Raw genomic sequence first — 57671 nt, forward strand, 5'->3', positions numbered from 1 at the left:
GAATGTCGCTCATGTGCTCGAAACCTTAGTTCCTGAAGAAACTAAAACCGTAGATGAAATCGAATTTCACATAAAACGCTATCTAAAAGACGGCCATATTTATAAAGAAATTGACTTTGAAGACAAAGGTCAAAAATTTCATTTTACCGAAAAAGTAAAAGCTTTGACCCTTCAGGATTTTGAACAATTAATGGAACAAGCCGGAATTTACCTGTTGGATATTTTTGGAGATTATAAATTAAAGAAATTCCACAAAACGGAGAGTGAACGACTAATCATGATTTTTAAATAATGAATTATCTTTTACCATTACTTTCGGTGCTAATAGGGTACGGTATCGCTTTGGTTTTGAAGCCAAACGACAAAACCAATCTGAAATTATTATTGGCCTTCAGCGGTTCGTTTTTGCTTTCATTGACGGTGATGCACCTATTACCGGAAGTTTATGAAAGTAAAAATGGCAACAGCGGCCTTTTTATTATGTTGGGAATTTTATTCCAAATCATACTGGAATTTTTCTCCAAAGGTGCAGAACACGGGCATGTTCACGGGCACGCAAACATGAATCATATTCCGTGGCTTTTGTTCATCAGCCTTTGCATTCACGCCTTTTTAGAAGGATTTCCCGTAAGTCATCATCACGATTTGGCGTTAGGAATTGCCATTCACCATTTACCAATTGCTATTATTCTTACGACATTTTTTATCAATGCAAGTCTAAATAATAAGGCGATTTTTATCTTCATGGTTACTTTTGCAATTATGACACCGCTTGGAACCTTTTTATCGGGCTCTTTACCGGTTTTAAATGAATATTACGACGAAATAACGGCTGTTGTAATTGGAATATTATTCCATATTTCATCTACCATTATTTTCGAAAGCAGTGAAGGTCACAAATTCAATATCGCCAAAGTTTCTATGATTGTGATTGGAATTGCGTTGGCGTATTTTATATAATTTTATAAAGTTAAGAAACAGAAATAAAGAGATTTCTGTTTCCCAGCTTTCAATTTTCTAATTACCTCCAGTTCTTTTATTCTCCTCCTTATTGCCAAAATCACGCTGTTGTACATTGATCCTTTTGTTTCCAAAATTATAAACCACAGATAAACGTACGAATCGATTACTTTCTTTCTGCTCATATACCTGTTTTACATTGTTTATAACTGAAGTAAAATCTTTTAAATAAGAGGTATTAAAAATATCATTTGCCAAAAATGTAATTTGCATGGTTTTATTAAACAAATCCTGTTTGAAACCAATATCAAAACTCGAGGCATATCCTAGTTCATATAAACCTCCTTTAAAAGGCGTTGTATACGTAAAATCGATTTGCAATTTTGCCATTTTACCTAATAAAAAAGTATTATTTGTCGAAAAATCAATTTGTAAACTGTTTGATGGTGTGGCTTTGATATCTTTAATAAATTTTGTTTTTGCTCCTAAAAGGTACAATGAATTTTCACTAGACCACCAATCTGCAAAACTTGCCGAGTAACTTTCCCCTATTCCATAATTTAAGTTTTTAAAATAATTCTCACGGGTTACAATCTGTGTATTGGTTTCCGGGTTTGAGGTGAACAAAACTCCATAACCGTTTGTAATTGCATTGACAAAAACACTTGTTCTCAAAATTTCTTTATAAGAATGTACCAACTCAAAATTATCACTAAATGAAGGTCTTAAAAACGGATTTCCTTCGGAATAACTATTGCTGTTGATGTAAATTCTGAACGGATTCAATAAGTCAAAACGTGGTCTGTTGATTCTTTTTCCATAATTCAAACTAAAAGTATTGTTTTCGTTTTTCTTGTAAGAAGCATAAAACGTTGGGAATAATTTCAAATAATTATTTTCTGTTTCCTGATTTAGAGTTTCAGAAAATCCATTTGTTTGAGTGTTCTCCAATCTTAATCCCATTTGGAAATTCCATTTTTCATTGAATTTTTTATCTGCATTTACATAAACCGACTGATTGTTTTCAGTGTATTTAAATCGGCTGGATTGGTTCGAATCTAATTCTGGAGTCCCTGTAATTTTATTGTAATAAAGTACATCACTTACACTATTTGTAAAACTCATTTTTGCACCATAAGACAAATTCAACGCTTGAAACGGATGTTCCATATCTGCCTTAAAACTCCAATTGTCAATATCCTGATTCGAAATGTTTCTTCCCGACTGATTTATATCAACAAATGTCATATCTGGCGTATAATTATTAGCGACAAAATTTCTATCGAATTTTGAACTGTAATTAAAATAGTCCACATCAAAAGATAACTTTCTTTTTAAGGAATCTAGTTTGGTAATCAAATGTGCATTATAAGTTTGATTTTTTGATCCTTTATAAGTGAAGCTATTGTTCAGTGTAACATTATCCAATTCATTTTGAGTATTGTAATCCTCAATTCTAATATCCGATTTAAAATCAGGGTTATTTCTATCGTTTAAATATTGAAATCCAATAGTAGTAAGTTCTGAAAGATTATAATCTAAAGCCAATTTACCGGAGAGATTTTCGGTTTTTACCTTTGTTACACTTTTCATATGCGAAAGTCCATCAGGAAAATACATTTTTAAATCATCTCTAGCATTCAAATAACCTGTTTTTGCATTAATGCTGGCAGAAAATCTAAACTTGTTTTTATTGTAAAAAAAGTTATCTCTTAAAGTGTAAATACTATATTTATTTTGATCATAAGAAACTGTAGTCGTGTTTTTCCAGGAATCACGAACTCCTTTTTTCATAATAATATTAATCAATCCACCAGTTCCTTCGGCATCATATTTTGCCGGCGGATTGCTGATAATTTCAATATTTTTAATATCATTAGCCGAAATTGATTTCAAAAAATTATTCAGTTCCTCATCTACTAATTCAATCATTCGTCCATCTATCATAATACGGGAAGTTCCTTTCCCTAATATATTAATTGCATTATTCTGAACGACAACTCCGGGAGCCGTATTAATGGCACTTAATGCGTCTCCGCCAACTGTTGTAACATTGTTTTCAAGATTATAAACCAAACGATCCGTTTTCTGTTCGATTATTTTCTTTTTAGATTCAATGACAACCTCTGTCAAATTGGTAGTGCTTTCTTTTAAAATGATTGTTCCTAAATCAGTATCATTTTCTATTGTAATCTCTTTATCATAATCTGTAAATCCCAAAAGACTAATTCCTATTTTATAAGATCCTTTTTTAAGGTTAATTTCAAAAGAACCATCTTGTTTAGATATTGTTCCGTCAATAATTTTTCCTTCTGAATGGGATATGGAAACATCTGCCCATTCTAATGGAATTGTTTTGTTTGCTATTTTTCCTTTTAATTTAAATGATGTTTGTGCTAAACAAAATAAAGGCAATAATAAAAAGATAAGGAGATTTGCTTTTTTCATGATTTCTAATTTTAAAACTTGTTTCGATTAATTTGAAGCAAAGTTGCCTTAGAAATTTTTAGAATTCGACCGACAAAAAAAAGTCGAACCACTTTCTATTCAGAAAATCAGTTCGACTTTATCAGGTATGAAGTACTACTTTTTACAAACCACTTATTATAAGGCGTTTCTATAAGCTGTAGGCGTCAAATTGGTGTGTTTTTTAAAAGAGGTATTAAAAGAAGATTTGGAGTTAAAACCAACTTCGTATAAAATTTCCAGAACGGTAAGCTGACTTCTATACTGATCTTTCAAAATACCCATCGCTTTTTGAATACGATATTCATTGACAAAATCAAAAAAGTGCAGATCCATATGATGATTAATTAAAACAGATAAATCCCGAACCGGAATATCAATTTGATTGGCAAGCTCCTGAATGGTAAGCGATGGATCAAGAAAAGGCTCTCTCTCTGCCATATATTGTTTCAATCTCGAAATTTGACTGGAAATCGCATCGTCTTGAACATTTTTAGATTCTGTTTTTTCTTTGACTTCGGGCAGAATATCTTTTGTCAATTGTATTTTAGAATTAATTCCCCTAAAAAGTTCCGGATGATTCAATGCTTTCATTACTAACCAACAGGTAATAAATAAAGCTACACTTCCTACTACTACATTTAACCAAAGAAATATTTGTCTGTAGTCGCTATAACGTAATACGTTTTTTAATGCAACCAAACAATGCGCGATTAGAAAAACAGTAGTCATCTGAAAAAGATACTTGTACGTCGATGTACTTGGATTGGTATAGTTTTCCAGATAAATTTCTCTGTATTTCTTCAAAATTAAAAATGCGCTAACAATATAAAACACATATTGAAATTCAATTAAAATCTGGATTAAGTATATTTCAGGCATATGGTCAAGATCTCCGGATAAAAGTTTCATATCTGCATCACTGGCTAAATAAAGTCTTCGAAGAAAAACTAAATTAACTAGTATAATAGGAAGTAAATGCACTAAATGCTTCCACTTTAATTTAAAATCAGAATAACAAACTGATAATACATAAAGATAAAATAAGGGCATTGCCAACAAACAGATTGTCCATCTAAAAACCATCAAATCAAGATAATCCTGAATATAAGCAATAACAAAAAAACCACTAAGATCAATAGCCGAAACAATAAAAAACCAGGCAAATAAACGGTTGGCTAATTTATTTTCAGTTTTAACAGTCAGTAAAAAAAATGCCATCAAAAAAGATACAAAAACTGAAATCCGTGCGATCCCTTGCAATAAGATTATTCTATCCATTTATTTTTTAATATTTAACAAATATAATATTTTAGTTCATCTAACAAAGATTCAATAACCTTTCTCCATATGAGAAATTAAAAACTAAAAAAAGTAAATCAATATATATAAATCAAATTTAAAGAAAATCGACAGTGAAAAACCTGAAACTAAAAATAGAAAATTTCGAGATTGTGATAAAAAAGGTTAATTTTGGAGCTGTCCAATTATACGAAAAATGACCTTTACAAAAACCACCGAACAATCCTCAAAATACCAACATTTAGAAAAAATGTCGGTTCAGGAATTACTTTCTAATATCAATCAGGAAGACAAAACTGTTCCGCTTGCTGTAGAAAATGCATTGCCACAAATAGAAATTTTAGTGACTGAAATAGTTGCCAAAATGAAATTAGGCGGTCGCTTATTCTACATTGGTGCAGGAACTTCGGGTCGTATTGGGGTCCTTGACGCTTCGGAATGTCCGCCAACCTTTGGCGTTCCTTTCGATTTAGTAATTGGGATTATTGCCGGTGGTGACACCGCCATTCGTAAAGCCGTAGAAAATGCCGAAGACGATGCCACGCAAGCCTGGATTGATTTGAAAGCTTTCGATGTAAATAAAAATGATGTCGTAATTGGAATTGCTGCTTCAGGGACAACACCGTATGTGATTGGGGGATTGCAAGCTTGCAACGAAAATAATATAACTACTGCCAGTATTTCTTGCAATGCAGGAAGTCCGCTTTCCCAAACCGCAAAATTCCCAATCGAAGTAATTGTAGGACCTGAATTTGTAACGGGAAGTTCCCGTATGAAAGCTGGAACAGCACAGAAATTAGTTCTGAATATGATTTCAACAACCACGATGATTCAACTGGGAAAAGTAAAAGGCAATAAAATGGTCGACATGCAATTGAGTAACAGCAAACTGGTCGATCGAGGTGTAAAAATGATTATGGGAGAAATTCCTGTTTCCTACGAACAAGCTTCCGAATTATTAAAAAATCACGGAAGCGTTAGAAAAGCAGTTAATAATTACATGGGGCAGTAAACCGCTTCTATTTAATTTTACAAAAAACCTTAACCTTAAACAATTATATGAAATCAAAAATCCTACTCTTTGCTTTTTTACTGTTTTCTGCACTATCATTTTCTCAACAACTTACTTTGAAATCAAGCGGGAGAATATATGATTTCAACAACCAAAAACTTTCGAACACCGCTGTAAAAGAATTACTTGCTTCGCAACCCCAACTTCTTGAACAATACCAACAAGGCAGAACGAAAGCTGCAGTAGGCGGATTCCTTTTGGGATTTGGAATAGGCATTTTAGGGTCTGATTTGGTTACAGGATTAACACAAGATAAAACCTATCCTACAACATTAACATACATTGGGTTGGCATCTACACTTATATCTATTCCAGTAATAATTGGTCATTCAAAAAAAATAAAGAAGGCAATTGGTGGATACAATGAATCTCTGTTAATCAATAAAACTAGTTTTAATTTCGAAAAAATTAATGTTATTACCAATCAAAACGGAATTGGTATGCGAATCTCTTTTTAAATCAATGGCAACTAACAAAGAACTACTATCCAAAGGAATCAGATATTTAGCGGGAGCTTTGCCCCTACTATTTATAGGTCCATCATTGATTTATAATGCGTTTATGAATCAACAAAATGCGTGGCATTATTTGGTTTTAGCAATCGGAATCATTGCTTGCCTTGCTGCCATGTTTCTGATGTATTTAGGATTAAAAACAATTATGAAAAGCTTATTTAACGACTAATGGAAGATTTGATTCACATTCAAAAAACATTTGAAAAAATTATTTATATCGGCAAGAAAATAAGTTATAGAGAATTTGAGGATTGTATTTTCAAGAATTGTGATTTCTCCAATAGTGATTTTTCAAATAACACTTTTATGGATTGCGAGTTCATCGATTGTAATTTGGCCATGACTAATTTAGCAGGAACAAGCTTGAAAACGGTTAGTTTTAAAAATTGTAAATTGCTGGGAATCCATTTTAACACTTGTACTGATTTCTTATTTAGCGTTTATTTTCAGGATTGTGTTTTGGATTATTCCTCTTTTGCCAATAAAAAGATGCCAAAGACAAAATTCAATTCCTGTTCTATGAAAGAAGTTAATTTTACAGGTGCGACTCTTTCGAATTCGGTACTTGAAAATTGTAATTTAGACAATGCTGTTTTCAATGAAACCCAACTCAAGGAAGTCGATTTTACAACCGCATACAACTATAAAATTGATCCCGAATTCAATCCCATGAAAAAAGCCAAGTTTTCGACAGAAGGAATTCCGGGACTTTTAGACAAATATGATATTAAAATCCTCTAATCATGGAAATCAATAATCAATATCTCGAAAGTGTAAAAAAGCAATTTCTCTATTATAAAACTTTGGGAGAAAAAGCTATTGACCAACTAGAACCAGAGCAACTTTTTTTCGCTGTAAATGACGATACAAATAGCATTGCCACTATTGTAAAACATCTTGCAGGAAATATGCGTTCCAGATGGACTGATTTTCTGACTACAGATGGCGAAAAAGAATGGCGCAATCGAGATGCGGAATTCGAAAATGATTTGCAGTCAAAAGAAGAAGTTTTAGCACTTTGGAACAAAGCCTGGGAATGTTTGTTTACTGCTTTAAACGGATTTCAACCCGAGCAACTTTCTCAGATTATATATATTAGAAATGAAGGACATTCTGTTATAGAAGCCATCAACAGACAACTGGCCCATTATCCGTATCATGTTGGACAAATTGTATTTTATGCGAAACAACTGAAAAAAAGCGATTGGGAAAGTTTGTCGATTCCAAAAAATAAATCCAACAGTTATAATGCTGATAAATTTTCTCAAGAAAAAAGCCTCAAAAATTTTACTGATGAAGAATTAAAACGATTAAAATAACTATTATAAACTAGCCCTGATAGAAGTGAAAATCCTTTTTTGAGGAACAAAAAAAAGATTGAAACGGATAGCAGGAAATAGCTCCAAAAAAAAATGAAAAAAATAATACTTCTCCTCCCACTATTTCTACTATTATCATGTTATAATGTGGAGCGCAACTGCGCCGCATTTAAAACTGGGAAATTCAAATTTGAATACAAAGTAAATGGCATCAAAAAAACAACTTTTTTTGAACGTAATGACAGTATCGAAATCGAAACTTTTGACGGTAAAACAGATACTGCTTCGATACGATGGGTAAATGATTGCGAATATATTTTGCGCAAAATACATCCTAAAAATAAAGCAGAAGAAAAAGCAATCGATATGAAAATTTTGACAACCTCAAAAAATTCTTATACCTTTGAATTTGGAATGGTCGGTTTAGACACAAAACAAAAAGGTATTGTTACCAAGATTTCAGATTAAACTTTTCAGATTCATAATTCATAACTTAATAAAATGGAAGTATTTTTAAATCCCGATGCGTGGGTCGCCTTGTTAACATTAACGTTTCTAGAGATCGTATTGGGAATCGACAATATTATTTTTATATCGATTGCCACCGGAAAATTACCAATTGAGCAACGAAAAAAAGCAACCAAAGTTGGAATGTTCCTTGCCATGTTTATGAGAATTGGACTTTTATTTGGTATTAATCTTTTAATTCAAATGAAGGAACCTTGGTTTCACATCGATTTCAGTTGGTTTTCGGCTGGAGTTACAGGCCAGAGTCTTATTTTACTTGGTGGAGGATTATTCTTAATTTACAAGAGTACGAATGAAATTAGGGAGAAAGTCGACGAGAAAGGACATGAAGAAAAAGAATTAGGTAAGGTAGCAACAAAATCATTTCAAAATGTCTTACTACAAATTATTATGATTGATTTAGTTTTCTCTTTTGACAGTATTCTTACAGCGGTAGGAATGACAAACGGAGTCGAAGGTGCTATTTACATAATGATAACTGCAGTGGTTATTTCGGTATTGATAATGATGCAATTTGCTGTACCTGTCGGGAATTTTGTAAATAAACATCCATCTATTCAAATATTGGGTTTATCGTTTTTGATATTAATTGGATTCATGTTACTTACAGAAAGTGCTCATTTATCTGATGCCTTGATCTTTGGAAACCACGTTACACCGGTACCAAAAGGATATTTATATTTTGCCATTTCATTCTCTCTTTTAGTCGAAGTGCTGAATATGAAAATGACAAAAAAGAAAAAGTAAGAAAAAAAAAACTTCCGCAATTGCGGAAGTTTTTTTTTATTCTAAAGTTAACGTTATCTGCCCATCATCTTCCAGTTGGATATCCGCATCATCAGCGTCAGTTTCTCCTTTCACTTCCAATTCTTCAGCAATAATCTCCTCTGGGATTTCGTAAGGCAAGGATTCCAAAAGATTCACTTGCTTCAATTTATCCGTTGTCAATTGATTCCCAAGTGCCTTAAATCCTTTTAAAGCGATAAAAGACTTGATATCTACAGTCATGTTTTCTTTTTGAACGCCTTTGACTTTTGCGAAAACCAATTCAGCCACAGGGCGATAATCTGTTGATACAATTTCTAGCCTTGAGTTTGAATGCTCAGTAATAAAACTTTCCTCTTTATTTTCAATTTCAACCAAGAAACGCTTTATATAATAGCGCTCTTTATCACCGTCATAATAAATTGCCGAAATCGGTTTTTTAGGAACCCATTTCTCTAAAACTACCATATCTTCATCAAAATGGGTGGATAATTCGGGTGTAATCACTTTTATTTTTCCGGATTGCGACACGACCAGAATTTTATCGCTAGGCCTGAATTCACCTAACAAATCCCCTCTTCCGTCTACGTTTAATCGTTGAACGGTGTCATCAAACCATACTTTTCTAGGCAATAAAGTCGATATACCTTTTTCTTTTAACTCTATTTTTTTTATTGGATATTTAGTTACCAAATTTCCTTTGGAAGCTCGGCCTTTAATGGCTAAACTGGCAAAATCAATATCGAATTTCAGCTTTTTGACACTTCCTACCTGACGTAACATAATCGTGATTACTTCTGCTTCCCCATTTGGATTACAAGAGAAATACAACACTTGTGAACCTGCAGTTTCATTGGTTAAATCATACGCTTTGTCACGCGTCACGCCCGAAACATTGAAACGTTTTATATAGGAAGGACCGGATTTTCCGTCACGGTAAATCATGTTATAAATCGTTCGCTTATCACTTTTGTCAAAAATAGCAATATGAATAATGTCTTTACCCACAAAGGTTTTGGCATCTACTTTTGTAATCATCATTTTACCGTCACGAAGAAACACGATTACATCATCAATATCAGAACAATCCGTAACATACTCGTCTTTTTTCAAACTTGTACCAACGAAACCTTCTTCTTTATTTACGTATAATTTAGTATTTCTTAAAACTACTTTCGTTGCTTCGATATCATCAAAAATACGAAGCTCCGTTAGACGTTCCCGCCCTTTTCCATACTTCTCTTTTAATCTAGTGAAATAGGCGATCGCAAAATCAATCAGATTTTCTAAATTGTGTTTTACTTGTTCAATATCCCCTTCCAACGATTCAATTTTATCTTGTGCTTTGTTACTGTCAAACTTGGAAATACGCATGATTCGAATATCCAATAAACGCAGAATATCCTCTTCGGTAACAGCACGTTTTAAGTGTTTCGTATGTGGTTTCAAACCATCATCTACCGCTTTGAGTACGCCTTCTCTCGTCGTTTGTTCTTCAATGTCACGATAAATTTTATTTTCGATAAAAATACGTTCCAACGAAAGAAAATGCCATTGCTCCTCCAATTCGCTCAACTGAATTTCCAGTTCGCTTTTTAACAATTGAACCGTTCTGTTCGTTGAAATTTTCAACATCGCAGAAACCCCAATAAACAGCGGTTTATTGTCTTCAATCACACAACCCAATGGCGCTACCGAAGTTTCGCAAGCTGTGAAAGCAAACAATGCATCAATCGTTTTGTCTGGAGAAACACCCGGAAAAAGGTGAATTAATATCTCAACCTCCGCAGCAGTATTGTCCTCAATTTTTTTGATTTTGATTTTCCCTTTATCATTCGCTTTCAGAATACTGTCAATCAAAGTCGTAGTATTTGTAGAAAACGGAATTTGGGTAATCACCAATGTATTTTTATCTAACTGACCAATTTTTGCACGCACACGCACACGCCCACCGCGCAATCCATCATTATAATTAGACACATCAGCAATACCCTGTGTCAAAAAATCAGGATATAAGGTAAATGGTTTTCCTTTTAGGATTTTAATGGATGAATCAATCAGTTCATTAAAATTATGTGGTAACACTTTTGTTGAAAGTCCAACGGCAATCCCTTCAGCACCAGAAGCTAATAATAATGGGAATTTTACAGGTAGGTTATTCGGCTCTGCACGACGACCATCGTAAGAAACGCCCCAATCGGTAATCTTTGGAGAATATAAAACCTCTAAAGCAAATTTTGACAGACGCGCTTCAATGTAACGAGAAGCCGCGGCACCATCACCCGTTAGAATATTTCCCCAGTTTCCCTGACAGTCAATCAGTAATTCTTTCTGGCCAATTTGCACCATAGCGTCACCAATACTCTGATCTCCGTGAGGATGATACTGCATAGTGTGCCCAACAACATTGGCTACTTTGTTATAACGACCGTCATCTAATTCCTTTAAAGAGTGCATAATTCTGCGCTGAACAGGTTTGAAACCGTCCTCAATTGCAGGAACTGCGCGCTCCAGAATTACATAGGAAGCATAATCCAGAAACCAATCTTTATACATTCCCGTAACTTTGGTAATAGTATCGTTTTCGTCTTCTTGATTATCGTAAAAATGCTGTCCTTGGGATTGTTTACCTTCGTTTATATCTTCGGGAATTATGTTTTCTTCTTCTTCGTCCATTTATTTTGTTTAAAACTTATAGTTGAATGTTTTTTGAATAACAAAAACCTCAACCCTATTTGAAGTTCTTTTGATAAAAAATTTTGCCTACTCGGTTAATGTGGTCTTTTAAACTTTCGGAATTTAATTGATTATAAATTGAAATATCAAATAAATAAGGGATATAACTCTCCTCTATTTCGTCTTTAATTTTCATCAAATCTTTTCTTTCAATATCTCCTATTAAAGTCAAATCAATATCCGAGCCTTCTCTAAAATTACCTTTTGCTCTTGAACCAAAAATAATTACTTTTTCAATATTTTCATATTTATCGAAAATATTGTTCAATTCATTGATTGTATTTTGAGTTATTCCAAACATTTATACAGCTAACATTGTTACTTTAAAATTTTCAAATTCTTCAATATAATCATCAAAAATTATTTTTATTATTCTTAGCATTTCATCTTCATCATAAGTATGGGACATTAAATTCCGTGATTTTATCATATCCATCCATACTTCACCACTTTTAATTATCTTAACATTAAAAGCTAATCGAACGGCATTTTTACTCCCGTAAATTTCATCATATCCTTGATATTCTAGAAAATCCTTCATCACTTTCCACGAAAGTTCCTGCGTAACTTCGAATGCCTGAATAACACCTTGATTTTCCAATATAGTTAACTCTCTTGTTTTATATATTTCAAAAGCGTTTTTTAATTGTTCGTAAGCTCCTGTAAAATGTTGAAACCTCTGTTTCCAACGAATATCTTGGTTTTCCATATCTGTTTTTTAAAGTTTAATTGTTAAACCTTCTCGATCACATCTAATTCCACCTTCAAATTCTTGATGATAAATTCTTGTCTGTCTGGTGTATTTTTACCCATATAGAAAGACAATAATTGTTCAATAGAAGTATTTTTATCCATCATAATCGGATCTAAACGAATGGTTTCTCCAATGAAATTTTTGAACTCATCCGGAGAAATTTCTCCCAATCCTTTAAATCGGGTGATTTCCGGTTTTGGTTTTAGTTTTTCTATTGCTGCTTTACGCTCTTCATCAGAGTAGCAATATATTGTTTCTTTCTTATTTCGAACCCTGAAAAGGGGTGTTTGCAAAATATATAAATGTCCTTCTTTTATCAATTCAGGAAAAAACTGAAGAAAAAAGGTAATCAATAATAATCGAATGTGCATTCCATCGACATCGGCATCGGTTGCAATTACGATATTGTTGTAGCGCAATTTTTCTAATCCATCTTCAATATCCAATGCAGCCTGCAACAAATTGAATTCTTCATTTTCATAAACAATTTTCTTGCTCATTCCATACGAATTCAAAGGCTTTCCACGCAAACTAAAAACAGCTTGCGTATTTACGTCACGTGATTTGGTAATGGATCCAGAAGCAGAATCTCCCTCGGTAATAAAAAGCGTGCTCTCCAAACTTTTAGGATTTTTAGTGTCCGGAAGATGGGCACGACAATCTCTTAATTTCTTGTTGTGCAGATTCGCTTTTTTGGCGCGATCTGTCGCTAATTTTCGAATACCGGATAATTCTTTACGCTCTCTTTCGGCTTGAAGAATTTTACGCAATAATGCTTCAGCAGTTGGAGGATTCTTGTGTAAATAATTATCTAATTTCGTTTTCACAAAATCATTTACAAAAGTACGCACTGATGGCATACCTGGATCAGAGCCCATATCGGTTGAACCTAATTTGGTCTTAGTTTGCGACTCAAAAACCGGTTCCATTACTTTGATGCTGATCGCGGTAACAATCGATTTTCTAACATCTGAAGCTTCGAAACTTTTATTATAAAACTCCCGAATGGTTTTTACAATCGCTTCACGGTATGCTGCTAAATGAGTACCCCCTTGAGTTGTATTTTGTCCGTTTACGAAGGAATGGTATTCTTCGCTGTATTGTGTTTTACTGTGGGTCAAGGCAATTTCGATATCATCGCCTTTCAAATGAATGATTGGATATTCCAAATCATCGGCGTGAATGGTTTCTTCCAATAAATCTTTAAGACCATTTTCAGAAAAATATTTTTCGCCATTAAATAAAATAGTCAAACCATTGTTTAAGTAACAATAATTTTTGAGCATTTTGATTACATACTCATATCTGAATTTATAATTTTTGAAAATCGCTTCGTCAGGAGTAAAAATTACTTTAGTTCCTTTGCGTTTAGTCGTTTCAATAATATCCTCTTCGAGAACTAAGTTTCCTGCCGAAAATTCAGCCGCCTTTTGCTTCTCATCCCGAACGGATTCTACACGGAAATAATTAGACAAAGCATTTACCGCTTTTGTCCCTACTCCATTTAAACCAACGGATTTCTTAAATGCCAAGGAATCGTATTTTCCACCCGTATTCATTTTTGAAACCACATCAATGACCTTTCCCAATGGAATTCCACGACCGTAATCTCTCACAGTAACTGTTTTATCCTTAATAGTTACCTCGATAGTTTTTCCGGCACCCATGACAAATTCATCGATACAGTTGTCGAGGACTTCTTTTAAAAGGATATAAATACCATCATCCGGCGAAGAACCATCTCCCAATTTCCCGATATACATTCCGGGACGCATGCGAATATGTTCTTTCCAGTCGAGTGACCGAATATTATCTTCGGTATATTGATTTTGATCGGACATTGTAAATTTTGTGGATTTGGTGCTAATGTAGTGTAATTCGATAAAATTTAAAATAGTAAACCTTCAAAGTTATCAAGAATGATATTGACATTCCTAAATTGAAAGATTTAAAGATTGAAAATTAAACGATTGAAAAATTGTTAATAATTTCTTTCAAGTAATTATCTAATTCCGGATTTGAAATTTTTCCATTTTCAACATCAAAATTAGCATCAAAACTAGGTAGCGAAAAAGTTGCTTTTATATTCCCGCCGTAAAAAGGAAAAGCATTTTTAGCGATTCCTAAAACACTTGCTCCTCCTCTTGCTCCAGGTGAAGTTGCCATAAGTAGCATTGGTTTTTCCTGAAATACTTTTGCTGTAATTCTGGAGCACCAATCAAAAACATTCTTGAACGCTGCTGAATAATTACCATTATTTTCCGCCATTGAAACTACTAAAATATCTGCTGTGGCAATTTTAGCTAGGAATGCTTTTGCCAATTCATGCTGACCAATTTCTTTTTCAACATCAACGCTAAACAAAGGCATTTGAAAATCGTTTAAATCCAAAACCTCTACTTCTGCATTTTCAAATAAATTGGCAGCATAAATAGCTAATTTTTTGTTGATGGAGTTTACACTGGGGCTTGCGCCAAAGGCTATAATTTTCATAATCATTAGTTTTTCTTAAAAGTAGTAAAAATAAAATAGCAACAAAATAATTAGCCACTGATTCACAGATTACGAAAACTAATACGAAAAAAAGGAAATTTCATTTTCCCCAGATCGATTTTACCCCAGATTGAAATGGAAAGCATTTTTCAGATCAATCTCATTTTTTCTTGATGAAAAAGAGCGACCAAAGGAAGCTCCTTTTTTGTCTTAGAAAAAAGAGATTGATGGGAAAATCTTGTCGTGGAAAGCTGGAAGTAGGTACAAAAAAAGTCGAAAGCTATTACTAACTTTCGACTTTATGACTTTATAACTTTTTTTTTAGACGTTAAATCTAAAATGCATCACATCACCATCTTTAACTACATATTCTTTTCCTTCTACCTTGAATTTTCCTGCTTCTTTACATTTTGCTTCTGAACCGTAATGAACGAAATCTTCGTAAGCAATAACTTCAGCGCGGATGAATCCTTTTTCGAAATCAGTATGAATTACTCCTGCAGCTTGCGGCGCAGTTGCTCCAATATTGATGGTCCAAGCACGAACTTCTTTAACTCCTGCAGTAAAATACGTTTGTTGTTTCAATAATTTGTAAGCTGCACGTATCAATACAGAAGCTCCTGGCTCAGTCAATCCCATATCTTCCAGAAAAACCTGACGTTCTTCGTAGCTTTCTAATTCCGTAATATCAGCTTCAGCTCCTACCGAAAGAATAATAACTTCAGCATCTTCGTCTTTGACCAATTCACGAACCTGATCAACATATTTATTTCCGCTAACGGCTGAATTTTCATCAACATTACAAACATATAACACTGGTTTTGCCGTAATCAACTGGAAACCTTCCATCAAAACCTCTTCGTCATTGTTTTGAGGAACAACTATTCTAGCCGATTTTGCCTGAAGTAACGTTTCTCTAATTCGATCTAAAAGTGCTTTCTCTGTTTGTGCTTCTTTATTTCCTGTTTTGGCCGCACGATTTACTTTTTCTAAACGTTTTTCAACATTTTCTAAATCTTTCAGCTGCAACTCGATATCAATGGTTTCTTTGTCACGAATTGGGTTTACATTTCCATCAACGTGGACAATATTATCATTGTCAAAACAACGCAAAACGTGAATAATTGCATTGCATTCTCTGATATTTCCCAGAAACTGATTTCCCAGCCCTTCCCCTTTGCTTGCTCCTTTAACTAAACCTGCAATATCTACAATATCTACGGTTGCCATTTGCACACGTTCCGGTTTAACCAATTCCTCCAATTTTTCGATTCTGGCGTCTGGCACATTAACTACACCTATATTAGGTTCGATTGTACAAAAAGGAAAGTTAGCACTTTGCGCCTTTGCATTTGATAAACAATTGAATAATGTTGATTTTCCAACATTTGGTAATCCTACAATTCCTGCTTTCATGATATTTTTGTTTCAAATAACAGTCGCCTGTTAAAAGTTTTAGTGTTTACTTTAAAAGTTTGCAAATATAAGATTTAATAAATACCGTAAAACCAAAATCAACAGATTAATCCATTTTTAATAACTTTTGCATAAAAAAAACACCGTGTTTGCTAATGTTTTGTTAAAAAAAATTATATTGCACCCGATTTCAAACCAAACAAAAACCAAAAAACAACTTACTATGAAAAAAATTGCATTATTATTATTTCTATTAAACGTCACGTTTCTTTTTGCACAAAAAGATATCTCGGGCGTTGTAAAGGATAATAGCGGCTCAGCGCTGCCAGGCGTTAACATTATCGAAAAGGGAACAAACAACGGTGTCTCAACAGATATCGATGGCGCATACAAAATTAAGGTTAAAGACGGAGCCACTTTGGTATTCAGTTATGTTGGTTTTTCTAAATTGGAAAAACAAGCAACAAGCACAAGAATTGATGTTGTCTTATCTGAAGAAGGCGGACAAGCCTTAGATGAAATTGTGGTTACAGGAACAAGAACTGCTCCTCGAAGTAACACTACAACTGCGCTGCCTATTGATGTAATATCCGCTAAGGATTTAGCTTCAACTGGACAAGCTTCCTTTGATAAAGCATTGCAATATAAAATACCATCGTTTAATACGGTTCAAACGCCAGTAAATGATGCAACTTCATTGCTTGATCCATATGAAATTAGAAACTTAGGACCAAGTAGAACGCTTATTCTTATCAATGGTAAACGTAAAAACATGAGCTCATTGCTTTACACACAAACCTCTCCGGGACGTGGTGAAACAGGAGCTGATATATCGGCGATACCTCAAGACGCTATCGAAAGAGTAGAGATTCTTCGCGATGGTGCATCTGCTCAATATGGATCTGATGCAATTGCTGGGGTAATGAATATTATTTTGAAGAAAAGCACTAATGGAGGTTCTGCAACACTAAGGACAGGTATCACTGGAAAAGGTGATGGAGAAATGATCGGTATAAGCATCAACAATGGCTCTACAGTAGGAGACAAAGGTTTTGTGAATTATACTGTAGATTTTTCTAAAGTTCAATTAGCGAACAGACCAGGTATTTTAAGCGCACAAGACGAATCTGATTATTGGGGTGTGCCACTGGCTACAACTCAAGCATTTCTGGCTAAAAAACCAGACGGAGGAAACGTTAATGGTTCTCCAGAAACAGCAGCCGCTAAATTTGAAGTTAACGGTGGAAGCGACTTAAGTGAAAATTCAAAAATTTATTATAATGCGGCTTACGTTTACAAAAAAGTAAATTCATTCGCAAATTACAGAGCTCCTTATTGGAGAACTGTTGAGTCTATGCCATATCTTGCAAGCTTATATGGAAACGGAACTCCTGCTTCTTATGTAGGTTATGTTCCAACTTTTATTGGAGACCTGAATGACTACAATGCAACTTTGGGTTACAAGAATGTGACAAATGGCTGGAATACGGATGCCAGTGTTACTATTGGTGGTAACAAACAAATTTATACGGTTACAAATTCTCAAAACAGATCATACACCGACACTAACGGAAATGGGAAACAAGATGATTTCATTACAGAACCTTTTATTTACGCTCGAGATCCAAAAGTTTATACTGGGCAAACTACATTCCGTCCTGGTGGAACATCATTCAACCACCTTGTTGGAAATATCGATATTTCAAAAGTTTTAACAGACAAAGTAAGTATTGGTTTTGGAACTGAGTTTAGAACTGAAAATTTTGAAGTTATTGCCGGCGACAAACAATCTTATGATGGTATGGGAGCAGATTCTTTTCAAGGAAATGACCCTGCTAACTCAGGAAAATTTAACCGTTACAACCTAGGTGCTTACTTAGATATCGCAGTTGATTTTACGGAAGACTTCCTTGTAAACGGTACTGTTCGTCATGAAGATTATAGCGATTTTGGAGCTGCAAATGTTTGGAAATTAAGTTCTAGATACAAATTTGCTGATGACAAATTTACTTTGAGAGGTTCGCTTTCTACTGGATTTAGAGCGCCATCTTTACACCAAATTTATACTGAAAAATCACAATCAACTTTTTCTGGAGGTGCAATTGCAGTTACGGGAATCATAAGCAATGTGTCGACAGCTGCTAGATCTCTTGGAGTGCCTAAACTTACTGCTGAAAAATCAAACAATTTAACTTTAGGATTTGGATTTAAACCTACAAAAAATTTCAACTTTACTCTAGATTATTATAACATTAAAGTAAAAGACAGAATTGTATTAGGAAACTTAGTAAACGGGCAAGCTTATTTCGTTAATGCAATCGATTCAAGAACTGCCGGACTTGACTTTGTTGCTGGATATAGAAATATCATGTTGGGAACTGGAAAATTAGCGCTTAACTTATCTGGAAACTACACTCTAGTGAACGAAAGAGTTGGATCTGTAAAAAACCCTGCAAGTGTAACGGCACTTCCTGGAAACCAAACTGTCTTCAATGCTACACAAGATGCATTAATGTTTACCTCTAGACCAAAATTCAAATATATTTTTGGAGGAGATTATGAAATTGGTAAATTTAATTTCTCTTTGAATAATACTGTTTTTGGACCAACAAAATTCAAAAATGCTGATTATTCAGATCCAGGATTGTCGACAGAATTTGAAACAAAAATGGTTACTGATTTAGGTATTAATTTTAATGCAACAAAAAGCTTATCTTTAGCTTTAAACGTTAATAACATTTTTAATGTAATCCCAAAATACAAAATAACATCTGACGGTTCTGCATCTGCAAATGCAATTGTAAATAACCCTGCATTGCTTCACGCTCAAGATATGAACATCACTTTTGACGGTCGTTACAACACAATGAGTTATGATGGATTTCATTTTAGTCAATTAGGAACTATGTTTAATTTATCTTTGAACTATAAATTCTAATTCATTTATTGAATAATTTGAAAAAGGGCTGTCAGATGACAGCCTTTTTTTATATCCTATTTTTACTTAATTTTATAGTATATCTAAAAATCATGACAAATCTATATGACGGAAAAATGGCAGCAATTTTTGATGCAATGTATCAAACCTTCATCGATTATGATGAGGAATATAATTTCTATAATACTTTAATCCAAGAAAATAAAGGAAAAACCATTCTGGAAATAGGTAGTGGAACAGGTAATCTGGCTAAAAGGTTCCAAGAAAATCTGCAAGAATATATAGGATTAGATTATAGCGAAAGTATGATTGCCATTGCCAAAGAAAGAAATAAAAACTGCATTTTTATTCACGGCGACATGCGGGATTTTCAACTTGAAAAACCCGTGGATTCGATACTAATTACAGGTCGTTCTACCAGTTATATGATTACAAATGACGATATAAACAATACTTTTGAATCCATTTATAAAAATCTAACAAGCAACGGAATTCTTATTTTTGATTTTATCGATGCCAATCGATTTATCCCTTATATTAAAGAGAATCCTGGTATTATTCATCAGGCAAAATATGAAGGAATCAATTACCACAGAAAAAGCAACTGGAAAACAACTTCAGCAGAAAATTTCATGTTAGAGTGGACTGCCCAATATTATACCGTTAAGGATGACGAACAAGAAATAATAGCAGATGACTTCTCTACTGTTCGTGTATTTACTTTAAATGAAATGCAATTGTATCTATATTTAAACGGTTTCGAAATAATTAAAACTATTGATCGAAAAACATATGCGTACGACACCTACGTTATTGTGGCCTGCAAAAAATAGTGAAGATCCTGAATTTGCGCTCAGATTTCTTTGTGTGTGAATATTGTAAATTTTCACCTAAATTATACAACAAACTTAAAGTCAACCTGATATATCTTTACAACTTATAAACTATTAAAATTAGATATTATGAAAACTATAATGTTAGGAGTTGCAGCTTTTTTATTTACTTTAAATAGTCAAGCTCAAAATACAAATGTAAAATCAGAGGTAAAAACCAATATTACAACAACAAAAGATTCTCAAGGTGCTAAAAAAATAATCCAAAGTCAGGAAATCAAAGAAGTACAAAATGTTGAATTGAAAGATGCTGATTCAAATGTTTTAAATAAGGATATAAAAGAAAGCCCTATCCAAGTAACGGCAACTACAGCTGTCACTGCAAACGGCGTCACAAGAGTTATTGAAGTTGACAGATCAGCTTATTACAATTTAGACGGGAAAAAATATCAGGTAACAACTGACAAAAGTGGTTATACCATGTTTTTACCAGATGGCAAAAAAGCGGCGGTTTTAAGAAAAACATCAAATAACAATTACATTTACAGAACAAAAACTGCTACTTCATATGGTTATTTTGACGCCAATGGAAATCTAGTTTTAGAAACATACGATGATAAAACCGATAAAGTAACGGTGACTACTTATATTATTGTCAAATAATTAAGAAAAAATACCCACCAATAAAAAAATCCTGAGTAAATAACTCAGGATTTTTTTATGTTTTAAATGCAAGTTGTATTTATTCGTTGTGTAAAAATGCTTGTCTGTTAAGCAAAGTTTCTTCCGTTTCTACATGGTTATCATCTGGAATACAACAGTCTACTGGACAAACAGCAGCACATTGTGGTTCATCATGAAATCCTTTACACTCGGTACATTTTCCTGGAACGATGTAATAAACTTCATCTGAAATTGGTGTTTGAGCTTCGTCAGAATCAACTTCTGTACCATCAGGCAAAATTACTTTTCCTTTAAGCTTGGTCCCATCTTTATATCTCCAATCGTCCGCTCCTTCGTATATTGCTGTATTTGGGCACTCGGGTTCACAAGCACCACAATTTATACATTCATCAGTTATTATAATTGCCATCTTTTTATAGTTTTAAAGTCATAATGCCGAATGTCGAATGTCAAATATTCTTTTGACATTAGGACTTTTGACTTTCGACATAATTATGCTTATTTTTGTGCAAAATTACAATCAAAACTATTCATAAGCAAACATTATGACATTAGAAACAAAAAAAAGTGTTTTTGTTGAATTAGGAAAATTCTTAAGTCAATTTTCTGAAGACAATTCTATTAAAAAAACTGACGTTTTATACAACGATTTATTTTTTGATGATTTTATTGATTTAATAAAACTATCGCAATCTCATAATGGCTGGTACACACCGGAACAAGTCTATTTTTCGATTCATTCTTGGTCAGAAGCGCTTACTGAAGAAAATTTGAACCAATGGCTATCTGCTTATGATTTTAAAATCGAGAAATCTAAAAACATTGCTTTAATCCTTGCAGGAAATATTCCATTAGTTGGTTTTCATGATTTTTTGTCGGTATTGATTTCAGGCCATAAAGTATTGGTTAAAACTTCATCAAATGACCAACATCTATTGCCTTTTTTGGCCAAATACATAATGGCTATAGAGCGTGAATTTGCTGACAGCATACATTTTGTAGATGGAAAATTAGAAAATTTTGACGCCGTTATAGCAACCGGGAGCAATAATACAGCTCGTTATTTTGAATATTATTTCAAAGACAAACCTTCCATAATTCGAAAAAGCAGAAACTCAATTGCGGTATTGACCGGTAAAGAAACTAAAGAACAACTTACGGCACTAGGCGAAGATATTTTTAGATATTTTGGTTTAGGATGTCGTAATGTATCTAAACTTTTTGTTCCAAAAGACTATTCTTTCGTAGCTTTTTTTGAAGCTATTTTCGAATACCAAGATGTCATTCATTATGAAAAATATGCCAATAATTACGATTATAACAAGGCTGTTTTCCTGATGAGCAATTTTAAATTATTGGATAACGGATTTTTGACTTTAAAAGAAGATAAAAGTCATGCCTCTCCTATTTCGAGTGTTTTTTATGAATACTATGAAAATATCGATGATTTACAAACGCGATTACAAGCAGAAAGTGAGCAAATACAATGCATTGTAAGTGATTCTATTATAGAAAACAGCATTGATTTTGGACAAACACAAAAACCTGCATTATGGGATTATGCAGATAATGTGGACACTATATCGTTTTTGTTAACAACATAGTCAAAAATTGTTTAATTATTGCGAATTATTTAACGATTTTTAAACTCCTATTGCCGAAATTTGCATCTTAATTTTTTGGACTTAAACTACACCATGAAAAAACACAACTACAGCGCAGGACCTTGTATTTTACCACAAGAAGTTTTTGAAAAATCAGCACAAGCTATTTTAAATTTCAACAATTCTGGTTTATCCATTTTAGAAATTTCGCACAGAAGCAAAGACTTCGTTGCCGTTATGGATGAAGCAAGAGCACTTGCTATTGAACTTTTAGGCCTTGAAGGCAAAGGATATCAGGCATTATTTCTTGCTGGCGGAGCTAGTTTAGAATTTATTATGGCTCCTTATAACTTGATGAAAGAAGGTGGAAAAGCCGCTTACCTTGATTCAGGAACTTGGGCATCAGCAGCTATAAAAGAAGCAAAACTTTTTGGCGACACTGTTGTTGTCGCTTCATCAAAAGAAGAAAATTACAATCACATTCCAAAAGGATATGAAATTCCTAGTGATGCAGATTATTTTCATTGCACTAGTAACAACACTATTTTTGGTACACAAATGAAGGAATTTCCAACTACAGATATTCCTGTTGTTTGTGATATGAGTTCTGATATATTTTCCAGAGTATTAGACTTTTCAAAATTTGATATTATCTATGCTGGAGCTCAAAAAAATATGGGCCCTGCGGGAACCACATTGGTTGTTATTAAAGAGGAAATTTTAGGTAAAAATAACAGAATAATCCCAAGCATGTTGGATTATACTAAGCATATCAAAGCAGAAAGTATGTATAATACTCCGCCTGTTTTCCCAGTTTACGCGTCTTTATTGACTTTACAATGGTTGAAAAACCTTGGCGGTGTTGCTGCTATTGAAAAAATAAATAATGCTAAAGCAGCATTACTTTATGGAGAAATTGACAGAAACCCTTTATTCAAAGGCGCTGCAGCTGTTGAAGACCGTTCGAACATGAATGCTACTTTCTTGTTGAATGATTCTGCTCATGCAGAAACTTTTGATGCCATGTGGAAAGCGGCAGGAATATCTGGATTACCTGGACACCGTTCAGTAGGTGGTTACAGAGCTTCTATGTACAATGCCCTTCCATTAGAAAGTGTTCAGGTATTGGTTGACGTAATGAAAGAATTGGAAAAAAACATGTAATAATTTAAGAATTGAAGATTTAATAATTATAAAAATTAAATTAGTGAATCTTTCAATTAAAATTATACTTTAAAATTAAAAAATCCTGATTGAATCTTTAAATCATTTAATTTTTCAATCTTTAAATTAAAACATAAATGAAAGTATTAGCCAATGACGGAATTTCTAAAAGTGGAATTCTAGCTTTAGAAAAAGGTGGATTTGAAGTTATAACTACAAAAGTGGCACAAGAACAAGTTGCTAATTTTGTAAATGAAAACAGTGTAAGCGTTGTTTTGGTGCGTAGTGCTACCAAAGTTCGTAAAGACATTATAGACGCTTGCCCAGGATTAAAAATTATTGGTCGTGGCGGTGTAGGAATGGATAACATTGATGTGGACTATGCTAAAAGCAAAGGGATTCATGTAATCAATACTCCAGCTTCTTCATCAGAATCAGTTGCAGAATTAGTTTTTGCACATTTATTTTCTGGTGTCCGTTTTTTACATGACTCTAACAGAAATATGCCACTTGAAGGAGATACAAACTTTGAAGGTTTGAAAAAAGCATACGCTAACGGAATCGAATTAAGAGGAAAAACTCTAGGTGTAGTAGGAATTGGACGTATTGGTCAAGCTACTGCTAAAATGGCATTAAGTTTAGGCATGAAAGTAATTGCTGCTGACATGTTTATCCCACAAGTTGACGTTAAAGTTGAATTCTTTGACGGTCAATCTATCACAACAACAATCGTTTCTCAATCACTAGAATCTTTATTCAAAGAAGCTGATTTCATAACCTTGCACGTTCCTGCTCAAGATGGTTACATTATTGGAGAGAAAGAATTGGCTATTATGAAAGACGGTGTAGGTATTGTAAACTGTGCTCGTGGAGGTGTTATTGATGAAGTTGCATTAGTAAAAGCACTAGACAGCGGAAAAGTATTGTTCGCTGGATTGGATGTTTTTGAAAACGAACCAACTCCTGAAATGGCTATCTTGATGAATCACAAAATCTCTATGACTCCACATATTGGGGCTGCAACAGGAGAAGCACAAGATAGAATTGGTACTGAATTAGCTTCACAAATCATTAGTTTACTGAAATAATTTTACTGCAATTAAATAATTAAAGGATGTCCACAAGACATCCTTTTTTTTTTGTTAAATCTTTAATAATCAATTCTTTGATTTTTTTGTAACTTTATCGTATAATTTTACATGCCATGAAAAGTAACGTTTACATAGTATTGATTGTTTTAGCTTCCTTATTTAGTTGCAAAACTTCAAAAACAACTTTACCTAACACAGCTAAAACAGTTGCTCAAGGTGATACTGTCAGAATTGCTAATGATAAACTGGAATACGAGGTTATTATTATTGACCCAGGTTTTAGCACTTGGCTTGTTTCTACTGCTCTCCCTCGGAATTACTATTCGCAAAACTACTTAGAAAATAAAAACCGAATATGGGTTAGTGAATGGAACAGTCGCGTCCTACAACCCATGCGCTATAATCCAAATTTATATGAAATGACCATAAATTATGATCCAAACGTTGATTATGGATATGAGGTGAGTTACTTAATCTACAACTACATGGTTTATTTTCAAAACAGATATAAACAAAAACTTTTTGGTCCTGTGCCCTTAAGATAATCTTCTTATATTTGTAATCATTATAAATAAAAATGGAGAATTTAAAAAAAAGATGGGGAATTGAGACTAACTTTCAACTCGCCATTGTATTTATTGTTTTTGCTATCACAGGTTCTGCATCAGCATGGTTGTCAAAACCATTTTGTTTTTGGTTAGGAATAACTAAATCTGATTTAGGTTTTTGGTTTACTCCGGTTCGACTGCTTCTAATTTTTCCTTTATATCAAGTACTTTTAGTCTTAATAGGATTTGTTTTTGGACAATTTAAATTCTTTTGGGCATTTGAGAAAAAAATGCTAAAAAGAATGGGATTTGAATTTCTATTTAAAGAATAAAAAAACGCCTCAATTACTGGGCGTTTTTGTTTTTTATTAAATAATTGTAAATCCAAGTCAATGTAAATGACGGAATAAAATCAGAAAATGGTAATATCTCTTCCAGAAAAGTAAATACTCCTCCCACCTTCCCTACAGTTCCTTTGTACATCATTGTCATCAGATAACCTGCGATAGGAGCCCAAACAACATCAGAGAATTCTCCGATGAAAGGAACGGTAAACGACAACATTCCTATTGCATCGAATAGTATTCCCAGAATAAGATTTCTTTTTTTATTATCCGTTCTATCTATTGGTATTGCTTCCATATTTTATTAAATTTCTTTTGATTAAAATACACAAATCTAATGCCAATTATTTTTTGAGTTTATCTTTATATACTTTTTGTAATTTTTCGATTTTTGGTGTAATTATATAACTGCAATACCCTTGCACTTTGTTTTGGTTGTAATAATTTTGATGATAGTCTTCTGCTCCATAGAATTTTGACGCCGCTGAAATCTGTGTTACAATTGGTTTCCCAAAAGTATTTTCTTTCGTCATCAAAGCGATATATTCTTCTGATAACTGCTTCTGAGATTCGTTATTATAAAAAATTTCACTTCTGTATTGTGTACCAATATCATTTCCTTGACGATTTAATGTCGTTGGGTCATGTGTTGCAAAAAATATTTCCAGTAATTCTCCAAAGCTTATGATATTTGCATCAAAAGTGATTTGAATTGCTTCCGCATGACCAGTATCACCATTGCAAATGTCCTTATAGGTCGGATTAATTGTTTTTCCGCCTATATATCCGGAAACTACTTTATTTACTCCATTTAATTCTAAAAAAACGGCTTCAGTGCACCAAAAACAACCTCCGGCAAACGTAGCAACTTCTAATTCGTTTTGTAATTCCATATTTAAAGTTTTTCTAATTTTTCACAAAAAAACGTGGTTGTCTCACTTTGCATAAAAATAGTTTGAAAATCAAATTTAATCTAATATTTGAAACTGATTATTCCATATTAACTAAAGTTTATAATTTGTCGAAAGGAAATATCTATTGCATCCATTTAATAATCACTAAAATCTTTGTTTCTTTGTGAAAATAGTTTCAAAATGATACATGCCAAAAATTTGCATAAATATTACGATCAACTTCATGTCTTGAAAGGGGTTGACCTACACATAAAAAAAGGAGAAATTGTTTCTATCGTGGGTGCTTCGGGAGCCGGAAAAACGACGCTATTGCAAATTCTTGGAACGCTAGACAAACCTACAATTGAAAATGAAATAGAATTACGAATCAATGACGAAGATATTCTGACGATGAATGATAAAACTTTGTCCAAATTTAGAAACTTAAATTTAGGTTTCATCTTCCAATTTCATCAATTACTTCCTGAATTTACGGCACTGGAAAACGTTTGCATTCCTGCTTACATAGCCAATAAATCCAAACAAGAAACGGAGATTGAAGCCGAAAAGCTGTTGACTTATCTTGGTCTTTCCCATCGAATGAATCACAAACCTAATGAGCTTTCAGGAGGAGAACAACAACGCGTTGCTGTTGCAAGAGCACTGATCAACAAACCCGCGATTATTTTTGCCGATGAGCCTTCGGGAAATTTAGATACTGCATCTGCTGAAAATTTACATCAGCTATTTTTTAAATTAAGAGATGAACTAGGGCAAACTTTTGTGATCGTGACTCATAACGAGGAATTAGCGAATATGGCAGATCGGAAACTAATAATGGTGGACGGATTGATTAGTAATTAGAAAGTTTAAAAATCCAGGTTTAAAGTTTATTTGAAACAAGAACCGTTTTAAACCTTAAACTTGATATAAAAAAATGAATCCTTCTGAACTAAAAGATTTTCTGGACGAAAAAGTCATTCAATACAATAATCTTGATTTCATAGACAGTGATCCCGTACAAATTCCGCATTTATTTTCTATAAAGGAAGATATTGAAATCGCTGGCTTTCTCAGCGCAACTATTGCTTGGGGAAATCGTAAAATGATTATCAAAAATTCACATCGAATGATGGATTTGATGGGAAATGCACCTTATGATTTTGTTATGTCACACACCGAAAATGATTTACAACGACTAGAAACTTTCGTTCACAGAACTTTTAACGGACAGGATTTTGCCAGTTTTATTAGAAGTTTAAAACATATTTATAAAAATCATGGTGGTTTAGAAACTGTTTTCACCCAAGATCAATCTCAAGGAATTGAGACAACATCAACCCAAAGAAGTATTCATGAATTCAAAAAAATATTCTTTGAAATCCCACATCAGTACAGAACACAAAAACATATTTCAGACCCTTTAAATAATTCGGCCGCTAAACGCATTAACATGTACTTAAGGTGGATGATTCGGCAAGACAATAAAGGCGTTGATTTAGGAATTTGGAAAAGCATCTCTCCTGCTGCTTTATCTTGTCCTTTGGATGTTCATTCCGGAAATATTGCCAGAAAATTAGGCCTGTTGACCAGAAAACAAAATGACGGTAAAGCACTAGCAGAATTAGATTTACAACTCCGAGAATTCGATGCAAATGATCCTGCGAAATATGATTTTGCTTTATTTGGATTAGGAGTTTTTGAAGGGTTTTAACAATTTATACTTAGTTAATTTATTGTTAATGACCATTTTTATATATAACTTTAACCCTTAATAGTTAAGGCTGAAATTTATTGATTTTTTATCGATCTTAAAGTTATTTTTCTTTCTATTAAAACAAATACCACGATAGAATGAAAACCCACTTATGTGTTTCAAATAGAGACATTAATTGTTTTATAAATGTTATATTATCAAATTTAAATAATAATAATTTTTCGGTTATTATATTTTACAAATTTCTTATTGTCTATAATCTAATTACCATATTTCATCTCTCACTTTATTTTACAGCTTTCTTTGTTTTTTTCTTAGTTATACTTTTTCAGTTTTCATTTTTGATTTACAGTTACACTATAGTAACTCAAATTCTTATAAAGCGTATTGACATTGAATATATAAAAATCAATCTGCACAAAGAAACCATTGTATTTAAAATCTGGTGGATTGCAAAAAACTTTTTTAATCAAATTAAATCAATTCCATATAATTTCAAAAAGGAGAATTATTATTTAGAATTAATAAAATCTTTGAATACCATATTTTTTTAAAAAAAAATATTTAGTAAAAAACCAACACCAATATTATTACGTATTTGAATAGAGTAATTAAAGAAGTTTAAATCAAAAATAAACTCAGAAAATTAAACTAAAAAGCACTTTATTTAAAATTAAAAACATACATTCATCCAATGACAAATATATTAAAAGTTGGAGATTTAGCGAATAGAATTGGTCAACCTATAAAATCTTCTAAATCAATAATTCCAATTTATATGTTTACAGAATTAGAGGAGTTAAAGTCATTATATAATAAGTAATATGAAAAAAATTGTACTCGCAGAAGATAATTCAATGCTTTCGATGTTACTTAAATTTAGATTAGAAAAAGAGGGATATACTCTTCTTATAGCAGAAAATGGAAAAGAAACTATTGAATTAATTGAAGAGCATAATCCAGAATTAATATTAACTGACATTATGATGCCTTATATAAGCGGATTAGAAGTCATAAGTCATGTTAGAAACAAATTAAACAATCAAACGCCTATCATTGTATTTTCAGCATCTGGACAGGAAGAAATAGTACTTAAAGCGTTCAAATTAGGAGCCACAGACTTCATGAGCAAACCTTTTAGTCCTAATGAATTAGTCAATAGGGTAAAAAAGATTTTACGCTAATATTTAAAATATAAAAGCCCCCTTAAATAATATGTTAGAATACAACTATTTTATTGAAAATTTTGAAAAATCTCCTTTAATAATCCAAGTGGTTTGGGCCTTTATTATGACAATAATTTTTTTTATTATTATCATAACTATATATCTTAAATATCTAAGGAGCTTTTTAAGAGCAAATGAAAAATTAAAAAATAAAATAGAAAAAGAATATGAAACTTTGGTAATAAATTATTTGTATGCTGGAGATGAAACAGATAAAATCAGTTCCGAGCAACAATCAATTATTGAACAATTAAAATCAAATATCTTTGAAACTTTCAGAAGAAATATTTTAATCTCGACATTACTAAAATTAAGCTATGAAATCTCCGGAGAAATGGCTGAATCTCTTCATAGACTATACATTCAAACCGGACTTTTAGATTATTCGTTATCTAAATTAAAAAGTAGAAAATGGAATATTATAGCAGACGGAATTAGAGAACTTACACTTTTTCATGTAAAAGAAGTTCAGGAACAAGTAAAAATCCATATAAACCATCCCAAAACAGAAGTACGTAGTGCTATGCAATTGTACTTAGTCAATCTATTTCATTTTGAAGGCCTTGATTTTTTAAATAACATTACAACCCCAATATCTGAATGGGATCAGATTCAATTATTAGAAGTACTTCAATTACACACTAATCAACGGGTTACAAGCATCAATTTATGGTTAAAATCATCTAATGAATCGGTTGTTTTTTTTGCATTAAAACTTGCAAAAATCTACAATCAATATGGCGTCAAAGATGAATTAACAGCAATTTTGGACCATAAAAATATAAAAATAAGAATTGATGTCATTCATCTTTTAAGCTATTTAAATATTATTGATGCAAAAACAATTTTAAAAAATAAATTTAAAAAACTTACTTTAGAAGAACAAATTGCTTTTTTTGAGATGATGGAAAATCTATATGAAATGACAGATAAACCTTTTGTAATGGAACATATTCTCAATACAAATTTTGAAATCAAATTCTCAGCACTTAAAATTTTAAGAAACTTAAATATTGAAGAGTTTAATCGCTTCAAGAATTTGACAGTAGAACCTGAATTTGTTAGAATTGTAAAATATATAGAATCAAATTAAATCCTTTTTAAATACAGAACATGGCGTTTATTATTCATTTTTTATTTTTTCTGTACAGTTTTATGATTATAAGTTCCTATATTATATTAGGTATTATATCTGTATTTGAAACTATTGAGTATATGAAAAAAAATAAATTTGTTAACTACAATAAGATACTATCCTCTAATATATCTCCATCTATTTCAATTATTGCTCCTGCCTACAATGAAAGTTTAAATATTATTGAAAACGTAAGATCATTGCTTTCTTCACATTACGCAAATTATGATGTAATTATTGTAAATGACGGAAGTAAAGATGACAGTCTGGAAAAACTGATTTTAGCCTATAGTTTAATTCCCGTAGATTTTCTTATTAATGAACAAATTCCAACACAGCCATTAAGAAATGGGATTTACAAGTCAACAAACCCTGCATTCGAAAAATTAATTGTTGTTGATAAAGAAAACGGAGGAAAAGCAGATGCCTTGAATATGGGTCTTAATATAAGCACTAACAAATATGTTGCTTGTATTGATGTAGATTGTTTATTAATAGAAGATGCGCTGCTAAAATTAGTTAAACCATTTTTAGAAACAACTGACAGAGATGTTATTGCCGCAGGCGGTGTGATTCGAATTGCCAATTCCTGTGTCATTAAACAAGGTAAATTACTTGATGTTAACCTTCCCGAAAAAATGCTGGAAAAAGGGCAAATTCTAGAATACTTAAGGGCTTTTTTACTTGGTAGAATGGCATGGAGCAGGTTAAATGGATTACTAGTTATATCCGGTGCCTTTGGCTTATTTGATAAAAAAATAGCCATTGAAGTGGGAGGATATGACACAAATACCGTTGGAGAGGACATGGAAATCATTGTTCGCATGAGACGGTATATGGAGGAAAAGAAACTCAAATATAAAGTCGCTTATATTCCAGATCCACTTTGCTGGACAGAAGCTCCTGACAATTACAAAATATTTATTTCTCAAAGAAATAGATGGACGCGAGGAACTATTGAAACACTTCGGAAACATAGAAAAATTGGATTCAATCGAAAATACAGTTCTATGGGGACGCTAAGTTATCCTTATTGGTTTTTGTTTGAAAGAATGGCACCTATTGTAGAAGTTTTAGGTGTAATATATTTCTCCTATCTTATTTTTTACAATCAAGTAAGATGGGATTATACCATTGCGTTTATTCTTTTAGCGTATTTATTTACGGTACTATTTTCTATTGCAGCTATCATTTCGGAAGAGCTTACTTATCATCAATATAAGAAAAAAGGTACCGGTTTCAAAATGATAATGATTGCTTTCTTAGAACCTTTTGTGATACATCCTTTTATATTGTATGCAGCTATTGTTGGAAATAAAGATTACTATTTCAACAAAAAAAAGAAATGGGGAGCTATGACTAGAAAAGGAATGGCTAAAGCTTAAATATTTAAAATATAATTCTAAAAAATGGAGATTAAAAAAATGATTTCTAAAATAATTGCTAAACTAATTGTTATCCTTATTTTTTTATATGCCTTTCAAATGTTTGGGCAAGAAAAAAAATTCAGTGGAGATCCAGACAGCGCCTTCAAGACTGCACGTGATTTAGCATCCAGCAATCAACGAAAACAAGCACAGGACACTTTACTTTTTATTTTGACAAAATATCCAGATTATCATGATGTTCGTACATACTTGGCGACCACTTATGGCTGGGATGCAGATTATAAAAAAGCAAAAAAGGAATTTGAAGTTGTTTTAGAAAAAGATCCAAAAAACAAACCTGCCTGGCAGGGAATAATTCAAAATGAATTATGGGCAAATGCTCCTTTTATCGCTTTGGAAATGTCTGACAGAGCCTTGGAACAGTTTCCCAAAGACCCCGACATATTGCTCTTGAAAGCCAAGGCCCAGGAACAGACCGAAAAGACTGTGGATGCTTTGGATACCGTCAATTTAATACTTAAGGAAAATCCAGAGAACAAAAAAGCAGAAGAACTTAAATATAGTTTACGAAAAAAGGTAAGTCTTAATACTATAGGTCTAATTTTGTCAGCCGATTTTTATTCTGCTGTTTTCGACCCGATGCAATATTACAGTCTGAAATATGGACGCCAAACTAAACTGGGATCTTTAACTGCTAAACTGAATTTCAACAGGAGATTAAATACTAACGGTGAACAGCTTGAAATAGATATGTATCCTAAAATTATTAATGGACTCTATGGTTACATTAATGCCGGATATTCAAATTCTCCTCTTTTCCCTAAAACAAAATACGGTGCTGAACTTTTCAAAGCTTTATCTCACGGTCTCGAAGCTTCCCTTGGTTTTCGAACGCTGAATTATGCCACCACAACTAATTTCTACACTGCTTCTGTAAGTTGGTACACGGGCAACAGTTACTGGTCGTTTCGTCCGTATCTCACTCCGGGAGATGTGGGAACCAGTTTTTCCGGTGCTTTGACTTATAGAAAATACCGATCGGATGCCGATAATTATTTCAGTGTTTCAGCAGGTATGGGATATTCGCCCGAGCTAAACCAATTCAATTACACGGCTGTGGATAACGTCAAAATAGGATTGAAATCGCAAAAAATTAATTTAGGTTACAATTTTACTTCTCGCAATCAGCGAAATATTTACAACACTCAATTCGGAATCACGCATCAAGAAGAACTATTCAGTCCCGGTGATTATTATTGGGTTTATTTTGTGGCCTTTACTTGGGATGTGCGTTTCAGATAAATTTGCTTCCATTTCGAAATTCGAACTGGAAACCAAGAAGTAGAATTTAAAAAAAACATGATTTAGCCTGAGAAAAATCAGGAAGGAATTTATGAGGTTATAAATGAGTTACACACAAAAAAAAAATAATTATGAAAACAAATTACACAAAAGTACTATTGTTAAACCTTATCCTATTCTGTACAACTTCGTTTGGACAGACGGGCAATAAATATCCTTATGCCACAAATAAGGATTTTTTAACCATTTGGAACGGGGAAGCTTATGTTCCTTTTTTCATAAAGGGAACTAATTTAGGAGTTGGAATTCCCGGGACATTCCCTGGAGAATTGGCCCCCACTTATGAGCAATATTTTCATTGGTTTGGAGAAATGAAAGAGGCGGGTTTCAATTCGTTCAGAATTTACACATTGCATTATCCACGTTTTTATAAAGCCTTGCGTGATTATAACAACCTACATCCTGACAACCCTTTACTTTTTATGCAGGGAGTTTGGCTTGACGAAGAAGCCCAAAATTATAATAACAACTTAAATTTTCTAACTAATACTTTCCAATTAGAAATTCAGGACAACATAAAATGTTTGCATGGAAACAACACAATTCCGGAACGATTCGGAAAAGCTTCCGGTAATTATACAACTGACGTGTCAAAATGGTGTCTGGCTTATATCATTGGAAGAGAAGTTTTCCCGGAAGAAGTTTCAACAACTAACCTTTCGAACCCAAGTGACACCCAATTTACAGGTAAACATCTTAAAATAGCGAATGCTTCACCTGCTGAACAGTGGGAAACAAGAATGATGGATTTCGCGATTGATTTTGAACAAACTACTTTTGATACACAAAGACCTATTAGTTTTTCAAGCTGGCCGACATTAGACCCATTGACACATACGAGTGTAGTAAACGACCCGGAAGACAGCCAGCAAATTGATTTGTCTAAAATTGAAATCGTAAACGCTCCGGCGGGGATTTTCTTGAGCTATCATGCCTATCCGTATTACCCCGATTTTATTGGGGATCAGGCTTCTTATCAAAACACTTCTGATAATTTTGGTCCAAACAGTTATAAAGCCTATTTACAAGAACTTAAATCGCATTATACCAAATTCCCTCTAATCATTGCTGAATATGGCGTTCCCAGCAGTTGGACAACGGCACATTACACTTCATCGGGCATGAATCACGGGGGATTTGACGAATACGATCAGGGTCATATAGATATGAGAATTTTACAATCGATTTCCGATACTCGATGTGGTGGTGGTATCCAATTTTCACTTATCGACGAATGGTTTAAAAGAACTTGGGTAGCAGATGCTTTGGATTATACTCCTGAAAGCAGAGTGCTGTGGCAAAACCTTAATTCTGCTGAACAAAATTTTGGTTTGTTGAGCTTCGAAAAAGCCTCTCAATTTAAAACCTTGAAAGATAACAGCGCAGATGCCGTAACAAAAATAAGCGCAGATGCTAACCTCAAATTTTTGGAGATTAAACTGGATCTAAAAGAATCTTTTAAAACCATCGATGAACTTTGGGTAGCGTTAGACACTTATGATACAACTCTTGGAGAATCTTTGCTTCCTAATGGAGCCAGCATCCCCAACAGAAGTGAATTTGCCTTAAAAATAACCAATCATTCTGCAGAATTATATGTTACCGAAGCTTATGATACTTATGGTAACTGGCATCATGTTTCTACGGCCAACCAATTGTATCATTCGACAGCCACCGATGGCAAACCTTGGAATATCGTTAGAGTTAAAAACAACGGTACTAATTCTAATGCTGATATCCAATACATTGGAAAATTACAGGTGAATTATGATTTTCAACCGTCTTCATCTAAAGATGGGGTGACTATTGCCGATAAATCAATCCATATTCGTTTGCCTTGGAACTACATTAATTTTGTAGCTCCAAACACTAAAACCGTATTAAACGACATCAAAGAAACCCCGGCGAAAGAAGAAGCTATTACTGATGGTATCAAAATAAATGCCTATTACAAGCAAAATTGGTTTCAGCACGACGATAGATTTGTTTGGAATGATTGGAATGCGAGTGATTTGAAAAATATTCCGGAGAAAAGAAAAGTTTCTTTTTATGTGATGCAGGACAATTTACAGAAATTCAACACTAGTGCCATCAGCGTAAATGATGAGTACACTTTTAATGATGGTAGTTATCCTGCCTATATTAATGCTCCTTACGGTTTGCTCAAAAACGACTTTGATTTGGATGGAACAGAAAAAATGACGGTTATTTTTAAAAATCCTAAAAGCGGAATTTTGACATTACAAACTGATGGTTCTTTTGAATATTCTCCCATTCTTAATTTCGTTGGCACAGATACTTTTCAATATGCTATTTATGACGGTTATAGTTTATCTACACCTACTACGGTTGTATTAAATGTTAAAAAACCTAACCTAAATATCAACTCTGTTCAAACGCACATAAATATATATCCAAATCCTGTAGCTGACATTTTAATTGTGGAATCACCTACAGACTTTGATGAGTTGATGATTTTTGATGCCACCGGAAAGAAAATGAAGTCATATCCTAATTTCGATAGAACGGCAAACATAAATTTAAGTGATCTTACCACTGGTATCTATTATCTAGTAGGCATCAAAGACGGAAAAACCTCCAGCGCTAAAATCATCAAGAAGTAAGATTTTATTCATTTAGCGAAAAAAAGGAAAAACATTTTGTATAAAAAATTATGCAAGGTTTTTTAGACTGTGTCTTATCCTGAAAAAAGATGACAATAATGAGCTCGATCCTGTATCGGGCTCATTCCTTTTGAATCTAATTTAATTAATTTTTTATCCATCTATTGACTCAAAATGAAGCCATTAATATCCTAAATAGGAGTATCCTTAAAAATAACGTACCTTTGCACAAAATTTACGTTTTATGACCACTTTCGAACAATTCAATCTTCCTAAATCCGTACAAAAAGCAATAGACGATTTAGGATTTACGACACCTACTCCTATTCAGGAAAAAACTTTTTCTGTGATAATGTCAGGAAGAGATATGATGGGTATTGCTCAAACCGGTACCGGTAAAACATTTGCATACTTATTGCCTTTATTGAAATTATATAAATTTACTCCGGGACATACTCCTAAAATAGTAATTCTGGTTCCAACGCGTGAACTTGTAGTACAGGTAGTGGAAGAGGTAGAAAAATTGACAAAATATATGTCGGTTCGTACCGTTGGTATTTTTGGAGGTGTCAACATTAATACTCAAAAAACAACCGTTTATCAAGGTTGCGACATACTAGTAGGAACTCCGGGAAGAATCATGGATTTAACGCTAGATAATGTGATTCGTTTTGAAGAAATGCAAAAATTGGTGATCGATGAGTTTGATGAGATGCTTAATTTAGGTTTCCGTACCCAATTGACATCAATTTTGGCCATGATGCCAAAAAAACGTCAAAACATCCTGTTTTCGGCAACGATGACAGATGAAGTAGATGCTATCTTAAATGATTATTTTGATTATCCGGAAGAAGTTACCTTATCTGCATCAGGAACTCCATTGGAAAACATCAAACAAATCAGCTATCAAGTTCCCAACTTTAATACTAAAATAAACCTTTTAAAACATTTATTACAAAATAACGAAGACATGAGTCGTGTTTTGGTGTTTGTGAATAATAAGAAGATTTCTGATATGGTTCATGAACGAATCGAAGAAGATTTTGAAGGAGAATTTGGAGTTATTCACTCGAACAAATCTCAAAATTATCGTTTGAGCACAATGGCTTCGTTCCAAGAAGGGAATTTACGTGGTTTGATCACCACAGATATTATGGCAAGAGGTTTGGATATTTCAAACATCACCCATGTTGTCAATTTTGAAATGCCGGAAATGCCGGAATTGTACATGCACAGAATTGGTAGAACCGGTCGTGCCGATGCTAAAGGAACTGCAATCAGTCTTATCACGCCTCGTGAGGAAGAATCTAAAGTCGAGATTGAAGTGTTGATGAACATGGAATTAGCAATCGAACCTTTCCCAGAAACAGTTGAAGTTTCATCTAAATTAATCGAACCTGAAAAAGACAGACAGCCGATTAAGTTTATGATGAAAAAACAGAAACTTGACGGAGACGGCGCTTTTCAAGAGAAAAGTAAAAAGAATAAGAAAGTCAATTTAGGCGGTCCTGGTGTCACCAAGAAGAAAACACATGGATCGGTAAATAGAAACATGCTAAAAACCAGAGACAAAAAAAGAAAAGATAAAAATAAATAATACTAAAAAAGGCTAAAAATGACAATCATTTTTAGCCTTTTTTATTGAGTCATATATATTTAATTCTTTGTAAAAACCAAACAAACCGGAGAACATAAATTAATTCTTTTTCCCGTATCTGTTAGCGCTCCAGTGGTACTGTTTCTTTTAAAAATCATCACATCATTCGTATATTGATGTGCCACCAAAAGAAATTTTCCAGAAGGATCAATCGTGAAATTTCTAGGTCCTTTTCCTAAAGTACTTACTTGCCCTTTCGATAGTAATTTTCCGTTTTTTAGAATTTTATAGATTGAAATGCTATTTGCTTCTCCTCTATTTGTGGCATATAAAAATTTTCCGTCAGGCGAAATATGAATATCTGCTGAACTAAAAGTTCCTTTAAAATCTTTTGCTAAAATGGTGGTTTCATCAATTTTTTTCAATATCCCGTTGGAGTAGCTAAAAACAGTTAACGCCCCGTCTAGTTCCTGCAATAAGTAAACAAATCTTCCGTCTTTACTGAAGGTCAAATGTCTTGGTCCACTACCCGATTTTACTGAAATACTATCTTTAATTTTCAATATCTCATTAAAAGAATTCGGATTGTATTGATACGAATACACTTTGTCATTCCCTAAATCATTGGACAAAACAAACTTTTTATCTGGAGAAAAATGAACCATGTGTACATGAGGTCCTTCTTGCCTTTTGGCGTTTGTTCCTTTTCCATAATGTTGTATTAACTGTTTCGCTTCTGTAATACTTCCGTTGGGATTTTTTCCAAAAACAGCAATATTCCCACCCGAATAATTAGCGACAATTACATTTTTTTCGTCATTGATAATATAACAAGGATCAGCTCCTTTTGAACTTTGCTTATTGATCAAGTTCAATTTTCCGCTGGACGGATTATAACCAAAAGAGCTCACCGTACTTTTGGTACCATTCTCATTTACGGAATAAACGAAATTATTATCCTTTGAAACGGTTAAATAGCTCGGGTTTATAACCTTATCCGTAGCATTTTTTAACTTAAAATCTCCAGTATTCGAATCAAAATCATAAACATACATTCCTTTGCTTTCGCAGCTATTTGTATAGGTTCCAATAATCAAATTGTTTTTGCTTTTTTGGCCTTGAATTGTTGCTAAAGCGAAAATAGAAAGAAGAATTGTATATATTTTTTTCATAAATTGTTTCTAGAGTTAATTTCGACAAAAGTAATTATTCTTCCTTTTTATTATTTTCCAAAAGTGTTTTTGCAGAAATACTAGTAACCACTTTTCTGCCTGTTTTAGCTTCTAATTCTTTCAAGGCAACTTTGGCAACATTTCCGCCTTGTTGCGCAACTTTTTGGCTTTCCTTAAAATTATTTGGATTTACCGCCTGTGAAATATCTTTGGTTGAAGCTTCGGCTAACATATTCAATATTAATTCGGTATTACTCATATTGTCCCTAAGGTTTTCTTTTTTCAACCCTTTCAAAACCTTATATTCCTTGGTTGTTTTTTCAGACCAAGCTTTGGTGATAATATCAGTCAATATAGCAAATTGGATTCCTTCTTTTAATCCTTTACTTTTCCATTCATCGGTAAGTTCTTTGCGAATTTCAATACTTTTTAAACGTTGATTAATCCAACTTTCAGAATAGCCTAATTGCAAATAATGTTGCAAAGCTCTGTCAATTCCTATTTCTGGATCCTGCATTTCGTCTAATCGTTCGCTTCCTACTTGAGCTAACCAAAGCTTGAAAGGTTCTGCTTTTGGCGAAGGTATCGATTGGATGATTCTAAAAATATCTTTAGTGCTTCCAGCTAATGTTTTCCGTTTTTTGCCATTGGTCAACATTGCTATCTGGGGACAATTTGTCCCTATGTAGCTTCCTAACTCGGCATCTCTTTTTCTAATTTTCTTTAAATAATCAGTTGGATTTATGGAATCTGTCAATACTGCCACAACATCTACAATAGAAAAATACCACTTTTCTTCCTCTTCATTCCATAAAGAACGAACTTGTTTTTGTTCAAATAGTTGTAATGCGGTTTCTTTGGTCATAATTATTCAATATTCATTTTATTTCTGCTCCTCCGCTGGTCCTCAAAATTATCCTTATCTACTCAAATCAGAATAACCTGTTTAATAATTGTCAAATCTATATCGCTAATATAATCTAAATTTCATCAAAATCTGAAATCCAAAATCCGAAAATTGAATACAAAATACTATCTTTGATAAACTCAACATCAGAATGTATTTTAAAAATCCTGAAATTTTATACTTTCTATTGCTATTGATTGTACCAATTTTGGTTCATTTATTTCAATTACGTCGTTTCAAAAAAGAATATTTCACCAATGTTCGTTTCTTAAAAGAACTGTCCATACAAACCAGAAAAAGTTCCAAAATAAAAAAATGGTTACTTCTCAGCACTCGTTTATTACTTCTCTCTTGTGTCATCATAGCTTTTGCACAACCCACTTTTAAGGCAAAAGAAAAGGAAAATGCCACCAATGAAATGTATATTATTCTGGACAATTCCTTTAGCATGCAAGCCAAAGGAAAAAAGGGAGAATTGCTAAAACGTGCCATCCAGGAACTACTGGAAGAAACTCCTGAAAATCTGCATTTTTCTTTACTTACCAATTCTGAAAATTATTGGAACACAGATATAAAATCGATTCGCAATAACTTACAGAAACTTAAATACAGCGCCATACCATTTCAATTAGATAATATAATGGCGAAGTTAAAAGCTCGTAAATCAGCTTTCAAAAAAGATGTTGTGATAATCACAGACGCCATTGGATTAAGCCAAAAACAACTTAAAAATAGTGATGCTACTAATTCCCTAAAATTTATTATTCCAAAAGCAGAGCAAAAAAACAACGTTTCCATAGATAGTGTTTTCATCAAGGGAGCATCGGATGATTTTTACGAAATTAGCATTGAATTAAAGGCTTACGGTGAAGATATTAATGCTATTCCAATTGCATTATACAATCAAAACAAACTCATTGCGAAGACCACAGTAAACTTTGAAACGAAGAAAAAAAGTATCTTTTTCACAATACCCAAACAAACTTTTCACGGTTATGTTTCAATAGTTGACAATGGTTTAGCGTATGACAACACGTATTATTTTAGCATTTCCAAAACCAAAAAAATTAACGTCATCAGTATTGGAGAAGCTGAAAAAAGTACTTTTTTATCCAGAATATATACCAATAACGAATTCGTCTATAACAACTTCACTGTTGGCTCATTGGATTACAATAAACTGCAAGATCAAGATGTCATTGTTTTAAATGAATTGGATGAAATCCCGCAAGCATTGCAAACCACATTAAAGTCATTTGTAGAAAAAGGAGGTAATATTATTGTGATTCCATCGACTTCATCCACAAGTGCAAATATCAATGAATTTTTGATGAATTTTGGCAACGTAAAATTCAATTCTTTAGAAAACACAGAAAAATTAATCACTAACATTAATTTCAGTCATCCGTTATTCAACTCCGTTTTTGAGAATAAGGTAAACAATTTTCAATATCCAAAAACAAAAAAATCATTTGTATTATCCAGCTCAAGCCCTGCTGCATTGTCTTATGAAGACCTCAGTATTTTCTTGACAGCATTACAGAATCCTATTTCATGCGTTTATATTTTCTCGGCTCCAATTAATACTACAAATTCAAATTTCCAGCAATCTCCATTAATTGTTCCTACTTTTTACAAGATGGCATTAAACAATCAAAACAACAGTATAAATGCTTTGATAATAGGAAATAACAATCCACATCTAACTAACGCTTCATTAAACAAAGACGATATTTTGACCGTCAAAGGTATCGAAGAACAATTTATACCGGTTCAACAAATCCTCAATAATAAGATTAAAATAAATTTCAATGACTATCCGGAGCAGGCTGGAAACTTTGAAATATATAACAAAAAAGAGTGGCTGGAAAACATCAGTTTCAATTTCAATAGAACAGAAAGTGATTTGGGTCAAGCCAATGAAAACCTTCTTTCCGATTACAAAATAATCGATTCTACATCAACCTTTTTTGATACTTTACAAACTAACAAAACTGATAATCAAATTTGGAAATGGTTTGTTATCTTTGCGCTGTTATTTCTACTAGCGGAAATGGCAATTATAAGATTCGTAAAATAGAAACGAAGTTCAAATAATTAAAAAATACTTATGAAAATAATCATCAGAGAAGTAAAAATTATTGATTCAAAAAGTCCTTTTCATAACCAGACTTTAGATATTTTAATTGTTGATGGTTTTATAAAAAAAATTGGAAAATCTCTTCCAAATTCAGAAAATGCTGAAGAGATAAAACTATATAATTTACATGTCTCGCAAGGCTGGTTTGACAGCAGCGTTTCCTTTGGAGAACCTGGTTACGAAGACAGAGAAACTATTGAAAACGGGCTTAATACCGCTTCAAAAAGTGGTTTTACTGCAATTGCATTGCAACCCAACTCTTCCCCTATTATTGACAACCAGTCACAAGTCAATTTTGTATTGAACAAAGCGTATGGATTCGCCACTCAACTTTTCCCAATTGGTGCTTTGACCAAAGGAAGCGAAGGGAAAGACATGGCGGAATTATACGACATGAAAAAAGCGGGTGCTGTTGCTTTTGGCGATTATACGAAAAGCTTGGACAATGCCAATTTGCTTAAAATAGCGTTGCAATATGTGCAGGATTTTGATGGATTGGTGATCGCATTTGCTCAAGACGAGAAAATAAAAGGAAGTGGAGTCGCTAACGAAGGTATTGTTTCTACTCAATTAGGACTAAAAGGAATTCCTAATCTTGCCGAAGAATTACAAATAGCAAGAAATCTGTTCTTACTAGAATATACCGGAGGAAAATTACATATCCCAACCATTTCAACTGCAAAATCAGTGCAATTAATCAAAGAAGCTAAAGCCAAAGGATTGAATGTAACTTGTAGTGTAGCTGTGCATCATTTGGTTTTAACCGATTCAACATTAAAAGGATTTGATACCAGATACAAAGTTTCGCCACCATTACGAACAGAAACGGATAGAAATGCATTACTAGAAGGAATAAAAAACGAAACCATTGACATGATCACATCAGACCATAACCCGATAGATATTGAGCATAAAAAAATGGAATTTGATACCGCAAAAAATGGAACAATAGGATTAGAAAGTGCTTTTGGCGCTTTAATGACGGTTCTCCCATTAGAAACTATAATCGAAAAATTGACTGCAGGAAAAGCTGTTTTCAGTATAGAAAGTAACTCCATCGACGAAGGTTTACAAGCGAATCTAACTTTATTCAATCCGGAACCGAAAAGTATTTTTACCAAATCGAACATCTTATCAAAATCAAAAAATTCTGCTTTTTTTGGAATGGAAATCAAAGGAAAAGTTTACGGAATTGTGAATCAAAGAAAAATAATTTTAGCATAAAAAAATGAACAACACGATCGAGGCAGGAAAAACCGCAGCCATAACAAGTTATATTTTAGGCATTGGTGTTTTCATAGCAATGTCAATGAACTCAGAAGACAAAAATACTTTTGCTTCTTTTCATATTCGTCAAGGATTAGGAATTACACTAACATTTATCTCATTAGGATTGATTATCAGCAATTTTGACAGTTTATTAATTTCTGCACCAATGTGGATTTTCGTTTCTGTTTTATGGTCATACGGAATTTTTAGTGCTATAAAAGGAGAGACAAAACCAATGCCATTATTAGGGGCTTATTTTCAAAAATGGTTTTCAAACATATCATAATAAAATGAAATTATCTTTAGAATATAAAATACGAGAACCAAAAATAAAATTAGACAAAAATCCTCTTTTGCTTTTACTTCACGGTTACGGCAGCAATGAGGAAGATTTATTTTCATTTGCAACTGAACTTCCAGATGAATATTATATCGTTTCAGCGAGAGCTCCGTACAACATGCAATATGGTGCGTATGCTTGGTACGCCATCAATTTTGATGCTGATGAAAATAAATTTTCAGATCATGAACAGGCAAAAATTTCAAGAGATTTAATAGCTCAATTTATTGATGAATTAATTCAAACTTATCCCATAGACTCTAAAAACGTTACCTTGGTTGGCTTCAGCCAAGGTTCCATTTTAAGTTATGCAATAGCCTTATCGCATCCTGATAAAGTACAAAGAGTTGTTGCGTTAAGCGGTTATGTAAGTGAACCAATTTTAGAAGAAAATTACTTGATAAATGATCTTTCGAAACTAAAAATATTTCATTCACATGGAACGGTTGATCAGGTTATTCCAGTCGAATGGGCACGAAAAACAAAACCCTTTTTGGAAAAACTAGGTATAAATTCTACCTACAAAGAATATCCAGTAGGTCATGGTGTAGCACCACAAAATTTTTATGACTTTAAAAATTGGCTTCTTGAAAATTAGCATTCAGAATTGAATTGCAGTTTTCGGTATTTTTGAACACTGAAAACTGCAACGAAATACTAGATTTACTTTTGATACAGCAACGATTGATTTACTTCAAAAGCAATACTTTCATCATCATTGACAAAGTATTTCAATAAAACTTCTCCCCATATTTCTCCATCACTAAAATCAGCAATAATCCATCGGTGATTTAGAATTCTAACTTTATTGATAATAAATTTATTGGCCCCAATTTGATCTTGACCGGTATAAGGATTCCCTTTTGGATTTGAATTATAGTCCAGTAATTTCTCCGTTACAACTGGAATTAATTTTTCATATTGAATCGTTTTTTCACCGCTTCCGGTATCAAAATAATTTTGCGCATTTTCGTTTTTTTCCAAAGAAAAATAATTGGCATCAGCCAGTTTATTGGTAACAGAATTCAAACTGTCTTTCAACTTTGTAGTCACTTTTGCATATCTATCCTGTTCGAAAGCTACTTCCTTACTCAGAAACATGTAGGTATAAATATTCATAAGAACAATAAGAATAATAAGGTAGAGCATTAATGATCTTTTCATTTTGAGTGGTATTAAATCGTAATTTGTAAATTATCGTAAGCCAAGAAAACGTTTTTAGGCAGTTTTTTTTGCACATCTTCATGAAACCCAAGAATATGGCTAATATGAGTGATATACGTTTTTTGTGGTTGAACCAAAGCAATAAAATCTAAAGCTTCCTGCAAATTGAAATGTGTATTATGTGGTTCTTCCCGTAAAGCATTTACAACCAAAACTTTTAAACCTTTTAGTTTTTGGATTTCACTTTCTTCAACTGTTTTCACATCTGTCAAATAAGCAAAATCATCAATTCGATAGCCAAAAACCTGAAGATCTCCATGCATGACATTTACAGGAATTGCCTTTTTGTCTCCAATAGAAAATGGATGATTATTGACTACTTCAATCGTTTTCACAGAAGGTGCTCCCGGGTATCTATTTTTGGTTTCAAAAATATAATCGAAACGTCTTTTCAAGTTTTCAATTACGCGTTGATGCGCATAAATAGGTATCTCGCCTTGCTTAAAATTAAAAGGACGAATGTCATCTATACCCGCAGTATGGTCTGCATGTTCATGAGTAAACAGGATTCCGTCTACTTTGTGGCAGTTTGACGAAAGCATTTGTTGTCTGAAATCAGGTCCGCAATCGATTACGAAAGAATGATCGTCCCAAGAGATCCAAACGGAAACCCTTAACCTTTTATCCTTAATATCAGTACTTTTACATACCGAATGATTGCTCCCAATAACAGGTATTCCTTGTGATGTTCCTGTGCCTAAAAAATATATCTTCAACGGTATCATAATTTTTTACAAAAATAGGTTTATTTCTCCTTCATTAGAAACCATTTTAACTAACTTTGTAACATATTAGCCATATTTAAAATAAAATGGGTACTGAAATAAAACTAAAAGGTGACAAAGTCATCGAGCAAATTCCTTCTACAAAAGACAAGGCACTTCGTATTAACCTGAATGAAAACATCTACGGAACTTTTGCCGAAATTGGTGCCGGACAAGAAACTGTCAGACATTTTTTTAGAGCTGGAGGTTCATCGGGTACAATCGCAAAAGCAATGTCAGCATATGACAAAGATTTTAGTGATGCCGTTTACGGAATAGAGAAAGATGGCCGTTATGTTACGGAAAGCCGACTAAAAAAAATGTTAACCTTCGAAGGTCAATTAATTGAAGAACGATTAAGTAGAGAGAAACATCCAAATAAAATGTTTTTCAGCTATGCTAACACTGTAGCAACTATCGATTTTGCAAAACAATTTAAAGGACACGGATGGGTTGGTATTCGATATCAAATTGAACCAGATGAAGATTATAATGAAATTATAATTCATATTCGCTTTAAGGAAACCGATGTTCGATTGCAACAGGAGACCCTCGGTATTCTTGGTGTAAATCTTATTTACGGAGCCTATTACAAATACAACGACCCAAAACGATTGTTGCGTTATTTATATGACCATCTAGACAAGGATCAACTGGAAATAGATACCATCAATTTCTCAGGGCCGCGTTTTGCAGAAGTAGACAATCGCTTGATGAGTTTACAGCTAGTAAAAAATGGGATGACGGATGCGGTGATGTTTAATCCAGATGGGAAAAATATCCTTCCTGCTGCCATATTGTATAAAAAAAATATTCTCGCTTTTAGAGGTAGCTTTCGTCCCGTTACGAAAGTGAATATGGACATGTATGAGAAATCATTAAAAATGTTTCTAAACGAGAATAAAGTTGATGAAGAAAATACACTTGTAATTTTCGAAATCACCTTATCAAATTTGCGTTCCGACGGTGAAATCGATGAGAGAGATTTTATGGATAGAGCTGAATTACTCTGCTCATTAGGACAAACAGTAATGATTTCTAATTTCCAGGAATATTATAAAGTAGTCGAATATTTTGCCAATTATACCAAAGCACGAATGGGATTAGCCATGGGTGTAAATAACTTGGTTGATATTTTTGATGAAAAATACTATCGTCATCTAAGCGGTGGAATTCTGGAAGCTTTTGGAAAATTATTTTACCGTGACATGAAAGTTTTCTTATATCCTATGATTGGTGAAAACGGCGAAATTATTACCTCAGATAATTTGAAAGTGCATCCTAGAATGAAAGAACTTTACAAATTCTTCAAGTTCAACGGAAAAGTTGTTGATATTGTTGATTATGATCCAGACATCCTGGAAGTATTCTCTCGAGAAGTGCTAAACATGATAAACCATGGAAAACCAGGTTGGGAAACTATGCTTCCTTCAGGAATTGCAGAAATCATTAAGGAGCATCAACTTTTTGGGTATGACCCAAATAAGCTTTTAAAAATCAGCAATTAATGTATAGCATTCAGTGTTCAGTCGCCGTGATCAGATAGACTAAAGAGACAAAGAAGAAAATTAAATTCATGTAATAGAAAGCCAAGAAAGATAAAATATATCGTTCTTGGCTTTTTTTCTGAAACATGAAAACTTACTTGAGTATTTGAGCAGCATGTGCTTTAGTTTTCACATCAGAAATTACCTCATCAATAATTCCGTTTTCATCTATTACAAAAGTGGTTCTGTGAATTCCGTCATATTCTTTTCCCATGAATTTTTTGGGACCCCACACGCCAAAAGCCTGAATTACAGTTTTATCTTCGTCAGCCAATAATGGAAACGGAAAGTTATATTTTTCTTTGAACTTAGCCTGAGCCTTTTGTGCATCAGCACTTACACCCAGAAGTTCATAATTATTGGCTTTGAAACGCTCAAAATTATCCCTAAGATCACAAGCCTCCGCGGTACATCCTGGCGTATTTGCCTTTGGATAAAAGAAAACCACTAATTTTTTTCCTTTATAATCTGCTAATTGATGTAATTTTCCGTCTTGGTCCAGACCAGAAAAGTCGGGAGCTTTATCTCCTTTTTTTAATGTTGTCATTTTTTTTGATTTATTTGAATAGAACAATTTTGAATTTTGCAAATGAGACTGAAATTGGTTTTCTTTACAGATCAAATTTAATGAATAATGAATAAACAAGAGCGCGTAACGTTTGTTATAAATACGTTAAATGAATTATACCCAACGATTCCTATCCCCCTTAATCATAAAGATCCTTATACATTACTGATTGCAGTTTTGCTTTCGGCACAATGTACGGATGTTCGGGTCAACCAAATTACACCTTTACTTTTTGCCAAAGCCGATAATCCGCATGATATGATAAAAATGACGGTAGAAGAAATAAAGGAAATCATACGACCTTGTGGCTTATCGCCAATGAAATCAAAAGGAATTCATGGCTTGTCCCATATTTTAATAGACAAACACGGCGGCAAAGTACCACAAAGTTTTGAATATCTGGAAGAATTACCTGCTGTGGGGCATAAAACCGCAAGCGTGGTCATGTCTCAGGCTTTTGGAGTTCCTGCTTTTCCGGTTGACACACACATTCATCGCTTAATGTATCGATGGAATTTGACGAATGGAAAAAATGTGGTCCAAACAGAAAAAGATGCTAAACGTATTTTTCCGGAGGAAATATGGAACGATTTACATCTGCAAATTATATGGTACGGAAGGGAATATTCGCCAGCTCGCGGTTGGGATTTAGAAAAGGACATTATCACCAAAACAATTGGAAGAAAAACCAGTTTAGAGGACTATTTTAAAAAACAGAGGTCATCAAAATAGAAAATTCCACTAATTTTTTAATTAAATTAGTGGAATTTAATAACTCAAATCCTCAAAATGAGGTTTGAATGTTTTCGATAAATAACATCTGACAGTATTTGCGGGCTGTTTTAATTAGCTATGATTTCGAAACTTTTATCTTTAATTTTTATTATGCTTAACGCTTTTGAATAACTCAATAAAAAAGAAATATTTTCTTTACTAGGTTTCATCGTCTTAGTAACTAATGATTTTTTAGAGTAAATTTTTGCCATATTGTAATAAATTTGTTTTTATATTACAACGGCGCAAGTTTCTATTTATTGTTAATTAGTCAAAACAATTTGATGCTTATCAATAACTTTTCTCATATTCATTAATGCATAACGCATTCTCCCTAAAGCCGTATTTATACTTACGCCAGTTATCTCGGAAATTTCTTTAAAACTCATATCCTGATACATCCTCATTACCAAAACTTCTTTTTGATCCACTGGCAATTCTTCAATCAATCGCTTTATATCCATCTCGACTTGTTCTGAAATTATTTTATTTTCTATCGAAAGTGAATCATCAGACATTATTGAAAAAATAGAAAATTCATCTGTTTCTCTAAACATTGGCATTTTTTTAGTTTTTCGATAATGATCAACTATAAGATTATGTGAAATACGCATTACCCAAGGTAGGAATTTCCCCTCTTCATTATAAGAATTTGATTTTAAAGTTCTAATTACTTTAATAAAAGTATCTTGAAAAATATCATTCGAAATATCTCTGTCAGAGATTTTAGAATATATAAAACCATAAATTTTTGATTCGTGTCTTTTGATTAATGCAGCCAAGGCATTTTCATTACCGGAAACATAATCCTGAACCAATAAAGCATCGGGAAGTTGTGTATTAGCCATAGTTATACCTTTTAGTTGTTAATTAAAATTGGAGAAATTTCTCTAAAAAGTAGTGTTATAGTATAGGCTAATATTGTTTAGTGTTATTATATGCCTCAAATTTAGCAAATATTTTTTTTAGGAAGCAACTAAAATTAAGAAAAATTAACATTTACAGGATAAATATGTTAAAATTTAAAGTATTACTTTAAGTTAAACCGCTGTTATAAACGCTATTACGAACTGAAAAATGTGTTTTCTTAAACCTTACATTTAAAAGTTGTAAAAAAACACATCGGAAAAACCTATTTAACAAGAAATATAATGATAATATAAAACCGAAGTCTTATCATCAAAAAATACTCTTAAAAATCTTATTGATAAACCCTTACATAGTCAATGTAAAACTTTTGCGGAAAAATAGTATCATCGACTTTTGGCCCACCAAAATTTCCTCCAATAGCCATATTAATAAGAAAATAAAAGGGCTGATCAAATGGCCAAGTATTCCCATCTTTAATCGAAGGATTAAAAGTATAAACTAATACATCATCTACAAAAAAATCCATTTTGTCTTTTGACCAATCCAACGCGTAAACATGAAAACCTTTTTCAATATCCGAGATTTTTGTTTTCTTGGTATTAATACTATTTCCATGACTGTCTTGCGTATGCAAGGTTGTAAATACCATATGAGGTTCCCTTCCTATGTATTCTAATATATCAATTTCGCCAGATTTAGGCCACCCAACTTCACTAATATTTGACCCTAACATCCAGAAAGCTGGCCAAATACCATGACCAACAGGTAATTTAGCTCGTGCTTCAAAACGACCGTACTGAAACTCTTTCTTACTTTTTGTAGATATTCGTGTTGACGTATATTTGTTTCCTTCTTTCTTAGCTGTGACAACAAGCTTTCCTTTTGATAATTTATGGTTTTCATCCGTATATAGTTGCCTTTCATTATTTCCCCAACCACAATTAGGGCAACCATCACCAATCTCAATATTCCAGTTTTCTTTGCTTAAAGTGTTTCCGTTGAAATTCTCCTCCCAAACTAGTTTTCTTTTTGTTTGTTGTGCCAAACAAAAATGTCCAATAAACAATAGTATTAAAATGCTTTTATTAGATAAAATTTGTGATTCCTTCAATCCCTTTTCTCAGTTGAAAATTGATTACTTTTGTGAAAATTATTGATTTTATGCAAGTTGACCTTTCTACCCTAGATCCAAAGAAAAATATCATCATAAAAGGCGCACAAGTACATAACTTAAAGAATGTAGATGTTGCGATTCCCAGAAATAAATTAGTGGTTATAACCGGGCTTTCGGGTTCTGGAAAATCAAGTTTAGCATTTGATACTTTATATGCAGAAGGGCAACGCCGTTATGTTGAAAGTTTATCTTCCTATGCACGACAATTCCTTGGAAGATTAGACAAACCAAAAGTTGAATATATCAAAGGAATTGCTCCAGCAATTGCAATCGAACAAAAAGTAAATACTACAAATGCCCGTTCTACAGTAGGAACTTCGACTGAAATTTACGATTACATAAAATTGTTGTTTGCCAGAATTGGTCGGACCTATTCACCAGTTTCTGGGAGGGAAGTCAAAAAAAATACGGTTACTGATGTTGTCACAGAAGTAAAGAGCTTCGCAATAGATAGCAAATGGCTACTCCTAGCTCCTATTCACTTAGAAGAAGGAAGAAAACTGGAAGACAAACTAAAAGTACTTTTGCAGCAGGGGTTTGCCCGAATCTTAGTTAATAATGAAATGGTTCGTCTAGACGATTTACCGGACTTATTAGGCAAAAAAGAAATCTTTTTAATTATTGACCGAATTGTAGTCAATCCCGAAACTTCGGGAGAGGAAGAGTTCTACAATCGTCTTGCAGATGCGGTACAGACTGCCTTTTTTGAAGGAAAAGGAATTTGTCATTTGAAAGAATTAAATTCGGATAAAAGATATTCTTATTCCAATAATTTTGAACTAGATGGTATTACCTTCTTGGAACCAAATGTTCATCTATTTAGTTTCAATAATCCTTATGGTGCCTGCCCAGTTTGTGAAGGTTACGGAAATATAATAGGAATTGACGCTGAATTAGTAATCCCAAACACGATTTTATCAGTATTCGAAAACGCTATTTTTCCTTGGCGTGGCGAGAGTATGAGTTGGTTTAGAGATGAATTAGTTAATAAAGCATACAAGTTTGATTTTCCTATTCACAAGCCATTCTACCAATTATCAGAAGATCAAAAAGAATTGATTTGGAATGGAAATGAGTATTTCCAAGGCCTGAATGGTTTCTTTAAAGAACTAGAAGAAAAAAATTATAAAATCCAAAACCGAGTGATGCTTTCTCGCTATAGAGGGAAAACCAAATGCTACTCCTGTAAGGGAAAACGCCTGCGAATAGAGGCTTCCTACGTGAAAATTAATTCTAAAACGGTTTCTGATTTAGTTGATTTACCCATTAAACACCTAATTCGTTTCTTTGAAAGCATCGATTTAGATATTTACGAGAAACAAATTGCAAAACGTTTATTGGTAGAAATAAATAATCGTTTATCCTTTTTAACTGAAGTTGGTTTGGATTATCTTACTTTAAATAGAAATTCAGCAACACTATCAGGAGGGGAATCACAACGCATTAATTTAGCCACTTCACTGGGAAGCAGCTTAGTGGGATCGATGTATATTCTGGACGAACCAAGCATTGGTTTACATCCAAAAGACACTGAACGACTGATAAAAGTATTACTATCGCTACGTGATTTAGGTAATACCGTTATTGTGGTGGAACACGATGAAGACATCATGAAAGCTGCTGATATGATTATTGATATTGGTCCAGAAGCGGGAACTTTAGGCGGTCATTTAGTAGCCCAAGGCACATTTGATGAGATACTAAAATCGACTTCACTTACTGCAAAATATTTAAATGGTGATTTAGAAATTACTGTTCCAAAAAAACGAAGACCTTTCAAGAATTTTATCGAGATAAAAGGCGCCAGAGAAAACAATCTTCAAAACATAGATGTTACTTTTCCACTGGATGTATTAACCGTAATCACTGGAGTCTCGGGAAGCGGAAAAAGTACGCTTGTCAAGAAAATTTTGTTTCCGGCGATGCAAAAAAAACTAGAGAATGTGGGGGAAAAAGCAGGTCAATTTACTGAAATGACAGGTTCATTTTCGCAAATTAAGCATATTGAATATGTAGACCAAAATCCTATAGGAAGAAGTTCTCGTTCTAATCCGGTGACTTATATCAAGGCGTATGATGACATCAGGGAATTATATGCCAAAGAAAAACTATCAAAAATAAGAGGATATCAAGCCAAACATTTTTCTTTTAATGTTGATGGTGGAAGATGTGAAACCTGTAAAGGAGAAGGTTCTATAAATGTAGAAATGGTTTTTATGGCTGATGTACAATTGCCTTGTGAAACTTGCAATGGTAAACGATTTAAAAAAGAAGTTTTAGAAGTTGCTTTTGAAGGTAAGAACATTCATGATATTTTAACCATGACTGTTGATGATTCTATTGCTTTTTTTACTGCTCATAAACAAAATAAAATCATTCAAAAATTGCAACCACTTCAAGATGTTGGATTGGGATATGTGCAATTAGGACAATCCTCTTCTACTCTTTCCGGTGGAGAAGCCCAGCGTATAAAACTAGCTTCTTTCTTGGTGAAAGGAGCGACAAAGGATAAAGCACTTTTTGTTTTTGACGAACCTACAACAGGATTGCATTTTCACGACATCAAGAAACTATTAGCTTCATTTGATGCTTTGATAGAAAAAGGTCATTCAATAATTGTAATTGAACACAACCTTGATCTTATAAAATGTGCAGATTGGATTATTGATTTAGGCCCAGAAGGTGGGGAAAATGGAGGAAACTTATTGGCGGTAGGAACTCCTGAACAAATTGTAAAAATAAAGGACTCCGTAACGGGAAAATATCTTAAAGAAAAAATATAAGAACCTTATCCAAAATAACAATTTTCTTCAAAGGTATTTCCATCCTCATCGATAGCAACTAATATCTTTTGTTCTCTGGAAGAAACATAAGTCTGATATATCCACGGTATAGTCCATAATCCTAAGGTAACGCAGCATATTAGAAAATTGAAACCATGATCTACTGCTTTGGCATCTTTTGATAAAACGGCAAATGGTAATTTATCATTCCTTTCTTCAATTACAAACCCATTGTTAATTTTATTTGCAATAATATTTGAATATTTTTTTAGATTATCTTCGTTCGAAATTTGTGAAATGACCATAATTATTATTTTTATTGTGGCTAATTAATTTTACTTTTTAACTAGTTTAGACAAATAATTAATTACAAAATTAAGGGTTACATATAATTTATACAATACCCACTTTTAGTGATTTTTCAATTATGTCTAAATAATCTAATATCCTGATACTAAATTAGGTTACAAATATATTTTTAAAATCATTCTTAAATATTACATAATAGTTCTAAAGATTTGTATAATTCACACTTTTTAAAATAAAAAAGATGAAAAATGGGTGTCTGTTTTTCACTTTTAAGAAAAACAGACACCCATTTTTATGCTGCCAGTAATTTTATTTTAATTATTTTATTTTTAATCTCTTCAAAATAGAATCTAATACTTGGTTTATTTCTATAGAGATAGCAAATCTATAATTAATATACACATATAAAACGGTCACTAATATAGATTTCATTCCAATAGCAATAATAGGATGAAACGGGAACTCCCAGAAATAAAACAGTAGAAATAATATAAAAGTAATTACGATGGAATATAAAGTTTGATTTGTAAAAGGATACAAATGCAACCGCTTAACAACGAAAAGTAATTTAGCAAGACTATATAATGTAATCGATAATAAAGTTGCAAAAGCAGAGCCCATAATACCATATATTGGGATAAAGATCATGTTCAATCCGACGGTTAACACTACTAAGCCCACTCCCAAAAACAAAACCGTTCGATAATACTTTGTATTGAAAATGATTGCATTATTATTACCTAAAATTAAATCAAAATACTTAGAGATTCCAATCATAAAAACCACCATAATACCACCACTATATTCTTTGGGCACCATTTCATACAATTGATTGATATTAACAAAAATACCCAACATTACTAAACCGCCTACCACTTGCAAATTGATAGAGGTTTTTTTGTACAGATCATTTAGCTCTTCCTGCTTATTTTCGTGCATTAATCGTGCAGTTATAGGATAAACTATTTGATGCATAGCGCGGCTTGGAACCGATATTACTAACGCAATGTAAGTCGCAACAGAATAAAAGGCAATATTTTCGATATGCATGTACTGATTAAGAATCATTTTATCTCCATCCAAAAGTAAATTGGCAACACTTCCTGATAAAATAATATAAAAAGTATAGGTTAATATTTCTTTTGTATTTGCAGGTATCGTAAACTGAAAACTCGGTTTCTGGATGCTAAATGCATAGAACATAGTGACCAAAAATGCTAAAAAATACAATCCTGCTGTTGCATATACAAATCCTTCCACAGAAAGCCAATTGTAATAAACTCCAATTAATAAGAATAGCGAAAACAACCGCAAACCAACTTCTTTAATAAAATTACCAAAAACGGAATGCATGTGTACTCGCAACCAAGCATAAAAAATTTCGAAATACGCCATACATAATCCTATAAATGGTATCAACCAAATATAATTTTTGACAATTGGATTCTTTTTGGATAAAAAGAATAAAATCTCATCATAAAAGAAAAGTCCAATTAACAACATTGGAATTATTAATAATAAAGGGAATAAAACAGTAAAGGATAAAAAACGAGATTTTTCCTCTTCGGTTTGATATTGAGAATAAAATTTTACCAACGTATTTTGCATTCCGATTGCAAATAATGGCATAATGACATTCGCGCAAGAAGTTACGTAATTTGTTAAACCATAAAAAGTTGCTCCAAGGAAAACAGGATACAAATAAATAGTGTTTATCCCGCCAATTCCAAATCCAATATAGGTTATTACGGTATTCTTTAAGGACTGATTTAATACTATTCCCATTTTAGGAGTTTAATGTTTTTATGTTTAAAGTTGTAATAACTCGGACTCTTTTAATTTATCAATTGTGCTAACTCTTTGGTAAGGTTTCTTCTGGAATAGCGCTGCAAACCAACTCCGTTTGACTGAAGTTTACCCTGCAAAAACTGGTTGTAAAAGTCCAAAATTACACTTTTCAATCTCATTTTTTCAGAATACTTAAAGAACACTCCGGTATTAGTAGTCGTTATGATTTCGGCAAAATCAGAATCCGTTGGACCAATGGCAATAATGGGTCTGTTAGAAACCATATATTCGAATAGTTTTCCTGGAATTATGCTTTTGGTGTCTTCAGAATCGATTTCGATAAGCAACAAAACTTGCGATTTTCTTTGATGAGTAATCGCTTCCGAATGTGAAACGTAGCCCAGATTATTCAAAAAAGAATTTAGTTTAAATTGCGAAATGGTTTCTAAAACTTCCTGGCTTACTGCTCCAATCAATTTGATTTCCAAATGCGATTTAAAATCAGGAATTTCAATAATTAATTCGACTAAACTTTCCCATAAAATCGTAGGATTTCTTTCAGAAAGAAAAGATCCAATGTGCGCCAAACTAAATTTAATATCCAAAATTTGTTTTTCGACTTTCTCATCATCATAACCATTGGTGATTACCGCAATAGGCTTGCTTGTAATCGCTTCAAACTCCTTTTTCGTAGTTTTACTTGTCACGATAATTGTATCGGCGGTATTCAAAACCTGATGCTCTAACGTTTTGTGCTTTTTGGCCGCATAATTAGACAATCGCAATGATTTATGATAACCAATAGTTGTCCAAGGATCACGGAAATCAGCAAACCATTTTATATTTAATTTTTGTTTTAATTCTAATCCAATGAGATGCAAACTGTGTGGCGGCCCCGAAGTGACAATCGTATCAATATTATTTTCCTGAATATATTTTTCTAAAAAAGAAACCGATGGTTTTACCCATAAAACACGCGCATCAGGAATAAACAAATTCCCTCTTATCCAAAGGAATGTTTTATCCAGAAAAGATTGCTTTTTTTGATTTGGGATAATCCCGGAACTAATTTTCTTGGTTTTATTCTTCGAAAAAAAAGAAGCCAGTTGATAGGGCTCAAAAATTTTATTTTTTAGAATAATCGCTTTTTCCGAAACTTCTTTAACCAAATTTTCATCTACAATTGGATAGGTTGGGTTTTCCGGAATGTACACAACGGGCTGAATTCCAAAATCAGGTAAATACTTTACAAATTTTAACCAACGCTGTACACCAGGACCTCCTGCAGGTGGCCAATAATAGGTAATTATGAGGATTTTCTTTGGTTCCAAGTTTAGGATTTTGATGTAATTGATTTTAAATCCGCAAAAAACAAATTACTGTTTTTATACAATCCTTTTGATAAAAAAAATAAAGGAACCATAAAAAGTAAAACAAAATTAGTCAGCTTAAAATTACCTGAATTAGCAACAGTTGAAGCTATCGTAGCTCCAAGAATAATCCCTAAAAGAAAAAGCCAATACAGTATGTTTTGAAATGATTTTAAACGAAAGAACTCCTTCATAATTCTGTTAAATATTTTTATTGTTTAGTTTCTCCAACTCTTCAATATCAAGTTGGTCCTTTAGTCTGTTGGTTGCTTTTTTTGCAATAATTAAATTATCATAATCAATAAAAAACACTGGAATTCCATCTATATCTATAATATTTGCTTTTTCCAAAAGTGCAGCAAAAGGCTTATTTTCTAGACCTTTAACAGAAGTCATAATATCCAATCTAAAGTTAATATTCAGAGTGAAATCTGTCCAACCTGGAATAAATTGCATCGTTTTAATACTTTCAAAATCGCCAAGTCCCATTTGTTTAATGGCTGTTCTCAAATTTTCACGATTAGCAATCGTGTCTTCAATAAAAATATCAATATCTCCTGTATTTCTTCCGTAGCCATAAATATTTACAGCAAATCCACCGATGGTTAGATACTTTACATTGTTTTCTGACAAGTACTTCCAAACATCTATTATTTGTTTATGCATATTCATTTCAAATTATTTTGATTTTGAATATTTTTTTGCCGATTTTAATATGCATGAAAGTTCGATTATTGCCATCAATTTTTCAAAACGTTGTTGATAGGTCAATTGTCTCGTTTCTTCAATATATCTTGCTTCCATTACTACTGGATGAGCGTGATTTAATTTTACGTTGCCCATTACATTTAAAAGATTTAGAATTTGTTCGAAATTTATTATATCAAATTTACAAATAAATATTAAACAGTTAACGCCTTTTTCTTTCTTTCAAAATAGATCCCTCCAACTAAAAGCAATAACATTCCGGCCACACTAATTAAAGTAATCGTGCTTCCTGTTTTGATAACTTGCGGCTCGAATTTGAATTCTACCAAATGTTTTCCTGCTGGAATTTGCAATCCTCTTAAAACATAATCCACACGAATGTGACCTACCTTTTTTCCATCGATAGAAGCGATCCAACCTTTTCCATAATACATTTCGGAGAAAACAGCTAAACCTTCATTGGTATTATTAGAAGTGTATTTTAAATGAT

The 57671-nt window shown here is 32.9% G+C and carries 58 protein-coding genes (2 of these 58 only partly in view); 32 read left to right on the forward strand and 26 right to left on the reverse strand.

Going from position 1 to position 57671, the window contains the following annotated elements:
• Together ACFX5F_RS07980 and ACFX5F_RS07985 are read left to right on the forward strand one after the other, a co-directional pair.
• Positions 1 to 292: the 3' end of a class I SAM-dependent methyltransferase gene (locus ACFX5F_RS07980; RefSeq protein WP_379851541.1), read on the forward strand. It extends 473 nt beyond the left edge of the window; the window shows 292 of its 765 coding nt (coding positions 474-765); the start codon falls outside the window, past its left edge; its stop codon occupies positions 290 to 292.
• Positions 292 to 960 carry a ZIP family metal transporter gene (locus ACFX5F_RS07985; RefSeq protein WP_379851542.1) on the forward strand — a complete coding sequence of 223 codons (669 nt, stop codon included), beginning with the start codon at positions 292 to 294 and terminating at the stop codon, positions 958 to 960. Before ACFX5F_RS07980 ends, ACFX5F_RS07985 begins: the two co-directional genes overlap by 1 nt.
• A gap of 57 nt (positions 961 to 1017) precedes the next feature.
• Here the strand turns inward: ACFX5F_RS07985 and ACFX5F_RS07990 are convergent, their stop codons facing one another.
• Together ACFX5F_RS07990 and ACFX5F_RS07995 are read right to left on the reverse strand one after the other, a co-directional pair.
• Positions 1018 to 3408, reverse strand: a complete 2391-nt coding sequence (locus tag ACFX5F_RS07990) for a TonB-dependent receptor (protein ID WP_379851543.1) — start codon at positions 3406 to 3408, stop codon at positions 1018 to 1020.
• Positions 3409 to 3564: 156 nt separating this feature from the next.
• A complete protein-coding gene (locus tag ACFX5F_RS07995; RefSeq protein ID WP_379851544.1) occupies positions 3565 to 4707 on the reverse strand; it encodes a helix-turn-helix domain-containing protein in 1143 nt (380 codons plus the stop codon).
• Positions 4708 to 4924: 217 nt separating this feature from the next.
• Here ACFX5F_RS07995 and murQ point away from each other — a divergent pair, with 217 nt between their 5' ends.
• The 7 genes from murQ (at position 4925) to ACFX5F_RS08030 (ending at position 8909) form a co-directional block, all read left to right on the forward strand.
• On the forward strand, positions 4925 to 5740 hold the full coding sequence (murQ, locus tag ACFX5F_RS08000) for an N-acetylmuramic acid 6-phosphate etherase (RefSeq protein WP_379851545.1): 816 nt from the start codon (positions 4925 to 4927) through the stop codon (positions 5738 to 5740).
• A 47-nt stretch (positions 5741 to 5787) separates the two neighbouring features.
• A complete protein-coding gene (locus ACFX5F_RS08005; protein ID WP_379851546.1) occupies positions 5788 to 6258 on the forward strand; it encodes a hypothetical protein in 471 nt (156 codons plus the stop codon).
• A gap of 4 nt (positions 6259 to 6262) precedes the next feature.
• Positions 6263 to 6484, forward strand: a complete 222-nt coding sequence (locus ACFX5F_RS08010) for a DUF6095 family protein (RefSeq protein ID WP_379851547.1) — start codon at positions 6263 to 6265, stop codon at positions 6482 to 6484.
• Positions 6484 to 7056 carry a pentapeptide repeat-containing protein gene (locus ACFX5F_RS08015; protein ID WP_379851548.1) on the forward strand — a complete coding sequence of 191 codons (573 nt, stop codon included), beginning with the start codon at positions 6484 to 6486 and terminating at the stop codon, positions 7054 to 7056. Before ACFX5F_RS08010 ends, ACFX5F_RS08015 begins: the two co-directional genes overlap by 1 nt.
• A 2-nt stretch (positions 7057 to 7058) precedes the next feature.
• A complete protein-coding gene (locus ACFX5F_RS08020) occupies positions 7059 to 7634 on the forward strand; it encodes a DUF1572 domain-containing protein (protein ID WP_379851549.1) in 576 nt (191 codons plus the stop codon).
• A 93-nt stretch (positions 7635 to 7727) separates the two neighbouring features.
• Positions 7728 to 8102, forward strand: coding sequence for a DNA topoisomerase IV (locus tag ACFX5F_RS08025; protein ID WP_379851550.1), 375 nt, complete (start codon positions 7728 to 7730; stop codon positions 8100 to 8102).
• Between the two features lie 33 nt (positions 8103 to 8135).
• The gene (locus ACFX5F_RS08030) at positions 8136 to 8909 is read left to right on the forward strand and encodes a TerC family protein (RefSeq protein ID WP_379851551.1); all 774 of its coding nucleotides are present in this window, start codon (positions 8136 to 8138) and stop codon (positions 8907 to 8909) included.
• A gap of 36 nt (positions 8910 to 8945) precedes the next feature.
• Here ACFX5F_RS08030 and ACFX5F_RS08035 read toward each other — a convergent pair whose 3' ends face one another.
• The 6 genes from ACFX5F_RS08035 to ychF all read right to left on the reverse strand — a co-directional run bounded on the left by ACFX5F_RS08035 (position 8946) and on the right by ychF (position 16326).
• Positions 8946 to 11603, reverse strand: coding sequence for a DNA gyrase/topoisomerase IV subunit A (locus ACFX5F_RS08035; protein WP_379851552.1), 2658 nt, complete (start codon positions 11601 to 11603; stop codon positions 8946 to 8948).
• Between the two features lie 55 nt (positions 11604 to 11658).
• Complete coding sequence (locus tag ACFX5F_RS08040; protein ID WP_379851553.1) at positions 11659 to 11964, reverse strand: nucleotidyltransferase domain-containing protein; 306 nt, start codon at positions 11962 to 11964, stop codon at positions 11659 to 11661.
• The gene (locus ACFX5F_RS08045) at positions 11965 to 12372 is read right to left on the reverse strand and encodes a nucleotidyltransferase substrate binding protein (RefSeq protein ID WP_379851554.1); all 408 of its coding nucleotides are present in this window, start codon (positions 12370 to 12372) and stop codon (positions 11965 to 11967) included.
• Positions 12373 to 12395: 23 nt separating this feature from the next.
• Positions 12396 to 14258 carry a DNA topoisomerase IV subunit B gene (locus ACFX5F_RS08050; protein ID WP_379851555.1) on the reverse strand — a complete coding sequence of 621 codons (1863 nt, stop codon included), beginning with the start codon at positions 14256 to 14258 and terminating at the stop codon, positions 12396 to 12398.
• Positions 14259 to 14379: 121 nt separating this feature from the next.
• Complete coding sequence (locus tag ACFX5F_RS08055) at positions 14380 to 14910, reverse strand: NADPH-dependent FMN reductase (RefSeq protein WP_379851556.1); 531 nt, start codon at positions 14908 to 14910, stop codon at positions 14380 to 14382.
• Between the two features lie 321 nt (positions 14911 to 15231).
• A complete protein-coding gene (gene ychF, locus ACFX5F_RS08060; protein WP_379851557.1) occupies positions 15232 to 16326 on the reverse strand; it encodes a redox-regulated ATPase YchF in 1095 nt (364 codons plus the stop codon).
• 223 nt (positions 16327 to 16549) lie between these two features.
• On the opposite strand from ychF, the gene ACFX5F_RS08065 reads away from it, so the two are divergent.
• From ACFX5F_RS08065 to ACFX5F_RS08075, 3 genes are all read left to right on the forward strand, one after another.
• A complete protein-coding gene (locus ACFX5F_RS08065; protein WP_379851558.1) occupies positions 16550 to 19264 on the forward strand; it encodes a TonB-dependent receptor in 2715 nt (904 codons plus the stop codon).
• Between the two features lie 92 nt (positions 19265 to 19356).
• Positions 19357 to 20097 carry a class I SAM-dependent DNA methyltransferase gene (locus tag ACFX5F_RS08070; protein WP_379851559.1) on the forward strand — a complete coding sequence of 247 codons (741 nt, stop codon included), beginning with the start codon at positions 19357 to 19359 and terminating at the stop codon, positions 20095 to 20097.
• A gap of 129 nt (positions 20098 to 20226) precedes the next feature.
• Entirely contained in the window at positions 20227 to 20760 is a 534-nt protein-coding gene (locus tag ACFX5F_RS08075; RefSeq protein ID WP_379851560.1) for a hypothetical protein, read from the forward strand.
• Between the two features lie 79 nt (positions 20761 to 20839).
• Here the strand turns inward: ACFX5F_RS08075 and ACFX5F_RS08080 are convergent, their stop codons facing one another.
• Positions 20840 to 21190 (reverse strand): 4Fe-4S dicluster domain-containing protein, encoded by a 351-nt coding sequence (locus ACFX5F_RS08080; RefSeq protein WP_196849097.1) that lies wholly within the window; start codon positions 21188 to 21190, stop codon positions 20840 to 20842.
• Positions 21191 to 21326: 136 nt separating this feature from the next.
• Here ACFX5F_RS08080 and ACFX5F_RS08085 point away from each other — a divergent pair, with 136 nt between their 5' ends.
• The 5 genes from ACFX5F_RS08085 (at position 21327) to ACFX5F_RS08105 (ending at position 25520) form a co-directional block, all read left to right on the forward strand.
• Entirely contained in the window at positions 21327 to 22385 is a 1059-nt protein-coding gene (locus tag ACFX5F_RS08085) for an acyl-CoA reductase (protein ID WP_379851561.1), read from the forward strand.
• Positions 22386 to 22478: 93 nt separating this feature from the next.
• Positions 22479 to 23549, forward strand: coding sequence for a 3-phosphoserine/phosphohydroxythreonine transaminase (gene serC, locus ACFX5F_RS08090; protein ID WP_379851562.1), 1071 nt, complete (start codon positions 22479 to 22481; stop codon positions 23547 to 23549).
• Between the two features lie 137 nt (positions 23550 to 23686).
• Complete coding sequence (locus ACFX5F_RS08095) at positions 23687 to 24637, forward strand: D-2-hydroxyacid dehydrogenase (RefSeq protein ID WP_379851563.1); 951 nt, start codon at positions 23687 to 23689, stop codon at positions 24635 to 24637.
• 116 nt (positions 24638 to 24753) lie between these two features.
• Positions 24754 to 25185: a DUF6146 family protein gene (locus tag ACFX5F_RS08100; RefSeq protein ID WP_379851564.1), complete on the forward strand. Its 432-nt coding sequence runs from the start codon at positions 24754 to 24756 to the stop codon at positions 25183 to 25185.
• Between the two features lie 32 nt (positions 25186 to 25217).
• Positions 25218 to 25520 (forward strand): DUF6787 family protein, encoded by a 303-nt coding sequence (locus ACFX5F_RS08105; protein WP_379851565.1) that lies wholly within the window; start codon positions 25218 to 25220, stop codon positions 25518 to 25520.
• Positions 25521 to 25533: 13 nt separating this feature from the next.
• Here the strand turns inward: ACFX5F_RS08105 and ACFX5F_RS08110 are convergent, their stop codons facing one another.
• Together ACFX5F_RS08110 and msrA are read right to left on the reverse strand one after the other, a co-directional pair.
• Positions 25534 to 25830 (reverse strand): hypothetical protein, encoded by a 297-nt coding sequence (locus ACFX5F_RS08110; RefSeq protein ID WP_379851566.1) that lies wholly within the window; start codon positions 25828 to 25830, stop codon positions 25534 to 25536.
• Between the two features lie 46 nt (positions 25831 to 25876).
• Positions 25877 to 26425, reverse strand: a complete 549-nt coding sequence (gene msrA / locus ACFX5F_RS08115; RefSeq protein WP_379851567.1) for a peptide-methionine (S)-S-oxide reductase MsrA — start codon at positions 26423 to 26425, stop codon at positions 25877 to 25879.
• A 201-nt stretch (positions 26426 to 26626) separates the two neighbouring features.
• Here msrA and ACFX5F_RS08120 point away from each other — a divergent pair, with 201 nt between their 5' ends.
• The 8 genes from ACFX5F_RS08120 to ACFX5F_RS08155 all read left to right on the forward strand — a co-directional run bounded on the left by ACFX5F_RS08120 (position 26627) and on the right by ACFX5F_RS08155 (position 37474).
• Complete coding sequence (locus ACFX5F_RS08120; protein WP_379851568.1) at positions 26627 to 27289, forward strand: ABC transporter ATP-binding protein; 663 nt, start codon at positions 26627 to 26629, stop codon at positions 27287 to 27289.
• Positions 27290 to 27362: 73 nt separating this feature from the next.
• Positions 27363 to 28139: a TIGR02757 family protein gene (locus tag ACFX5F_RS08125; RefSeq protein WP_379851569.1), complete on the forward strand. Its 777-nt coding sequence runs from the start codon at positions 27363 to 27365 to the stop codon at positions 28137 to 28139.
• 827 nt (positions 28140 to 28966) lie between these two features.
• Complete coding sequence (locus ACFX5F_RS08130) at positions 28967 to 29326, forward strand: response regulator transcription factor (protein ID WP_073207859.1); 360 nt, start codon at positions 28967 to 28969, stop codon at positions 29324 to 29326.
• Between the two features lie 31 nt (positions 29327 to 29357).
• Entirely contained in the window at positions 29358 to 30461 is a 1104-nt protein-coding gene (locus ACFX5F_RS08135) for a hypothetical protein (RefSeq protein WP_379851570.1), read from the forward strand.
• Positions 30462 to 30583: 122 nt separating this feature from the next.
• A complete protein-coding gene (locus ACFX5F_RS08140) occupies positions 30584 to 31888 on the forward strand; it encodes a glycosyltransferase family 2 protein (protein ID WP_379851571.1) in 1305 nt (434 codons plus the stop codon).
• 24 nt (positions 31889 to 31912) lie between these two features.
• Positions 31913 to 33193, forward strand: coding sequence for a YaiO family outer membrane beta-barrel protein (locus ACFX5F_RS08145; RefSeq protein WP_379851572.1), 1281 nt, complete (start codon positions 31913 to 31915; stop codon positions 33191 to 33193).
• Positions 33194 to 33324: 131 nt separating this feature from the next.
• Entirely contained in the window at positions 33325 to 35877 is a 2553-nt protein-coding gene (locus ACFX5F_RS08150; protein WP_379851573.1) for a T9SS type A sorting domain-containing protein, read from the forward strand.
• 244 nt (positions 35878 to 36121) lie between these two features.
• Positions 36122 to 37474, forward strand: a complete 1353-nt coding sequence (locus ACFX5F_RS08155; protein ID WP_379851574.1) for a DEAD/DEAH box helicase — start codon at positions 36122 to 36124, stop codon at positions 37472 to 37474.
• 59 nt (positions 37475 to 37533) lie between these two features.
• Here the strand turns inward: ACFX5F_RS08155 and ACFX5F_RS08160 are convergent, their stop codons facing one another.
• Both ACFX5F_RS08160 and ACFX5F_RS08165 read right to left on the reverse strand, forming a co-directional pair.
• Positions 37534 to 38646 carry a lactonase family protein gene (locus tag ACFX5F_RS08160; protein ID WP_379851575.1) on the reverse strand — a complete coding sequence of 371 codons (1113 nt, stop codon included), beginning with the start codon at positions 38644 to 38646 and terminating at the stop codon, positions 37534 to 37536.
• Between the two features lie 34 nt (positions 38647 to 38680).
• Positions 38681 to 39511 (reverse strand): BRO-N domain-containing protein, encoded by an 831-nt coding sequence (locus ACFX5F_RS08165; RefSeq protein WP_379851576.1) that lies wholly within the window; start codon positions 39509 to 39511, stop codon positions 38681 to 38683.
• A 193-nt stretch (positions 39512 to 39704) separates the two neighbouring features.
• Here ACFX5F_RS08165 and ACFX5F_RS08170 point away from each other — a divergent pair, with 193 nt between their 5' ends.
• From ACFX5F_RS08170 to ACFX5F_RS08185, 4 genes are read left to right on the forward strand one after another with little or no spacing between them, the layout of a single operon-like run.
• Positions 39705 to 41633 (forward strand): vWA domain-containing protein, encoded by a 1929-nt coding sequence (locus ACFX5F_RS08170; protein ID WP_379851577.1) that lies wholly within the window; start codon positions 39705 to 39707, stop codon positions 41631 to 41633.
• 30 nt (positions 41634 to 41663) lie between these two features.
• Entirely contained in the window at positions 41664 to 42917 is a 1254-nt protein-coding gene (locus ACFX5F_RS08175; RefSeq protein ID WP_379851578.1) for a dihydroorotase, read from the forward strand.
• Positions 42918 to 42921: 4 nt separating this feature from the next.
• Positions 42922 to 43248, forward strand: coding sequence for a hypothetical protein (locus ACFX5F_RS08180; RefSeq protein ID WP_379851579.1), 327 nt, complete (start codon positions 42922 to 42924; stop codon positions 43246 to 43248).
• 4 nt (positions 43249 to 43252) lie between these two features.
• The gene (locus ACFX5F_RS08185) at positions 43253 to 43900 is read left to right on the forward strand and encodes an alpha/beta hydrolase (protein ID WP_379851580.1); all 648 of its coding nucleotides are present in this window, start codon (positions 43253 to 43255) and stop codon (positions 43898 to 43900) included.
• A gap of 65 nt (positions 43901 to 43965) precedes the next feature.
• On the opposite strand, the gene ACFX5F_RS08190 is transcribed toward ACFX5F_RS08185, so the two are convergent.
• Complete coding sequence (locus tag ACFX5F_RS08190; RefSeq protein WP_379851581.1) at positions 43966 to 44466, reverse strand: hypothetical protein; 501 nt, start codon at positions 44464 to 44466, stop codon at positions 43966 to 43968.
• An 11-nt stretch (positions 44467 to 44477) separates the two neighbouring features.
• A complete protein-coding gene (locus tag ACFX5F_RS08195; protein WP_379851582.1) occupies positions 44478 to 45242 on the reverse strand; it encodes an MBL fold metallo-hydrolase in 765 nt (254 codons plus the stop codon).
• A gap of 95 nt (positions 45243 to 45337) precedes the next feature.
• On the opposite strand from ACFX5F_RS08195, the gene ACFX5F_RS08200 reads away from it, so the two are divergent.
• Positions 45338 to 46798 (forward strand): TonB-dependent receptor, encoded by a 1461-nt coding sequence (locus tag ACFX5F_RS08200; protein WP_379851583.1) that lies wholly within the window; start codon positions 45338 to 45340, stop codon positions 46796 to 46798.
• A gap of 133 nt (positions 46799 to 46931) precedes the next feature.
• Here ACFX5F_RS08200 and bcp read toward each other — a convergent pair whose 3' ends face one another.
• Positions 46932 to 47384 carry a thioredoxin-dependent thiol peroxidase gene (gene bcp, locus ACFX5F_RS08205; RefSeq protein ID WP_379851584.1) on the reverse strand — a complete coding sequence of 151 codons (453 nt, stop codon included), beginning with the start codon at positions 47382 to 47384 and terminating at the stop codon, positions 46932 to 46934.
• 87 nt (positions 47385 to 47471) lie between these two features.
• Here bcp and ACFX5F_RS08210 point away from each other — a divergent pair, with 87 nt between their 5' ends.
• On the forward strand, positions 47472 to 48137 hold the full coding sequence (locus ACFX5F_RS08210) for an endonuclease III domain-containing protein (RefSeq protein WP_379851585.1): 666 nt from the start codon (positions 47472 to 47474) through the stop codon (positions 48135 to 48137).
• 110 nt (positions 48138 to 48247) lie between these two features.
• On the opposite strand, the gene ACFX5F_RS08215 is transcribed toward ACFX5F_RS08210, so the two are convergent.
• The 3 genes from ACFX5F_RS08215 to ACFX5F_RS08225 all read right to left on the reverse strand — a co-directional run bounded on the left by ACFX5F_RS08215 (position 48248) and on the right by ACFX5F_RS08225 (position 50094).
• Entirely contained in the window at positions 48248 to 48391 is a 144-nt protein-coding gene (locus ACFX5F_RS08215) for a hypothetical protein (RefSeq protein WP_379851586.1), read from the reverse strand.
• Positions 48392 to 48442: 51 nt separating this feature from the next.
• Positions 48443 to 49027, reverse strand: a complete 585-nt coding sequence (locus ACFX5F_RS08220; protein ID WP_379851587.1) for an RNA polymerase sigma factor — start codon at positions 49025 to 49027, stop codon at positions 48443 to 48445.
• A 353-nt stretch (positions 49028 to 49380) separates the two neighbouring features.
• Positions 49381 to 50094 carry a glycoside hydrolase family 16 protein gene (locus tag ACFX5F_RS08225; RefSeq protein WP_379851588.1) on the reverse strand — a complete coding sequence of 238 codons (714 nt, stop codon included), beginning with the start codon at positions 50092 to 50094 and terminating at the stop codon, positions 49381 to 49383.
• 116 nt (positions 50095 to 50210) lie between these two features.
• Here ACFX5F_RS08225 and uvrA point away from each other — a divergent pair, with 116 nt between their 5' ends.
• Positions 50211 to 53006 (forward strand): excinuclease ABC subunit UvrA, encoded by a 2796-nt coding sequence (uvrA, locus tag ACFX5F_RS08230; RefSeq protein ID WP_379851589.1) that lies wholly within the window; start codon positions 50211 to 50213, stop codon positions 53004 to 53006.
• Between the two features lie 5 nt (positions 53007 to 53011).
• Here uvrA and ACFX5F_RS08235 read toward each other — a convergent pair whose 3' ends face one another.
• The 7 genes from ACFX5F_RS08235 to ACFX5F_RS08265 form a co-directional block, all read right to left on the reverse strand.
• Entirely contained in the window at positions 53012 to 53311 is a 300-nt protein-coding gene (locus tag ACFX5F_RS08235) for a hypothetical protein (RefSeq protein WP_379851590.1), read from the reverse strand.
• A gap of 322 nt (positions 53312 to 53633) precedes the next feature.
• Positions 53634 to 55100 (reverse strand): oligosaccharide flippase family protein, encoded by a 1467-nt coding sequence (locus tag ACFX5F_RS08240; RefSeq protein WP_379851591.1) that lies wholly within the window; start codon positions 55098 to 55100, stop codon positions 53634 to 53636.
• A gap of 50 nt (positions 55101 to 55150) precedes the next feature.
• Positions 55151 to 56434, reverse strand: coding sequence for a glycosyltransferase family 4 protein (locus ACFX5F_RS08245; RefSeq protein WP_379851592.1), 1284 nt, complete (start codon positions 56432 to 56434; stop codon positions 55151 to 55153).
• Between the two features lie 2 nt (positions 56435 to 56436).
• On the reverse strand, positions 56437 to 56667 hold the full coding sequence (locus ACFX5F_RS08250; protein WP_379851593.1) for a hypothetical protein: 231 nt from the start codon (positions 56665 to 56667) through the stop codon (positions 56437 to 56439).
• Positions 56668 to 56674: 7 nt separating this feature from the next.
• Positions 56675 to 57145 carry a nucleotidyltransferase gene (locus ACFX5F_RS08255; protein WP_379851594.1) on the reverse strand — a complete coding sequence of 157 codons (471 nt, stop codon included), beginning with the start codon at positions 57143 to 57145 and terminating at the stop codon, positions 56675 to 56677.
• Between the two features lie 6 nt (positions 57146 to 57151).
• Positions 57152 to 57316, reverse strand: a complete 165-nt coding sequence (locus ACFX5F_RS08260; RefSeq protein WP_379851595.1) for a hypothetical protein — start codon at positions 57314 to 57316, stop codon at positions 57152 to 57154.
• Positions 57317 to 57375: 59 nt separating this feature from the next.
• Positions 57376 to 57671 carry the 3' end of a YfhO family protein gene (locus ACFX5F_RS08265; protein ID WP_379851596.1) on the reverse strand. The gene runs 2119 nt beyond the window's last position, so only the last 296 of its 2415 coding nucleotides appear in the window; the start codon falls outside the window, past its right edge; it ends in the stop codon at positions 57376 to 57378.

Origin of the sequence: Flavobacterium zhoui (genome assembly GCF_042787235.1) — a bacterium.
Taxonomy (GTDB): domain Bacteria; phylum Bacteroidota; class Bacteroidia; order Flavobacteriales; family Flavobacteriaceae; genus Flavobacterium; species Flavobacterium zhoui.

Excerpts from the sequence above, each read along its gene's own strand:
- ACFX5F_RS08235 (WP_379851590.1), bottom strand. The coding sequence starts at position 53,311 with ATGGTCATTTCACAAATTTCGAACGAAGATAATCTAAAAAAATATTCA.
- ACFX5F_RS07995 (WP_379851544.1), bottom strand. The coding sequence starts at position 4,707 with ATGGATAGAATAATCTTATTGCAAGGGATCGCACGGATTTCAGTTTTT.
- ACFX5F_RS08150 (WP_379851573.1), top strand. The coding sequence starts at position 33,325 with ATGAAAACAAATTACACAAAAGTACTATTGTTAAACCTTATCCTATTC.
- ACFX5F_RS08155 (WP_379851574.1), top strand. The coding sequence starts at position 36,122 with ATGACCACTTTCGAACAATTCAATCTTCCTAAATCCGTACAAAAAGCA.
- ACFX5F_RS08135 (WP_379851570.1), top strand. The coding sequence starts at position 29,358 with ATGTTAGAATACAACTATTTTATTGAAAATTTTGAAAAATCTCCTTTA.
- serC (WP_379851562.1), top strand. The coding sequence starts at position 22,479 with ATGAAAAAACACAACTACAGCGCAGGACCTTGTATTTTACCACAAGAA.
- ACFX5F_RS07985 (WP_379851542.1), top strand. The coding sequence starts at position 292 with ATGAATTATCTTTTACCATTACTTTCGGTGCTAATAGGGTACGGTATC.
- ACFX5F_RS08180 (WP_379851579.1), top strand. The coding sequence starts at position 42,922 with ATGAACAACACGATCGAGGCAGGAAAAACCGCAGCCATAACAAGTTAT.
- ACFX5F_RS08140 (WP_379851571.1), top strand. The coding sequence starts at position 30,584 with ATGAAAAAAAATAAATTTGTTAACTACAATAAGATACTATCCTCTAAT.
- ACFX5F_RS08165 (WP_379851576.1), bottom strand. The coding sequence starts at position 39,511 with ATGACCAAAGAAACCGCATTACAACTATTTGAACAAAAACAAGTTCGT.
- ACFX5F_RS08010 (WP_379851547.1), top strand. The coding sequence starts at position 6,263 with ATGGCAACTAACAAAGAACTACTATCCAAAGGAATCAGATATTTAGCG.
- ACFX5F_RS08190 (WP_379851581.1), bottom strand. The coding sequence starts at position 44,466 with ATGAAAAGATCATTAATGCTCTACCTTATTATTCTTATTGTTCTTATG.
- ACFX5F_RS08260 (WP_379851595.1), bottom strand. The coding sequence starts at position 57,316 with ATGGGCAACGTAAAATTAAATCACGCTCATCCAGTAGTAATGGAAGCA.
- ACFX5F_RS08015 (WP_379851548.1), top strand. The coding sequence starts at position 6,484 with ATGGAAGATTTGATTCACATTCAAAAAACATTTGAAAAAATTATTTAT.
- ACFX5F_RS08055 (WP_379851556.1), bottom strand. The coding sequence starts at position 14,910 with ATGAAAATTATAGCCTTTGGCGCAAGCCCCAGTGTAAACTCCATCAAC.
- ACFX5F_RS08005 (WP_379851546.1), top strand. The coding sequence starts at position 5,788 with ATGAAATCAAAAATCCTACTCTTTGCTTTTTTACTGTTTTCTGCACTA.
- ACFX5F_RS08130 (WP_073207859.1), top strand. The coding sequence starts at position 28,967 with ATGAAAAAAATTGTACTCGCAGAAGATAATTCAATGCTTTCGATGTTA.
- ACFX5F_RS08160 (WP_379851575.1), bottom strand. The coding sequence starts at position 38,646 with ATGAAAAAAATATATACAATTCTTCTTTCTATTTTCGCTTTAGCAACA.
- ACFX5F_RS08200 (WP_379851583.1), top strand. The coding sequence starts at position 45,338 with ATGGGTACTGAAATAAAACTAAAAGGTGACAAAGTCATCGAGCAAATT.
- murQ (WP_379851545.1), top strand. The coding sequence starts at position 4,925 with ATGACCTTTACAAAAACCACCGAACAATCCTCAAAATACCAACATTTA.
- ACFX5F_RS08040 (WP_379851553.1), bottom strand. The coding sequence starts at position 11,964 with ATGTTTGGAATAACTCAAAATACAATCAATGAATTGAACAATATTTTC.
- ACFX5F_RS08095 (WP_379851563.1), top strand. The coding sequence starts at position 23,687 with ATGAAAGTATTAGCCAATGACGGAATTTCTAAAAGTGGAATTCTAGCT.
- ACFX5F_RS08025 (WP_379851550.1), top strand. The coding sequence starts at position 7,728 with ATGAAAAAAATAATACTTCTCCTCCCACTATTTCTACTATTATCATGT.
- ACFX5F_RS08120 (WP_379851568.1), top strand. The coding sequence starts at position 26,627 with ATGATACATGCCAAAAATTTGCATAAATATTACGATCAACTTCATGTC.
- ACFX5F_RS08175 (WP_379851578.1), top strand. The coding sequence starts at position 41,664 with ATGAAAATAATCATCAGAGAAGTAAAAATTATTGATTCAAAAAGTCCT.
- ACFX5F_RS08100 (WP_379851564.1), top strand. The coding sequence starts at position 24,754 with ATGAAAAGTAACGTTTACATAGTATTGATTGTTTTAGCTTCCTTATTT.
- ACFX5F_RS08110 (WP_379851566.1), bottom strand. The coding sequence starts at position 25,830 with ATGGAAGCAATACCAATAGATAGAACGGATAATAAAAAAAGAAATCTT.
- ACFX5F_RS08240 (WP_379851591.1), bottom strand. The coding sequence starts at position 55,100 with ATGGGAATAGTATTAAATCAGTCCTTAAAGAATACCGTAATAACCTAT.
- ACFX5F_RS08220 (WP_379851587.1), bottom strand. The coding sequence starts at position 49,027 with ATGGCTAATACACAACTTCCCGATGCTTTATTGGTTCAGGATTATGTT.
- ACFX5F_RS08170 (WP_379851577.1), top strand. The coding sequence starts at position 39,705 with ATGTATTTTAAAAATCCTGAAATTTTATACTTTCTATTGCTATTGATT.
- uvrA (WP_379851589.1), top strand. The coding sequence starts at position 50,211 with ATGCAAGTTGACCTTTCTACCCTAGATCCAAAGAAAAATATCATCATA.
- ACFX5F_RS08105 (WP_379851565.1), top strand. The coding sequence starts at position 25,218 with ATGGAGAATTTAAAAAAAAGATGGGGAATTGAGACTAACTTTCAACTC.
- ychF (WP_379851557.1), bottom strand. The coding sequence starts at position 16,326 with ATGAAAGCAGGAATTGTAGGATTACCAAATGTTGGAAAATCAACATTA.
- ACFX5F_RS08125 (WP_379851569.1), top strand. The coding sequence starts at position 27,363 with ATGAATCCTTCTGAACTAAAAGATTTTCTGGACGAAAAAGTCATTCAA.
- ACFX5F_RS08035 (WP_379851552.1), bottom strand. The coding sequence starts at position 11,603 with ATGGACGAAGAAGAAGAAAACATAATTCCCGAAGATATAAACGAAGGT.
- ACFX5F_RS08075 (WP_379851560.1), top strand. The coding sequence starts at position 20,227 with ATGAAAACTATAATGTTAGGAGTTGCAGCTTTTTTATTTACTTTAAAT.
- ACFX5F_RS08085 (WP_379851561.1), top strand. The coding sequence starts at position 21,327 with ATGACATTAGAAACAAAAAAAAGTGTTTTTGTTGAATTAGGAAAATTC.
- bcp (WP_379851584.1), bottom strand. The coding sequence starts at position 47,384 with ATGACAACATTAAAAAAAGGAGATAAAGCTCCCGACTTTTCTGGTCTG.
- ACFX5F_RS08210 (WP_379851585.1), top strand. The coding sequence starts at position 47,472 with ATGAATAAACAAGAGCGCGTAACGTTTGTTATAAATACGTTAAATGAA.
- ACFX5F_RS08145 (WP_379851572.1), top strand. The coding sequence starts at position 31,913 with ATGGAGATTAAAAAAATGATTTCTAAAATAATTGCTAAACTAATTGTT.
- ACFX5F_RS08215 (WP_379851586.1), bottom strand. The coding sequence starts at position 48,391 with ATGGCAAAAATTTACTCTAAAAAATCATTAGTTACTAAGACGATGAAA.
- ACFX5F_RS07990 (WP_379851543.1), bottom strand. The coding sequence starts at position 3,408 with ATGAAAAAAGCAAATCTCCTTATCTTTTTATTATTGCCTTTATTTTGT.
- ACFX5F_RS08050 (WP_379851555.1), bottom strand. The coding sequence starts at position 14,258 with ATGTCCGATCAAAATCAATATACCGAAGATAATATTCGGTCACTCGAC.
- ACFX5F_RS08020 (WP_379851549.1), top strand. The coding sequence starts at position 7,059 with ATGGAAATCAATAATCAATATCTCGAAAGTGTAAAAAAGCAATTTCTC.
- msrA (WP_379851567.1), bottom strand. The coding sequence starts at position 26,425 with ATGGAATTACAAAACGAATTAGAAGTTGCTACGTTTGCCGGAGGTTGT.
- ACFX5F_RS08080 (WP_196849097.1), bottom strand. The coding sequence starts at position 21,190 with ATGGCAATTATAATAACTGATGAATGTATAAATTGTGGTGCTTGTGAA.
- ACFX5F_RS08045 (WP_379851554.1), bottom strand. The coding sequence starts at position 12,372 with ATGGAAAACCAAGATATTCGTTGGAAACAGAGGTTTCAACATTTTACA.
- ACFX5F_RS08070 (WP_379851559.1), top strand. The coding sequence starts at position 19,357 with ATGACAAATCTATATGACGGAAAAATGGCAGCAATTTTTGATGCAATG.
- ACFX5F_RS08065 (WP_379851558.1), top strand. The coding sequence starts at position 16,550 with ATGAAAAAAATTGCATTATTATTATTTCTATTAAACGTCACGTTTCTT.
- ACFX5F_RS08030 (WP_379851551.1), top strand. The coding sequence starts at position 8,136 with ATGGAAGTATTTTTAAATCCCGATGCGTGGGTCGCCTTGTTAACATTA.
- ACFX5F_RS08250 (WP_379851593.1), bottom strand. The coding sequence starts at position 56,667 with ATGAAGGAGTTCTTTCGTTTAAAATCATTTCAAAACATACTGTATTGG.
- ACFX5F_RS08185 (WP_379851580.1), top strand. The coding sequence starts at position 43,253 with ATGAAATTATCTTTAGAATATAAAATACGAGAACCAAAAATAAAATTA.
- ACFX5F_RS08255 (WP_379851594.1), bottom strand. The coding sequence starts at position 57,145 with ATGAATATGCATAAACAAATAATAGATGTTTGGAAGTACTTGTCAGAA.